Raw genomic sequence first — 57,421 nt, 5'->3', positions numbered from 1 at the left:
ATTGTAGTGAGTAATGATCGAAGGACCATTCGTTTGACTCACTCGCACTAAGTTACCCAGCGGAATCATGCGGGGAGTTCCACCATTCGTTGGAGTACTGCGAACATACAAGCGTTTGATGTCATCAGGATTCGATCGAAATTGGCTATCTGCTTGAACATAGACGCGATACGCTCGGTTGAACTGGTTGAAATCATTGATATACGCTGAACCGAGGAAGATTTGCAGCGTGTTGAAAATGTCTTGCAGAGAGACTTGAAGTTGATTCGCTCGATCGCGATCGACTTCGATCGAAATCTGCGGCGTGTTTCCATTAAAGTTCGGACGCAATCCGGTTAACTGTGGACTTTGCGCGGAAGGATAAGCCTCAGCCCGATTGAGGAATTTTCCTAGTGTTTCACCGAGCGCGGGAAAGCCAAGTCCTGTTCGGTCTTGCAGGTGGAATTCAAAACCGCCAAAGTTTCCGATTCCTGGAACCGCAGGCAAGTTAAACGGCAATACTACCGCTTCTTGAATGGCTGCCATCTTCGGGAACAATCCCGTCGGTCTAGGGAAAAATCCACCAATGACCGCTTGAAGTGATTGATTCGCTCCAGTTCTTTCTTCCCAAGGCTTCAGAGTTGTGAAGATCAATCCATTGTTCGGAGTCGCTCCACTAAAGCTAAATCCACCAACTGCAAAGATATTTGCAACTTCTGGTTGAGCTTTGAGAATTGCTTCTGCTTTTTCTAAAACTCGCTCCGTATAGTCCAGCGAAACCCCTTCAGGAGCTTGAACAACAGTAATAAATACACCTTGATCTTCATCTGGGATAAAGGCTTGCGGCACAAAGTTATACACAAAATAGGTGAGAACTAACGCGCCTGCAAAAAACGTGAGAATTAAACTCTTACGGCGAACCGCTTTATCGAGGTTTCGAGCATAGCTATCACGAGTTTTATCGATCGCCCAATTCACCCGCCTGAAGAACCAATGATTATTCGTACTCGGTCTGCGTTTAAGCATCAATGCCGATAACATTGGAGTAAAGGTCAGCGCATTGAATGTAGAAACTAGAACCGAGAATGCGATCGTTAATGCGAACTGTCGATATAGCTGTCCGGTTGTTCCTGGGAAAAATGCCACAGGCACAAACACAGTAATGAGTACTAATGAAGTTGCAATCACAACTCCAGAAAGAACATTCATGGACTCGATCGCGGCTTCGAGCGGTCGTTTTCCTTCTTCCTGAATGCGTCGAGTAATGTCTTCGATGATCACGATCGCATCATCCACAACCAGACCTGTTGCAAGTGTTAGTCCGAACAGCGTCAGGGTATTAATCGAAAAGCCGAGTACTTTAACGAAAATGAAGGTTCCGAGAAATGCGATCGGAATGACGATCGAGGTAATAAACGCTGCTCTCCAATCTTGCAAAAAGAGAAACAGAATCAGTACCACTAGAACGACTGCTTGAATGAGCGAAGAAACAACTTCTCTCGCGCCTGCATCAATAAAAGTTGTCGTATCGAATGCAACCTCATATCGCAGTCCTGGAGGGAAACTTGCTGATAGAGTCTGCATCTCGTCTTTGACTGCTTTCGCTACATCGAGTGCATTACTCCCAAATTGTTGGTTCACACCTAATCCAACGCCTCGGTGAGTCACCCGATCTTCAGTCGTAAATCGCAACAATGAACCATAGTTCTCGGCTCCGAGTTCTGCACGTCCGACATCTCTTAATCGAACCAGCGTTCCGCCCGTCGATCGAATCACCAGATTGTTGAATTCCTCAGCATCTTTGAGTCGTCCTTGTGCTGTGACCGAGTATTGATACTGCTGTCCTGGAACTGCGGGAGCTTGTCCAATCTGTCCGGCTCCCACTTGAATGTTTTGCTGCTGAAGAGCAGTGACCACATCTTGAGGAGTCAAAGTCCGACTCGCCAACCGTTCTGGATCAAGCCATAACCGCATTGCATAAGTTCGTTCACCGAAGATCTGAACTTCGCCCACTCCTTTGATTCGACGAATTGCATCTGCTAGATACAGATCGGCATAGTTACTCAGGTACAAATCATCGTAAAGGTCTTGATTCTTCTTCTCATCCCGCTCGGAATAAAGCCCGATCGCAAGCAGAAAGTTATTGTTCGCTTTAGCAACCTGAACTCCGGTTTGGGTCACAGGTCCCGGCAAGCGAGATTGCACACTAGACACTCGGTTCTGAACATCGACGGCTGCTAGATCCTGATTCGTACCGAGATCAAAGGTCAAATTAATCTGACTCACACCATTGTTCGCGCTGGTGGATTTGATGAATTTCACACCATTAATCCCGTTCAGTTGTCGCTCCAGAATGTTCGTCACTGTAGATTCGACCACTTCCGCATTCGCGCCCACATAGTTCGAGGTTACACTCACTTGCGGTGGAGCAATGTCTGGATACTGAGCTACAGGCAAGGTCGGAATACAAGCAATCCCTAACAGCGTGATCATGATCGAACACACCGTAGCAAATACAGGGCGCTTGATGAAAAAAGTTGAAATGGAAAAGATCATAAATCAGCGCCTTGAATTAGGGTGAAGGCTTGATCTGTGCAGCATCCGCGATCGGGGCACAGTTTTGCAGTTGAAGAATGCCAGAAGTCACAATGCGATCGCTCTGTGTGATTCCTTCTAAAATCTCTTGCTCGTTTCCAATAATCTTTCCAAGCTGAACAGGCTTTTGAGCCGCAACCAGTTGATCGGGGCTAATTTCGGCAGGTCTACCCCCTCCCGGAGAAGCCGCAGGTGCTTCGCATCCCGATGCTTGAAATGGAGCCGCCACAAACAGAAAATCTCGTCCGCCTAATCTTGAAATTGCAGTGGTCGGAACTAAGACCCCCGGACGATTTGACCAAACCACTCTTGCCCGAACAAACTGAGAAGTTCTCAGCCCGCCTGCATTCGCAAATCTCGCTTTCACCTGCACCGATTGAGTCGTCGGATCAACATTCGGCGCAATAAACGAAATCTGTCCATTCTGTACAGGCTGATTTTGATCATTCAACAATCTCACAGGTAATCCCGTTCTGAGTGCTGATGCTCGTTCTAATGGAACTTGGATCTGGATCTCTAACTGATCATTCTGAGTCAGCGTTAAGAGATTCGTTGGATTTGCATTGCTAACGGTATCGCCCACTTTGACCGGAATATCGCCAACAATGCCTGAAAATGGAGCCGTGACTGTAAAATCATCTAACTGCGCTGCTCCTTCAGCCGTATTTGCTTGAGCTTGTTCTACTGCCCGTTGATTTCGAGCGACGGTTGTTTCTGCTCGTTGAATCGCCGCCCGTTGAGCCGCCAGATCCGCATTTGCTTCTCTCAGAGCCGCTTGAGCCGTCTGGAGCGCATTCAATCGCTGATCGACAATCTGCTGACTGGTTGCGCCTTCTTTCTGAAGTTTGACAAAGCGATTGTATTCTTGTTGTGCCAATCGGACATTCGATTCTGCGGTTGCCCGTCGAGCATCCAGCGATCGTAAAGTTTCATTCGCACTATCGACATCTGCACGAGCGGTTTCTACTTCCGCTTGAGCCGTTTGAGTCGCGGATTGCCGGCTTGCCACTTGAGCGCGTTGTTGGGCTGAATCGATTTGGATTAACGGCTGACCAGCTTCGACGCGCTGCCCTGGTCGCACGAGGATCGAGGCAATTTGTCCAGAAACCTTCGGCTGCAAGGTGACAGACTGACGAGAATCTAAAGTTGCCGCATAGTCGGAACTATCTTCGATCGTTGCCGCTTTTGGATTGGCAAGCGGAACTGGAGTCGCTTGCGGCTTCATCTGACTCACGATAATCAGAGGCAGAATAATCCGATTGAATAAAATCCAGCCCAAGCCACCTAAAACAGCAAGTCCGACCAAGGCAGGAACGAGGAATCGTTGCCAACGAGGCGGAGGATTTTTTTGACTAGGAGGGGCTTCAATTCCGGTCGGAGTTTGAAGATCAATGTTGCGGTTGGTATCTTCGCCGTTCATTAGGTTAGCCGATAAGGTCTACGATCGAGGCGTTAAAGACAGACGATAAAAAGCAAACAGGTCTCTTATATTACGATGGGTGCGAACTATTCGATCTCTATCTTTTGGCAGGCAAATCTATCTGAGGGTAGTTAGCAAGGGTTTGAGAATCTTTCAAGTGTCAGATGCGTGAATCGGCGACCTCGATCGATACTGCTCAAACAATACAGTTTTACCATTTATGAGTAGCGCGATCGAATTTAATGTTTTTGCTCCCCGAAATCAAGAAATTCATCTCATTGTAGATGGGAAAGAAACACCTATGCAAAAAGGTGAGGATGGGTTCTTTCGGGTACAGGTTGATCTAGAAGATGGACAGTATCAATACAAGCTGCGCGTTAAATCGAACAGTCCAACCTTAAAAGATCAATGGGTAGAGACAAACGATCCGTATATGACTGAGATGGATCGCAAAACAGAAAATGGAATTGCTCGGATTAAAGACGGAAAACGTATTTTAGATACCTATACCTGGCGAAATGACGATCGAGCACTTCCCGAAAATTGCGATCTGATTCTCTATGAAATGCACATCGCAGATTTTTGCGGCAAGGGAACAAATATCTCTGATCCAACCAAGTTTAAGCAAGTTTTAGAGAAGCTGGATTATTTAAACGAACTGGGAATCAATGCGATCGCGCTCATGCCTGTCACTGAGTACGATGGCGATTACCGTTGGGGCTATATGCCGCTGCACTTTTTCGCCTTAGAAAGCAGCTATGGTAAGCCCGAAGATTTCAAACATTTAATCGATGAATGTCACGCCCGTGGAATTCGTGTATTTCTAGATTGTATTTTCAATCACACAAACGAAGAAAGTCCGTTGTTGAAGATCGATCGAGATTATTGGTACTACCACGATCGACACTATCCAGAAGACGATGCCAACTATTGGGGACCAGAACTGAGCTACGAAAATATTGATCGCGATCGCAACATTCGCCCAACCTGGAACTTTGTTCGTGATGTCGTGCAGTTTTGGATTCGCGAGTATCACATTGATGGAATTCGCTATGATGCGGTTCGTCAAATTGCTAACTATGAATTTTTCGGCTGGCTATTCGAGCAAATCGAAGTAACGAACAAACCTTTCTATCAAATTGCTGAACATATTCCTGATAGCAGCGAAGTTTGCAAGCCAAAAGGCGTATTCGATGCTTGCTGGCACGAAAGCTTCCGATACTTTCTCAAAGATGCACTCACAGGCGAATCACTGAACTTAGAGGAACTGAAAAAAGCGATCGATGCTCGACAACAAGGCTATGAAACCGGAACAGCAACGATTAACTATCTAGCAACACACGATCGACAACACATGATCGTTGAACTAGGCGATGTTGGAATCTTCGATCAGCCTGCTTTCGATCGCGTTAAATTCGGTGCAATTCTTCAACTCACGGCTCCCGGTGTTCCAATGCTTTGGATGGGCGATGAATTCGGACAAGCTACCCATAAAACTGAGACGACGACTCAACCGAATCCGCTCGATTGGTCGTTGCTGAATCAGAATCGCGATTTGTTCGAGTTTTATCAAAAAGCGATCGCGCTTCGACACGAAAAATCCTCACTCCGAACAGACAATATCGATTTCTTCTTCGAGAATGCAGACGATAAGATTCTGGCGTATGTGCGCTGGAATGACGCTGGAGAAAGAGTTGTCGTGATCGCGAATTTCTCGGATCAGGATTATCAAGGGTACGCGATCGCGAACTTTCCGACCGAGGGCGATTGGCGAGACTGGGAAACGGGAAATGCGATCGATGTCAAAGAGGGGAATTTATCGATCGATCTTCCAATGTTCAGCGCCAAAGTTCTTCTCAGCGAATAAAGTCCCCTCGCACCCCACTCCCCACTCCCCACCCAAAATTCCCCTCCCCCGCCCCGAATTGCTGTGATAATATTAAAAACTGCCGTATTCATCGCAATTCAGGAAAACTCTCAATGGCACTGGTACAAGAGCGCAAACAGGAAATCATTTCGCAATATCAAGTCCACGAAACCGACACCGGATCAGCCGATGTCCAAGTGGCAATGCTCACCGAGCGCATCAACAAACTCAGCCTCCACCTGAGAAGCAACAAAAAAGACCACGCTTCTCGCACCGGACTGCTCAAGATGATCGGTCAGCGCAAACGTTTACTCGCCTACATCCAAAAAGGCGATGCAGATCGTTACCGCGCCCTGATTACTCGCCTCGGTATCCGGGGTTAAACCAATGCCTGACAACGCCCCTGATCCCAACTCAGAGCGGCTCCCCTTCGAGCCAGGACGCAAAAAAGCGAAATCTCCCGCAAAACCCGCGCCCGAACCCGTCAAAACACCTGCAAAAGAAGCCAAGCCCGCACTCATCGAGAAGCGCCCCAAACAGTCTGCAAAAAAACCGACAGCGCAACCCCCTCGATCGCGTGAATCTCTCGCTGTTCCCGATGTGGTCAGCAAGCGGATGGCGCGACGCATGGCATTCTTTTGTGGGGTTCCAACGACCTTGGGCATCGCTACATTTGTGGTGAGCTATTTCCTCGTCACGAAGGGCATTTACAAGCTGCCGAATGTCGCAGTCGTGCTTGTGAGTATGCTCTTTTTTGGATTAGGGGTTGTTGGCTTATCTTATGGATTGCTCTCAGCCTCGTGGGACGAAGATCGCGTCGGTGGATTAGTCGGAGCCGAAGAATTCTCTACAAATCTGGGACGATTGGTTTCTGCCTGGAAAGAAGCCCGTCAACAGAAACAAACCAAAGGCGAAAATTAAGCTATCGATCGAGTACGGTACGATTAACTCAAAGACAAAACTGATCCGGGCAGCAAAATGCTCGATCGGCAATCCAGATCAACACATTCGCTAGGGATTTTTAACATGATTGTGGTTATGAAAGTCGGCTCCCCGGAAGCCGAGATTGCCCGCCTCACCGAAGAGTTCACAAGTTGGAGTCTCAGCCCTGAGAAAATTGTCGGAAAGCACAAAGTCGTGATCGGTTTAGTGGGTGAAACCGCTGCGATGGACCCGCTGCAAATCCAAGAAACCAGCCCTTGGATCGAGCAAGTTCTGAGAGTTGAGCAACCCTTCAAACGCGCCAGCCGCGAGTATCGTCACGGGGAAGCCAGTGAAGTTGCAATCCCAACTCCGAATGGTGTCGTTTACATCGGAGAACATCACCCGATCGTCACGGTAGCAGGTCCTTGCTCAGTCGAAAACGAGGAAATGATCATCGAAACGGCTCGTCGTGTAAAAGCGGCTGGAGCACAATTTCTCAGAGGTGGCGCATTCAAGCCCCGAACTTCTCCCTACGCATTCCAAGGACACGGAGAAAGCGCCCTCGGATTGTTGGCGGCGGCTCGTGAAGCAACCGGACTGGGGATCATTACCGAATTGATGGATGCCGCAGATTTGGAACCCTTAGCAGAAGTGGCTGACGTGATCCAGATCGGAGCGCGGAACATGCAAAACTTCTCGCTGCTTAAGAAAGTGGGAGCACAAGATAAGCCGATTCTACTCAAACGCGGAATGGCAGCGACGATCGAAGATTGGCTGATGGCAGCAGAGTATATCCTCGCAGCCGGAAACCCGAACGTGATTCTCTGTGAGCGCGGCATTCGGACATTCGATCGACAATATGCCCGTAACACGCTCGACCTCTCAGCGATCCCCGTTCTCAGAACGTTGACTCACTTGCCGATCATGATCGACCCAAGCCACGGAACTGGACGCGCTGAGTACGTTCCTGCGATGGCAATGGCATCGATCGCAGCAGGAACCGATTCGCTGATGATTGAAGTTCACCCGAATCCGAAGAAAGCGCTTTCCGATGGACCGCAATCGCTGACTCCAGATGCGTTTGATGAGTTGATGAAACAATTAGCGATCGTCGGTAATCCGCTCGGTCGTTGGACAGAACAGCGTCAGCCTGTAACAGTTTAGATATCACTTTGAAGAGTTAGAATCCAGGTCATTTTCTAGTCCCAAAAGTTGTGGGTTCTAGATGATGCCTGGATTTTGTGCTTGCAATTGCGACGATTTGAACGACCCCTGCACCAGATTTTGAGATTGACTGAACGAACTGGAATGCTTCGATCGCTGTATTGAGTCGCGCCCCACTGCCTACAGCACTTAAATCACCAATTGTGGCAAGCCTGAAAGAATCTGAGAATTCGCTGTACATAGGCTTCTTCAGTACGGTAAGAATAGCGGGGCACTCGAATCGCATCGCGCCCATTTGCCAGCCTATACCGGAGGCGCTAGATCTGCGGTAAAATAGCCAACTCAGTCGTCAATCATCGTCCGTTTCAATCTCATGAACTTGCCCTGGATTTCTCCTGCCGATCGCTTAACGAAACTGCCTCAGTATGTGTTTGCGCGTCTTGATGAGCTAAAAGCCAACGCCAGAGCGCAAGGCGTAGATTTGATCGATTTAGGTATGGGAAATCCAGACGGGGCGACCCCTGCCCCGATTGTAGAATCAGCGATGTCTGCGATTCAGGACTCTAAGAATCATGGTTATCCGCCGTTTGAAGGCACAGCAAGTTTTCGCAAAGCAATTACCGATTGGTATCGTCGGCGCTACGGAGTTGATTTGAATCCTGACGGAGAAGCATTGCCGCTCTTGGGATCAAAAGAGGGGTTGACTCATTTGGCTTTGGCATATCTCGATCCGGGTGATGTTGTTCTCGTGCCAAGTCCCTCGTATCCGCCACACTTTCGAGGTCCCTTAATTGCGGGTGCGACACTCTATCCGATGCTGTTGAAGGCTGAGCAGGATTGGTTAATTGATTTAGCTGCGATTCCTGATGAAGTGGCGCAGCGGGCAAAAATTCTTTATTTCAACTATCCGAGTAATCCAACGACTGCAACGGCTCCACGCGAATTTTTTGAGGAAATTGTGGCGTTTGCGCGTCGGTATGAGATTTTGCTGGTACACGATCAGGCTTATGCGGAATTGGCGTTTGATGGATATCAGCCTACCAGTTTGTTAGAAATTCCGGGCGCGAAAGAAATTGGTGTCGAGTTTCATACTTTGTCCAAAACCTACAATATGGCGGGCTGGCGAGTTGGATTCGTCGTCGGAAATCAGCACGTCATTCAAGGGTTACGGACGCTGAAAACGAATTTGGACTATGGAATTTTCTCAGCAATTCAAACAGCGGCAGAAACGGCATTAAATTTGCCCGATCGATATTTAGTCGAAGTTCAAGAACGCTACCGAACTCGTCGCGATTTCCTCATTAATGGACTCGCCGCCCTCGGCTGGTCAATTCCCAAACCGAATGCGACGATGTATCTTTGGATTCCTTGCCCGCCTGGGATGGGTTCGACCGATTTCGCGCTGTCGGTCTTGCAGAAAACGGGCGTAGTCGTCACTCCGGGAAATGCGTTTGGGGCAGGTGGCGAAGGATATGTACGAATTAGCTTGATTGCAGACTGCGATCGCTTAGGAGAAGCACTAAATCGACTGAAGCAAGCAGGGATTCGGTACGCTTAAAACAAATCAAAAATCGGACGCAAATGCGCGATCGCGGGATATCATGATTCGGCAAATTGATACCCGTACCGCGAGGATGCCCCCATGAGCCGTCATCTACTTACGATCGAACCATTTGAAATGAATGGATTTCGTTTTCCAGGATATATGGTGAGTAGTACGGCTCCAATTAACGTGGAAGACAAAGAGGAAAATATCGATCGCGATCCGAATGAAGTCATCAAAGAAATCGCGAATTACTTCGTCGAAAATAATAGCGATGCTGAGATTTTAATTGCGATTCACGGTTACAACTCAGATGAATCTGGATCGCGATGGTGGTATGAAGAAACCCGTAGATATATCAATCAAAATTTTGCTGATCAAGTTGCTCCAAAATTTATGGTGATTGGCTATCGATGGCCCTCTGAAAAAGTTTTGCCTGATGAACCTGGTAAGAAGATACAGAACGGTTTGAGGTTTTTTCGGGGCACGATGCGATCATTCAGAGCACTTCCGAAACCGTTAGCGATCGCAGGAATTTTTGGTCTGTCTCTTTGGGTAATCGGCAGCATTTTCAACATGCTAATTGCATTGCTTAAAGTCGTGAGTGATGTTGCGATTCTGGTAGCATCTTCCTTTGTACTCACCATTTCATTATTTGTGCTTGTGATCATTCTGACGGTTTTTATTCTAAGAATCTCTGGATATTTTCGAGATACTTATCGAGCCGCAAATTATGGTGTTGCAGACCTAGTTGAATTCATCCGACAGCTAGATCATCAAATCATTCAACAAACTCCAGAAGGCGGGCAAACCCGAATTCGACTGAATTTCATTGGTCACAGTATGGGCGCGTATGTTGTCACGAATACAGTACGAATTTTGTCTGATGTCTTCGATCGAGACTCGATCGGAAATCTCGAAATCAGCAATCAAAAGAAGTGTCCTTCACCGAATATTGGTAATGTCTTTCGATTGAGCCGATTAGTATTAGTTGCACCAGACATTTCTGCTGAAGCCATTATTTCCGGTCGTGGTAATCCCTTAAGATCTTCACTGCGCCGTTTTGATGAAGCGTATCTATTCAGTAACGAAGGTGACATGGTACTGAAAATTGCTTCAACTGCGGCAAATTATTTCAGTTTTCCTGCCAGCACACGCGACGGAGGTTATCGCTTAGGAAATGTAATTGTAAGAAATCCTGGAAAGTTTGGAATCGAGAAAAATGGCATTGTCAATCTAAATCACGATGGAAAACTGTTGCCATTAAAAGGAACGGATTTTCTCGATTGTCTATTTATTCGAGAAGGAGTTCCACTCTCTAAACGCCAAGAAGAAATTGGACTAGAAGGCGATCGCTTTATTGCCGAGCTATTTACCTATTTCGATTGCACAAACTATAAGGAAAACGGTAAAGGAGTCGTTAGCCAAGCGCTTGGAAAACCCTTCCTCAGCTACAAAGATTATGTTGCTTTAATTCTCTCTGGGGCAGATGGACATGGAGGATTTCTCTATCACAGAGATGCCAATTTTAGTCGTCGCTTAATTTATGGATTGAGTTGTCTTGGATTTGAGAGATTTTTAACAACAATTGACCCAAACCAAGACCAACAAACATTACTTAAGCTGTTTTCTGAACAGTGTGAAGCAAAAGGAATTCAAGTTCTACTGGCGAATGAGCGATACGACTGTAATGTTTTGCATGAATCATGCGATCGACAAGGCTATTAACCTGTTGCGAATTCGCTCAAAATGAGGTATGAGTAGCCCGACTGACTTGGGGGAACACTAAATGTGTTGATTCGGTGAAGCATTGTTGCAAACCACTGACCCCAGGTAACAGTCTATGATTTTTCGATCGAAGCACCGTCGATGGTTCTGCTTTTGTCTCGGCGTTCTCAGTTTGTCTCTATCGATAACGACCGCTACACCTGCAAAAGCCACCTTTCCAGCCGCTCCTGCTCCAATTGTGTCTCAATCGCTGTCTCACCTCGATCAAGGGCGCAAGCTCTTTCAATCCGGGCGATTTGGGGACGCGATCGCAGCTTGGCAAACCGCTGCACAAGACTACCAAATGAAAGGCGATCGCTTAAATGAAGCCCTCAGTTTGAGCTATCTTTCTTTGGCACAACAGGAACTAAGCCAGTGGGATGAAGCGACGAAATCGATCGAACAAAGTATCGCTCTGCTCAAAGCTGCAAAACCAGGAGCCGATGCGGTTCTCTGGGCGCAAGTGTTGAACACTCAAGCAAGTTTGTTGCTGCACACCGGAAAGGCAGAAGCGGCTCTCGAAAGCTGGACGCAGGCGCAAACTTACTATGAAAAAGCAAAGGATACGACTGGAAGCCTGGGGACACAAATCAATCAGGCGCAAGCATTACAGAGTTTGGGATATTATCGTCGTGCTAAACAACAGTTAAACGATATCAATCAACAACTCGCAAAACTCCCCAACTCGGATATCAAAGTCAGCGGACTCAGAACCCTTGGAATCACGCTGCAAATGATTGGCGATTCGACTCAGAGCCGAGAAGTACTAGAACAAAGTTTAGCGATCGCCAAAGATCTCAAGCTAAACTCTGAAGTCAGCGCAATCTTAGCAGGACTTGGAAAAACCGCGATCGACTTAGATGATCCAGAAGCAGCATTGAGCTATTTTGAACAATCGGAACAAGCAGCACTCACCCCGATCGAACAACTACAGGCAAGACTCGATCGATTCAGATTGCTTGTAGACTACGATTTGTTTGATAAAGCCGCTCCAATAGCTCCTCAATTGTTAGCGCAACTCAAGCAACTTCCTCCCAGTCGGACTTCGATGTATGCTGCAATCAACTTTTCTGCATCTTTGAACTCGCTTGAAGATCAAGAGCAAATGGTTCCACTGAGCGAAGTTTCAAAGCTATTAGAAAAGACCGTCCAAGCTGCAAAAGCTGTTCAAGATCCACGTGCAGAAGCTTACGCGCTGAATCAATGGGGCAAGCTTTACGGACGAACTGCACAATGGAAAGAAGCAGAAATTGTCACTAAACAATCACTAGAAATTGCGCGTCAGTATCAAGCCGATGACATCATTGCTCAATCCGCTTGGCAGATGGGACGACTGTACCTCGAACAAGGACAACCCCAAAAAGCGATCGCGCCCTACACCGAAGCAGTGAAGTCGCTCAAAGCAATCCGAGGCGATTTAGCTGCGATCAATCCCGATGTGCAATTCTCGTTCCGTGAAAGTGTGGAACCTGTGTATCGCGAACTTGTAGCACTGTTGCTAGAAGGTCAACCCGGACAAGCAGAACTGCTTCAAGCCCGCGAATTGATTGAATCGCTGCAAGTTGCAGAACTCGATAACTTCTTCCGTGAAGCTTGCTTGGATAAGACACAGCAAATCGACCAGGTTGATCCAACTGCAACTGTTGTTTATCCCATCATTTTGCCCGATCGATTAGCAGTGATTCTGTCTACGGCTGGTCAACCTTTGCAATACCACGTCACGAAAAAATCTCAAGCTGAGGTGGAAGAAACGCTTAACGAATTGCTGAGTTCGTTGAATCCTGTCTCAGATTTTCGCGATCGCGATCGTGCATCTCAGCAAGTTTATGACTGGTTGATTCGTCCCGCAGAATCGTCGCTCAAAAACACCAAAACCTTAGTGTTTGTCCTAGATGGAAAGCTTCGGAATATTCCGATGTCTGCGCTCTACGATGGCAAGCAATATCTGATCGAGAAGTATGCGGTGACGCTCTCTCCTGGACTTCAGTTGATGACAGCACGATCGCTACAGCAAACCCAAGTCGGGGCGCTAGTGGGTGGAATTAGTGAATCTCGATCGGGCTTTGCTGCTTTGCCTGCGGTGGAATCGGAAGTCAAGCAAATCATCAGAACGGTTCCAGGCTCGAAACTATTAAATGCTGAATTTACTGGCGATGCGTTATCCGATCGCTTAAAAAACAGTCAGGCAAATGTCGTTCACCTTGCAACTCATGGACAATTTAGTTCTCGCTTAGAAGACACGTTCTTGCTCACTTGGGATGGCAAAGTCAACATCAAAGAACTATCTGAACTGCTGCAAAGTCGAGATTCTTCTAAAGCGATCGACCTTTTAGTTCTCAGTGCTTGTGATACTGCAAGTGGCGACGATCGAGCCGTTCTGGGACTGGCAGGGTTAGCCGTGAAATCAGGAGCACGATCGACGCTTGCAACCTTGTGGCCCGTAAAAGATAAAGCCGCTGCCTTGATCATGACTCAGTTCTATAAGGAACTGCGAAAACCAGGACAGAACAAAGCCGAAGCCCTTCGCCAAGCTCAACTCAAACTAATCCGTGAAACCGACTTCCGTGACCCATTCTTCTGGTCTGGATTCGTCATGGTCGGAAACTGGCAATAAAAATCTAGTGATTTCACGGGTTTGGCTTTTTGAAAGTTACGCAAAGTTCCCACTGGCTACGGCTTGATTTCTTCTTACGATCGCAGAACAGTGTTCTCTTTGATTCGTGTCCCATAATACTCAGATTTTGCAGTATGAACTATCGATTAATCTCTAGTACGTTGGGTGTCGTTGCCCTCGTCGCGAGTAGTGCGTGGACTCCCGTTCAGGCAGTTCCCTTTACTCCACCTCCGGGTAATGGTGCTCCAAGCCAAGCGACAGGTGGCGCTTCTCGCGGTAGTCTGTTCGTGAACACTCGAAACCGCACTGTTCGACGAGCCACAGGGGGTGCTTCTCGTGGCAGCATTTTCCAACCTCGTGCCAATCGTCGTGCTCCTCAGCGGGCAGTGGGTGGCGCTTCTCGTGGCGGATTCTTCCAACCTTCTCGTGCCAATCGTGCTCCTCGATTTACCGCAGGTGGAGCCTCTAGAACCGGGAGACAGGAGTTAGATCCCTCGATCGTAGCTTCGACAGGTCCGGCTGCAATGTTGGCACTGTTGCCGCAAACTTACCACGGAACCACGGTTTCGGAGCGTCCAACGATTTTGGTGTATCTGCCTGCAACTGGAGCTGATCGTGCGGTGTTCAGTCTCAAAGACGAAGCAGGAAACACGGTCTATGAAACTGAAATTGCAGTGAGCAAAGAAGCAGGCGTGAGAACGATCGCGCTTTCCAAAGACGCTCCTGCTTTGAAAGTGGATAAAAACTATCAGTGGTTTTTAGCGCTGAAAGTGGATGGACGGTTGAATCCGAGTACGCCTTATGTCGATGGTTGGATTCAGCGGATTCGACCGAGTGCAGAACTGGCAACGGCTCTGAAACAAACTGATCCGCTGGAACGGGCGAAAGCGTTGGGTGCAAATGGAGTTTGGTATGACTGTGTAGCGACTCTAGCTTCGCTACGTGCAGGACAACCGAAAAGTGAAAGCTTGGCGCAAGAGTGGAGCGATTTGCTCTCAGCCGTTGAGTTAAGCGCGATCGATCAAGCTCCGATGGTCAACTAACCTTTTATGGGCACTGATCTACCCAAAGTGGTCAGTGCCTTCCTGAAGCAAGCATTATGTGGCAAAAAATTCAAACGTTCTTTCAACGGACTCGTAGTGTTTTAATCATTGTTCCTAGTGTTGCTGCAACCGTTACCGCAGGTCAACTCTTAGGCGTGTTCAATCTATTGGAGTGGCAGACGAGAGATCAGTTCGTTCGACAGCGATCGCACTATGATTTGTCAGAGTCGATCGTGATTGTGACGATCAATGAAGACGATATTCGCAGTGTGAAAAGTTGGCCCATTCCTGACTGGTCGCTGGCGCAACTGCTTGAGAAAATTCGAGCACAGAAGCCAAGAGCGATCGGGCTTGATCTGTATCGCGATTTGCCAGAAGGTGAGGGACATGAACAGCTTGTTAAAGTCTTTGAAAGTACACCGAATTTGATTGGTGTTGAAAAGATTACAGGCGATCGAGTTGCACCACCCCCTGTGTTAAAGAAACGCGATCAGGTTGGAATTGCAGATTTGGTACTGGATGGCGATCGACAAATTCGCCGCGCATTGTTGACTTCTGAAGATACCAAAGAGCAAACCGTTAAAGCAGGACTAGCTACACGAGTCGCATTAAAGTATCTAGGAGCAAAAGGCATTACCTTAGAAAGCATCAACCCAGATCAACAGAAATTTAAGCTTGGTCAATCGATTTATCTGCCATTGGATGACCATCGAGCAGGCTACACCGCGAATGATGTGGGTGGATATCAGATTTTGCTGAACTGGTATGGAGCAAAGCGAAATTTTCGTACTGTAGCGATGCGGGATGTGTTAGCAGGTCGAGTGCCTGAGAATTTAATGCGCGATCGCATGGTGTTCATCGGCTCGATCGCGACCAGTACGAATGACTTTTTTGGCACACCGTTTAGTTCATCCTGGTTTTCAGCCGAAGATCCGACTCCTGGAGTGGTGATTCACGCCAACATTGCTCAACAGCTTGTCAGTAGTGCAACAGCGAATAATCTTCTGCAAGGATTCTCGCTGAAGCAATTTATTGCCTGGATTTTTGCTTGTTCTAGCTTTGGTGCGATCGGAAGTTGGAAATTAGCTGGAATGCCCACTCGTAGACGGCTTCCGGGTGGAAAGATTCTTTGGGCAACAGTCGGGAGCAGTGGCTCGATCGTAGTAGGAGCATATCTCAGCTTTTTGGGAGGTTGGATTGTTCCAGTTACGCCTGCATTAACCGCGTTGATTGCGAGTGTGATTGCAACCGTAAGTTCTCATCGCTATGAAAAGTTGGAAGAAACGAATCGCAAATTGGAATCCGCGAACAATCAGTTATTGGATTACTCGAAAACGCTAGAAGCAAAAGTCGAGGAACGCACTCATGAATTGGTGGAAGCGAAACAGGCAGCGGACGCAGCAAACCACGCAAAGAGCGAATTTCTTGCCAATATGAGCCACGAATTACGCACACCGCTGAACGGAATTTTGGGGTATGCACAGATTTTAGAGCGATCGGTTTCCCAAAAAGAACAAGAAGGTATCCGAATCATTCATCAATGCGGTTCTCACTTGCTAACTTTGATCAATGACATTTTGGATTTGTCAAAGATCGAAGCTCGAAAGCTAGAACTTGATTTTGGTAATGTGCATCTGGAAAGCTTTCTTAATGGTGTTGCAGAGATTTGTCGGATTCGAGCAGAGCAGAAGGGGATTGGATTTCAGGTGGACATCGACGATCGATTGCCTGCTGCGATCGTGACCGACGAAAAACGATTACGCCAAGTTTTGATCAATCTTCTAGGTAACGCAATTAAATTTACAGATCAAGGACAAGTCGCATTCCGAGCTAAGTTGATCGATGATTCTACACTTCGATTTGAAGTTGAAGATACGGGTGTCGGAATGTCGATCGAGCAAGTTGAAAAGATTTTCCTACCATTTGAGCAAGTCGGTGAAAACGGTAGAAAATCGGAAGGAACAGGCTTAGGGCTGGCGATCAGTCAGCGAATTGCGAATTTGATGGGCAGTGGAATCAAAGTCCAAAGTCACCTTGGTGAAGGTAGTTGTTTCTCATTAGAGTTGAAATTTGAAGCAGCTTCTGAATGGCGATCGACGATTGCAACTGAGAATCAAACCGTGATCGGAATTGTCGATCGAGCGCCTTCAATTCTGATTGTGGATGACGATCGAACTCAATGTGGTTTGATCGCAGCACTGCTACAAGAAATTGGATTCGATGTCACGGTTGCTTATAGCGGAAGTGATGGCTGGTTAGCTGTGAAAGATCGCTTTCCTGAGTTGATCATTACTGATTTAGCAATGCCCTTATTAGATGGAATGGGATTGATTGAACAACTACGATCGAATTCTACAACTTCCAACATTCCGATTATTGTTTCGAGTGCGAATGTGTTTGGTTCCAACCGTCAGCGGAGTCTACAAGCAGGCGCGAATGCGTTCTTACCGAAGCCAATTCAAGTTCAAGAACTATTAAACACGCTGAAAGAACTGCTCAACTTAACGTGGATTTATCAAACGCAATCAGCAGTCAAACCAGCGATCGAGCACACAGAAATAATTGTGCCTGAGCAGCGAATTTTGGATGATCTGTATCACCTTGCCATGATGGGCGATATCGCAGCGATCGAGGGAATTCTAGAATCACTGGCTAATGAAAATCCCCAATACACGCCGTTTGCTGCGGCTTTGAACAAGCTTACTGCAACGTTCCAAACTGCAAAAATCCGTCAGTTCCTTAAGTCTTACGCTAAGGCAGAGTCACACTAAAATGAACTCCATTCCATTCGATTCAGTTCGCATCTTACTGGTTGATGATACGCCAACTAACCTTAAGGTACTGTCAGAAGCACTTCAGGGACAGGGCTGGAAGACTTTAGTGGCGGTCGATGGTGAATCAGCGATCGAGCAAGCAGAATACGCAAAACCAGATTTGATCTTGCTTGATGTGATGATGCCTGGAATTGACGGATTTGAAACCTGTGAACGATTTAAGTCAAATCCGCAGCTTCATTCGATTCCAATTATCTTTATGACGGCGCTTTCTGATGCGGTGAACAAAGTTAGAGGCTTAGACCTTGGAGCAGTTGATTACATTACCAAACCCTTTCAGCAAGAGGAAGTCATTGCTAGAGTTAAATTACATTTGAGCTTGTCGCAGCTAAATCGATCGCTTAAAGAAAAGGTTGAAGAACAATCGAGAACACAGGCAGAACTCGAAGAATTAACACAGCAATTAGAGCAACGAGTTCACGATCGAACAATCGAGCTAGAACACTCTATCCAGCAACTTAAGACAACCCAACTCCAACTAATTCAAAGCGAGAAAATGTCTACGCTCGGTCAGTTAGTTGCGGGAATCGGGCATGAGATTAACAATCCAATTAACTTTGTCGGCGGCAATCTCAAGCATATTGAGAACTATACACAAGATCTTTTCCGATTGATTGAACTCTATCAAACCAAGCAGCCAGATAATGAGATCGAGGAGTTCATTGAGGAAGTTGATTTAGAGTATCTCACTCAAGATATGCCGAAATTAATTCGATCGATTGATGAAGGAGTCGATCGCTTAAGAGACATTAGTTTTTCGCTTCGGTCATTTGCTCGATCGGACATTTCCTCGAAAGTTGAGTGTCAGATTCACGAAGGGATTGAGAGCACCATTATGTTGTTGAAGCATCGGATTAAAGCGAGCGAACAACATCCTGAAATTCAAATCCATCGAAACTATGGTGATTTGCCTCCTGTTCGGTGCTATCCAGGGCAATTAAATCAGGTGTTTATGAATCTGATTGCCAATGCGCTTGATGTCTTTGAGGAGCAGAATCAGACGCGATCGTATGAGGAGATTTCCGCCCGCCCGAATACGATTTGGATCTCGACCGCGATCGACCCTTCGACAGAAACCGCAACGATTCGGATCAAAGATAATGGCTCCGGCATTCCACCTGAGATTCAATCACAAATTTTTGAACCCAGTTTCACCACTAAACCTGTTGGCAAAGGAACCGGATTAGGACTTGCGATTAGTCGCCAAATCGTGATGGAAAAACACGGTGGAAAACTCGACTGTCATTCTGGTATGGGAGAAGGAACCGAATTTACGATCGCGATTCCGATCTAAGAGGATGTTTGAGAAGGATAAAAAGCGGCTTTGCTGCGTTGCGAGTCCACCCGGAAATGAATTTCCGGGCTAATGGAGGAAAGTCCGCTTTAGCGGACTTGGAGAGCAACACGGAGTTCTTAGGAGATTTATCGAAAACAAATTACCCGCTGTCTTCGGCTTCGCTCAGTCAGCTAGAGATCCCGCCCTGAGCGAAGCCGAAGGGCAGTCTTTCAAGCGGTAAGCTCTTTCGTAGAAATCTCCTTAGCCCAGTTTAGTGGGCTTTCCTAATTAGCCCGGAGATTTATTTCCGGGCGGGTGAATGCGATGAACGATTGCTTTTCAAACACTCTCTAACGTCGTTCCTGAAGCTTGCGATAGACATCTTTGAGATCCACTTTGTGATGAGCAAGTGCAACCAGGGTGTGATAGAACAAATCTGCGGCTTCTCCAGCAATCGCATCCTTGTCATCATCTTTGCAAGCCATTACAACCTCTGCGGCTTCTTCTCCGATCTTTTTGAGAATCTTATTATCGCCACCTGCGAATAGCGTTCGAGTGTAGGAGCCTTCGATTGGATTATCACGTCGATCGCATACCACTGAGAAGACTTGCGACAGCGTATCAGCGGGAGGCGGCGAAATTTTTCCATCCGTCTGATGAAAACAGCTTCGTTCGCCTGTATGACAAGCCACATCACCAATTTGCTCAACGGTGACTAACAACGCATCACTATCACAGTCGTATCGAATGGCTTTTACTTTTTGGGTATGTCCTGAAGTTGCGCCTTTGTGCCAGAACTCTTGACGCGATCGACTCCAAAACCAGGTTTCTCCAGTGGCAAGCGTTTTTTGTAGAGAGTCTTGGTTCATCCACGCCATCATCAAAACTGTGCCATCGAGATAATCCTGAACAATTGCAGGCACTAAACCACGATCGTCATATTTGATCGCATCGGTGGGAATTGAATCGGGGGAAACCAGTTCGATCGAAGCCATAAAAGAGTTCTGCAATCAGGGCATTTTTCAGTTTAACGGGTAATGTTCAGCTAAATAATGTTCGGCTTCGGTACGATCGCGAATCTTGCCATCTAGAGTCAGAGTTAGAAACTCTTTGAGGATGTGCTTGAACTGTTTTCCCGGTTTGTAACCGAGTGCTTGTAGATCAGAACCATCGAGCGGCGGTTTGATCTGTGACCAGACTGTGAAATATTGCCAGATCGATCGACGAATCGATCGTGTTCCTCTCGCAGCAATCAGCGCTAATGTTTCCGAATTGAACGGTTTTAGAGCCTGAACAATTTCGCTCGGCTTTCCAGAAAGTTGAAGATTTGCCTCGATTTCAGGAAGTTTAGTTAAACGAACGATCGCTTCATGTGGAAGTTGAAGCGTTTTTGCAACAGTGGCTCGATCGCCAAGTTTCGCAATCAAAACCTCTAAAAGTAATTGCCAATGCGGAATTGCAAGATCAAATCTTTGAAAGCGATCTGCCCATTTCAACTGTCGCCAAAGTTCTCGATCGAGTTTTAAATTCGGATGAATACATACGAGCGCGTCAAGATCCACTAACTTTTGAATTGCAGCTTTCCAGTATCGAGCTTGCAAAATATATTTCAATTCCGATCGAAGCCGACTTTGCAGCGCGGGAACGGGTCGATCGCGTAAGTTATAAACTCCTGATGCGATCGCGTGTCGAATATAGGCTTCTGTTTGTGGTTCAATCTCGAATCCTAAACGCACTGCAAATCGAACAGCGCGGTAAATTCGAGTTGGATCTTCGATGAAACTGTTTGGATGTAAGACGCGGATTTGATGCGATCGCAAATCAGACAAACCGCCAAAAAAATCAAGCAGTTCACCCGCTCTCGGATGGGTCAATCTCAACGCCAGCGCATTCACTGTAAAATCCCGACGATACAAATCCTGTCGAATCGAACTTGCTTCTACTTCAGGATTTGCTGCTGGATAGAGGTAAAATTCAGTCCGCGCCGTTGCGATATCAATCCAAAGCGATCCCAATTCCGGATCGTTGTGCCAGAGTAACGCCGCCGTTTGAAACTTTCCATGAATTTCGAGCCGCGCCTGTGGGTAAATCTCCTGAAGACATTTCGCTAATTCCACACCTGCGCCGACCTCAGCAGATTTGTGAAATCCGTCCACAACAAAATCGATATCGCTCAAACTCACTTCAGCATCCGCATCGGCTAAAAGTAAATCTCTGATAGCTCCACCTACTAAATAAAGATGCCAGCCTCGATCTTCTGCGGCTTGAGACGCGATCGCAAAAATCCTCTGAAACGGTTCAGCAAACCGCTCTAACCGCAACGATTCTGGAACAGTCTGAAGTTTCCGTAACACATCTGTTCGCGTCACAATTCCAACTATTTGCCCCCGATCGACCACCGGAAGTCGTCCAATATCATACGTTCCCATAACCGATCGAATCTCTGAAAGCGGCGTAGACGGCTCGATCGTTCTCACCTGTGTTGCCATCACTTTTTCAACAGGTGTCTCTTTCAAACCGTGATACGCAGCCAGATCCAGATCGCGGCGAGACACGATCCCGACTAATTGACCCTCGTGAACGATCGGCAAACCCGAATGTCCGTAGCGCAATAAAATCTTTTGGGCTTCCTCGATCGTCGTCTCCGGTCGAACGGTGCGAACAGGCGAGGACATTAACTCACGAGCGGATTGTTCTGGATTGATAGAGGGCATAGAATCGCGTCCGCCTTTTCTGATAACGTACTATTCAGGACTTCGATCGCGTCTCGGTTATTTAAGAACATTGAGACACTAAAAAACGCTGTTTTAGGGAGAGAAACATGACCTTTATTTTCCAACTGGCACTGTTGGCATTGGTTTTATTTTCGTTCGTGATGGTAATTGGTGTTCCCGTCGCTTATGCGTCCCCGCAAAATTGGGACACATCCAAGAAACTGCTCTACCTTGGTTCAGGCATCTGGTTCATTCTAGTGATCACGGTGGGCGTTTTAAATTATCTCGTGATCTAAATCATGTCTATACTGGGGAAGAAATTGGATTCATCCCCGGTTTCTTGCGTTCGTCCGGAGGTTTTTGCGTATTAATGCGTAAAGGTTATCCTAAAGTTTGCGATCGCAACTGTAAATTGTAAATAAATCGAGTGATCGGCGCTATTCAAAACCTGGGTCATCAAGCTAGATTTAAGTGAATTCTCGGAGAAAACTTCCGGGATTTAGCGGAAGTCTCTGCTGAAATGATTTAGTAGCTGTGAATGTGTTGATACTCAGACCGAAACAATGACTATATTTGAAGGAACATTTTCTCAAACCGATTCTCTGCGATTTGCGATCGTCGTCGGTCGCTTTAATGATTTAGTCACAACGCGCTTGCTCGAAGCGTGTCAAGACTGCTTGAAACGACATGGAGTCAACGTCGATCCGCAAGGAACACAGGTCGATTATGCTTGGGTTCCCGGCGCGTTCGAGTTGCCAATGGTCGCTCGTCAACTTGCGCTCTCTAATCGATACGATGCGGTGATTTGCTTAGGTGCGGTGATCAAAGGGCAAACCCCTCACTTTGATCATGTTTCATCTGAGGTCTCAAAAGGGATCGCAAATGCAAGCTTTCAAACAGGCGTTCCGGTAATTTTCGGAGTGCTGACAACGGACAATATGCAGCAAGCACTCGAACGTGCTGGCATCAAGAGCAATCTTGGCTGGGAATACGGCATGAGCGCGATCGAGATGGCAAGCTTGATGCGACAAGTCCGGATTGGTACAGAGACGAACGGCTTTAGTGGTACACTCACATCCGCTTCGATTCCGCACCATTCCCTTCCGGTTGCTCATTCCGAAGAGCACCATTAGATTGTTTTGTGGTTGAACTTGGTTTAAGGTGTCTCTGCCGAGATGCCTTTTTTTATGGAAGCGACTGAGAAAACGATCGCGAGATTGTGTTATAAAACTACAGTAATCTCATCGGGAAACCGGGCTTCTTCGAGGTCATCACTGTGGGTATCGTAGTACAAGACGTTTCTAAGCGCTTCGGAAATTTTCAGGCAGTCGATCAGGTCAGCCTAGAAATCAAAAGTGGTTCGCTGGTTGCACTGTTAGGACCATCGGGATCAGGAAAATCGACGCTGCTGCGATTGATCTCAGGGCTAGAAAGTCCGGATTCGGGTCGAATTTTTCTAACTGGCGAGGATGCGACCGATCGCAGTGTGCAAGATCGAAATATCGGCTTTGTGTTCCAGCACTACGCTTTGTTTAAGCATCTCACGGTACGGAAAAATATCGCTTTTGGGATGCAGATTCGCAAATATCCGCCCGACAAAGCGAAAAAGCGAGTCGATGAATTATTGGATTTGGTGCAACTGGGGGGATTAGGCGATCGATATCCGTCTCAACTTTCTGGCGGTCAACGGCAACGAGTCGCCCTTGCAAGAGCATTGGCAGTCGAACCGAAAGTGTTACTGCTCGATGAACCGTTTGGGGCGTTGGATGCAAAAGTGCGGAAAGATCTGCGGGCTTGGTTGCGTCGCTTGCACGATGAGGTGCATGTCACGACGGTGTTTGTAACGCACGACCAAGAAGAAGCGATGGAAGTGGCAGACGAAATCGTTGTGATGAATAAAGGCAAGGTGGAACAAGTGGGAACGCCTGCGGATGTTTATGATCATCCAGAGACGGCATTTGTGATGAGCTTTATTGGTCCGGTGAATGTTCTGCCTAGTTCGTCACGGATTTTCCAGAATAACGGCTTTGATTCGGCTCATCCTGAAATGTTCTTGCGTCCGCATGATGTTTTAGTTGAGACTTCTCCAAATGGTTCAACAGTATCGGCGCGGGTTACACGGTTGATTCATCTGGGTTGGGAAATTCAGGCGGAATTAACGCTGGATGATGGTCAGGTTGTGACCGCGCATCTAACTCGCGATCGCTTTGATGAATTGAAGCTTTCTCCAGAGCAGCGCGTCTATGTCAAGCCCAAAGATGCCAAATCATTTCCGCTGTACTATTCAATTTAGATTTCATCGGGCAGTAGTGCCTCTAATTGAGCTAACAAATGAATTAACTCTACTGTCACGATCGCCCAAATGCGATCTTGCTGAACTTGTTCGTAGCGATGAATGATGACATTTCTCAAACCAATTGTATTTCGCCAGTCGATCTCTGGATGAGCTTGTTGAAACGATTCGGATACTCGACGGGCAGCTTCACCGAGGATTTCTAGACCTCGTTCAACTGCCATTTGATCTCGCCGACTGTCGAGATAGTCTTCGTAGCTTAAAGGTGCAATAAATTCCTGAATTAGTCTGATTGCCTGCACCATATCCCACAAAGCGGCATAGTCTCGATCGCTAAACTGCATAAATCACCTGATGAGTCCGGAGAATCTCGGAACGACGAAAAGGATTTTTGAGATCCCGTTTCTCAAGCAGATCTACGGGTCTACCGACGATCGATTCTAGTTCTCGCTGTAGATTCATCAAATCAAACAGTGACCACCGATTGTCAGGCGCAAAAGTCACTAACACATCAATGTCACTGTCGGAGCGAAAGTCTTCTCGTAAAACAGACCCAAACAAGGCAAATTCAATGATTTTCCAGCGTTGGCACAGCGCTATGATTTGTTCTGGTGTCGTTCCTAACCGCTCTACAAGCTGATCTCGAAAGTTTGTTGTTAGCATTCTGATCGGTTGCTCTTCAGCGTTTGCTAAATCTATTTTGTCAGATCCAGTTTGATTTATAGCCAAATGACTATACTTCGGATTCGTGGGTGAGATGGCAGATTTTCCAAAAGGGGTTTACAAATCGAAATTTGTGGGGCAGAATTTATAACAAGCGTTCGATATAAATAGATGACTCAGATTAGAGGAGGAGTTTTTTTAAGATTGGACGATAAAATATATCGACCATTCGGTATCTCAAATCACCTGTATGCCTAAGATTGTTGACCACGATCGCTATCGCAAAGAACTCTTGTTCAAGTCGTTTGATTTATTAGCCGAGAAAGGATACGCCGCAATTACGATGCGTCAGATTGCCCAAGGTTTGGGCGTTTCGACCGGAACACTGTATCACTACTTTCCAAGTAAGGAGGCATTGTTTGAACAGTTAGTCGAAGAGCTTTGTGAAGTTGATATTCTCAATTTCTCAAGTCGATTAACCGGAAAGAATTTATCTGAGCAAACTCAAGCTGGATTTGCATTGTTTGAAGAGCATCGCGATTACTTTCTGAAGCAAACTTTGCTGATGACAGATTTTTATCAACATCAGCGACGGGAAGGAAAGGAAGTGAGTGGGATTTTCAGAAAACTCTGTGATCAGGCTGAAAAATCAATGTCCGCAATGCTTGGAATCGACGATCCGCAGATTTTGGTTTTTATGATGAGCTTGGTGGATGGACTGTTGCTGCAAGAACTGTATGGACATCGCAAGATTGATTACCAAGCACAAGCAAAATTGCTCTCAGAAATGCTCACTTTGTACCTAGAGAAACATCACCTTACATCAAAAAATTATGAGCCTTGACCTCTTTCTGAAGCCAAAAAATCGTCTCTGGGTTGTTCTTGGATTTGCAACTCTCGTCACAGGTGGAACTTCTTTCTATGTTGTTTCACAATTTAGTCCGAAGCCTGCTGTTCAATCTACCGAGACTACCCCGACTGTTAGAAGAATTGCTGCACTAGGGCGATTAGAGCCTGCTTCTGAAGTTGTAAAGCTCTCTGCCCCGATCGCATTAGATGGCGATCGCGTTTCTGAGGTATTAGTCAAACAGGGCGATCGCGTTCAAAAAGGTCAAGTGATTGCAGTCCTAGATTCACGGGATAAGCTTCAAGATGCTGTCAATCAAGCTCGTGAACAGGTTCGAGTCGCGGAGGCAAAACTCGCACAAGTCAAAGCGGGCGCGAAGTCTGGAGAGATTGAAGCTCAACAAGCAACCATTACAAGATTGCAAGCCGATCGACAAGGTGAAATCGCAGCACAAGCGGCTGAAATCAATCGCTGGGAAGCAGAAGTGAGAACCGCACAGGCAGAGTTCGATCGATTTAACAAGCTGTATCAACAAGGTGCGATCGCGGCTTCTAATTTAGATAGCAAACGGCTGGCATTAGATACGGCTCGATCGCAACTGAGACAAGCGCAGGTCAAACAGAATCAAGCTGCAAATTCTCTAGAAGCTCAGTTAAGTGAAGCAAGAGCAACTTTAGATCGAATTGCAGAAGTTCGCCCGGTTGATGTGGAAACGGTTGCAAGCGAAGTGAGAAGTGCGATCGCGGCAATGAAACGGGCGGAGACAGAACTCGAACAAGCTTACATTCGTGCCCCGATCGCAGGTCAGATTCTTAAAATTCACACTCGTGCAGGGGAGAAAATTAGCACTTCTGGAATTGCGGATCTAGCACAGAATGATCAAATGGTTGCGATCGCTGAAGTCTATCAAAGTGACATTGCTAATGTGAAAGTTGGACAGAATGCAGTGATTACTGGGCAAGCATTTGAAGGAGAATTGCGGGGAACCGTCTCGGCAGTTGGATTGCTTGTGGATCAACAGAATGTGTTTAGCAATCAGCCAGGGGAAAACCTCGATCGACGAGTGGTAGAAGTGAAAATTCGACTGACACCGGAAGCAAGCAAACGAGTTTCAGGATTGACGAATTTGCAAGTTCAGACTGCAATTTTGCTGAACTAATGGATAACGAACGTTCGATTTAAGGAGGGGGAAACATGGAAACTGTGAAATTGTTGCGATCGCAAACGTTAGAAGCCTCGAAAACGTTGAGTGATGCGTTTAGTCGCGATCCAGTGGTGGGACATTTTTTGACAGACAATCCGGCGGAAAAATTGGGTGTACTACAAGCGATCGCTGAAAAAATCATTCGCTACTGTGAGCCACACAATCACATCTACACAACCAGCGATTCTGTCAAAGGCATTGCTATGTGGTTGCCGCCTGAAGCCGCCGGATTTTCGTTGACTGAACTGTGGCGTTTAGCAGCATCTGGAGCATTGGCGATTCCGTTTTATATGCGTTGGGATCGGATTGTAGAAACGATGTCATTCATGATCGAAGAAGCGATGCAACGTGGACAACGCCAGGAGCCACACTGGTATTTAGCAATGTTAGGTGTTGGATCTGAGTATCAAGGTCAAGGGATTGGCGGACAACTACTTCAGCCGATTTTGGAACAGAGCGATCGCGAAAAGTTACCTTGCTATCTGGAGACTTCTACAGAGGGAGCCGTGAGATTTTATCAGCGTCAAGGCTTTGAGATTCTGCATATTGGAAAGATTGGGAATCAGTTGCCCTACTGGACGATGAAGCGAACACCAAAAGCTATGTGAAGGAGAGCATCATGGATACGATGAAAATCTATTTGGATCAGATTGGTCGAATTCCGCGTTTGACTCCAGAACAAGAAATCGAACTCGGTCGGCAAGTTCAAAGGTTACAAAAGCTCTACGAAGTTCGACAACCGACGCTTGAACAATGGCAGCAAGCAGCGAATCTATCGGCTGAAGAATTGCAAAGCGCGATCGCACAAGGAGAATGCGCCAAACGCAAAATGATCGAAGCAAACCTACGATTAGTCGTTTCGATCGCTCAACACTTCCAGAATCGCAATTTAGACCTCTCAGATTTAATTCAAGAAGGTAACTTGGGTTTGCAGCGGAGTGTTGAGAAGTTTGATCCGTCGAAAGGCTATCGATTTTCGACTTATGCGTATTGGTGGATTCGACAGGCAATCACGAGAGCGATCGCACAAAAAAGCCGTTCGATTCGGATTCCAACGCATCTGACTGAGAAGCTAAATTTGATCTATAAAACTCAGCGATCGCTGTTTCAGTCACTTGGTAGAACTGCAACCATCACAGAAGTTGCTCAGGAGCTTTCTATCAGTTCCATTGAAGTTCGAGAAGCTCTACTAGTAGTTCGTCGCTCAGTCTCTCTCGATGTTCCGATTAATGATCAAGACACGAATTTGGGTGATTTGTTGCCCGATGAGGGAGAGCTACCAGACGAAACGGTAATACGATCGATGCTCCGAGAAGATTTATTGAATTTGCTTGGGTTGTTGCCTTCTAAACAGCGTGAAGTGATGTCTTTGCGGTTTGGATTGGAAGACGGAGAAGCACTGAGTTTGGCTCAAGCGGGTCGAAGAATGAACTGTAGTCGGGAAACAGTGCGATCGCTCGAAAAAGCTGCGATGAGAACATTGCAACAGCACAAGATGCGATTGCAGGAATATGTTTTGGTGTAAACACAGAATGAACTGCAAATCTCTAATGGTGTGGGGACGATTTGTACGAATGCAGCTTTCCCCCTGGGTTACTCTCATTCAATCTAGTCATCGTGCGATTCAAGGCTGTCCTAAAGGTCGATCGCGCTTCATGGTCTCCCTCACAAAGCTCAATCTTCTTGCTATCTACGATCTGCTCGACGATTTGATTCGTTATCCACCGTATTAAGGAAGCTTATAATGCCTCGTAAAACACCGCTGGCGTGGTTCCAGTTGATGAAAGAAAAAGCTCGATTGGTTGTTGCGATCGCAGGAATCGGTTTTGCCGATATGTTGATGTTTATGCAGTTGGGTTTTCAAGATTCGCTCTACGACAGTGCAACCGTTCCTCATCGGTTACTACAAGCAGATTTGGTCATGATTGATCCCAGGTTCAAGAGTTTGGCATCATTTACGCCGTTTTCGCGTGAGCAACTTTACCAAACGAAAGCCAGCGATCGAGTCCAATCTGTCAGTTCGATTCGGATCGCAATGGGACAATGGAAAAATCCTGAAACTGCTTTAACCCGAAGCATTTTGATTTGGGGAATTGAGCCAGATGCACCAAGCTTTAAGTTACCTGGATTGCAAGAGAACTTAGAGCCATTGAAGTTACTAAACAATGTTGTGTTCGATCGAGTGGGTCGTCCTGAATTTGGCGCGATCGCAGAAACATTCGAGAAGCAAGGAACGGTTTCGACTGAGCTAAATCAGCAAGTGATCAATGTTAGTGGATTGGTCACAATGGGGGCATCATTTACGGCTGATGGCAATGTGTTCATGAGTGATTCGACTTTTTTGAAGTTGTTTCGCGATCGACAAGCCAGCAAAGTTGATATCGGACTAATTCAACTCAAACCAGGCTCAGATATCAAAGCAGTACAAGCTCAATTAAGTGCGAATTTACCGAATGTCAAAGTACTCACTCCTGAAGAATTCGCAGCAATTGAACGGAACTATTGGGAAAGTCAAGGAACGATCGGATTTATCTTCGGAATTGGTGTGGTTGTCGGCTTTATTGTTGGAACAGTGATTGTTTATCAGATTCTCTATACTGATGTGGCGAATCACCTACCTGAATATGCAACATTAAAGGCGATGGGATATAGCGATCGCTTTCTGCTCAATGTTCTACTTCAAGAAGCTCTAATCCTTGCTGTGCTTGGCTTTATTCCCGGTTTTGCGGTTGCAGTTGGATTGTACCAATTAACTTATGCTGCAACCTTATTACCAATTGCAATGACCACGAATCGAGCAATTACGGTCTTTGTTCTCACGGTTGCAATGTGTTCGATTTCGGGTGCGATCGCGATGCGAAAACTTCAAGCTGCTGATCCTGCGGACATTTTCTAACTATGAAACCAGTCATCTCTGTTCAAAACCTGAATCATTACTTTGGTCAAGGCAATCTAAAAAAGCAAGTCCTGTTTGATATCAGTCTAGATATCAATGCAGGCGAGATTGTGATCATGACAGGACCTTCTGGATCAGGTAAAACAACGTTGCTCACACTGTTAGGCGGATTGCGATCGGCTCAAGAAGGTAGCTTAACGATTCTCGATCGAGAAATTCGAGGAGCCACCAAACAGCAATTGACCCAACTTCGGAAAAACATCGGATATATCTTTCAAGCGCACAATCTAATGACCTTTCTAACTGCAAAGCAAAACGTGAGAATGTCGCTGGAATTGCACGATCGATATCTCAATCAGGATCTCGATGCAATGGCGGTTTCAATGTTAGAAACGGTTGGACTGGGACATCGAGCCGACTATTATCCCGATGGATTGTCCGGAGGGCAAAAACAAAGAGTTGCGATCGCACGCGCATTAATCAGCCATCCCAAAATTGTCCTCGCAGATGAACCGACTGCTGCACTTGATAAAAAATCGGGTCGTGATGTGGTGGAATTGATGCAGAAACTTGCAAAAGAGCAGCAATGTACAATTCTGCTGGTCACACACGATAATCGGATTTTGGATATTGCCGATCGCATTGTTTATATGGAAGATGGGAGACTCGTGAGCGATGGAAAAAGTGCAATAGCGGCAGTGAAGTAATTTGTTTCCGCTTATAGACTGATGTTCGTTGCTTCATGACTTGCCACGATCTCAATCATACAAAAGATAAGGGGACTTTGAATGGAGCGAACGGTTAGCGATCGGGACGGTATTACCTGGTCTTGTATTGAGGCGTTCACCGGATTGTCAGACGAAACCGAACACTCAGAAGCAGCCCAAGTCAAGGGGCAAGAAGACACCTATTGGGTCGTTTGTACACCGAGCGGCGGAGCACAATCTGTTCGACTCAAGCTATCGGGCGACTGGCAGAATGATTACTCCGATGAAGCACTGCTGCAAGAAATTGCTGAAAAGTCACACTGAATAGAATTTGCCTCCCAATCAGATAAGCTGAAGGAAATGCGTAGTGGTCTAGAGCAGAGCCAAGATCAACTCCGCTCTATTTATTGCACAGGTTTCAAAGATGCGTCTAGGCATGAACTTGGGGCAATTGATTCAGCTTCTCAGCAATTTGTTTGCCAACGACGGGTTCTGCAAGCTTCATCTCCCACCATTCCAAGGTTTGCTGATGAATCTCGCGCATCCGCTCTTCATCTCGTAACAGTGCGGCTAATACAGGCTCAAGATTACTCCAGTCTTTGATCCGGATGACGGGAGCATTGCGATAGAAATCTCGATCGGGTAATTCTTCAACAATGACAATACAACCGTATCGTAGTGCTTCACAGATGCGGAAAGATTCGAGCGTTGTCCCTCTCGGAACCAGACACACCTTCGTATTCATCAAATGCTGACTATAGCTGCCAGCATCATCCTCGCTGACAATTCCAAATGCAGGACGAATCGCTAACTGGATATGGAATTCAGCATATTTTTGCTTGAATCGATCGAGATGACGCAACATCAGCGATCGGGCGACAATCTTTGGAGTCTTTAAGAAATTCTTGATTGACCATTTGGAATAGAGATTGTTTTGGATGCTGCCATCGAAGAAGACATCATAAGCGCGATCGTCGATCGGCTTAATGGGCAAATCTTCAGAGTTGTGATAGCCGCCTGGAATCTCATAAATGGGCGCAATTCTGACTTTTTTGCTCAAAGCTGCTCTTAACTTTTGCAACTCGTAATGAACAAGCAGAGGGAGCCGTAGCGATAAATTGCTGAAATACTGCACTAATGTAATGAAGGTGCGGTAGTTGGGTTTCGTCATCAATGCTTTCCACCGCATTTCCTGAGACGTGCCATACGACTTGAAGATGGCTCCAACTTGATGAATATATCGAGGAATTCGATAGTGTTCATCACCGATGATCAATACGACTACATTGTCACCATAGGACGGTAGCTTCTGCATGTCGCTCAGTGTGACATAGAAGATCAGCCCTTGCTTCCCAAGGTTTTCTTCTACAGCTTGCAATACTCGCCCAAAATAAGCTACGAAACCCCGATTCTGAGGTCTGGGATTGTAGATGTCCCAAGGCTCCGGGGGCTTATTTGAATCCACGTAGATATAGTACTGATTGGCAAGCTGTTGACTGAGTAGCATGGGCATGGACTCCACGTGCGGTGTGCTACTCCTATTTTCAAGCAAGCTGAAGAGATCTACGTATTATTTCTGACTGTTCTTAGTGAAGCTTTAGTAAAATTTCTCGGATTTTGTCGATATACAGATCAAATCTCCGCAAATCCCTACAAAAAATTTGGGTAATTAGACAGATGTTCTATCGGCTTTTATTCAATCTAGATTTGCGATCGCATTCACTCAAATCTAATAATTTAATGAGAATTTTTACCAGCTTTTGAGGAAAACGCTATCCTACAACAATTGCTCTAACTCCGATTCTTTAGGAGAAATGAGCGTTTAATCGATCGCAGTTTATGAGAATCTAGTCTTTTGGCATTTGTGAACCCATTATGCGACAACTCCATCTAGAAAAGACAACCCATCTGCTAAACGCCATCATGGAAGCAGAGTTGGCGGGTGTAGTGCGATATACGCATTATTCCTTAATGGTGACAGGACCCAACCGGATTCCGATCGTACAATTTCTGAAAGCACAGGCGAGTGAATCTCTGCTGCACGCTCAACAAGTGGGAGAAATTCTCACTGGACTTGAAGGACATCCGAGTTTGAGAATTGCCCCGATCGAAGAAACGGACAAACATTCGATTTACGACATTCTACTTGAAAGTTTGAACCACGAAACTGCTGCGCTGAATCTATACAAGCAATTGTTAGAAGTCGTCTCAGATGCCAGCATTTATCTGGAAGAATTTACGCGGGGCATGATCGGACAGGAAGAACTGCACGGCATGGAATTGAAGAAGATGCTGCGAGATTTTCATCCTGGCTTAAATTAACTTACGGGCAAGGAAGCTGCCGAGTTCTAATCCTAGATATCCGATCGCGGCACTTCCTAGCCAATAGATCAGAGCAAAGCTGTGATTTCCAGATTTCAGCAAAATTGAAGTTTCGAGTGCATACGTCGAAAAGGTCGTGTACGACCCTAAAAATCCAACAGCAAAGAACAATCGCAGTTCGGGTGCACCAATGCCACGCGATAAAAAATAAGTGACGAAGAATCCCATGATCGTCGCCCCGGTGATGTTGATGAAAAACGTGCCGTAGGGAAACTGAGTGCCGAACCATCGAGCGAATAACAGTGTGAGATAGTAGCGGCTCAATGCACCCGGAATCGCGCCCAGACTGATTGCGATCGCACCTCGCAGTCCGGGGTCTAACTTTGCGAATAAATTCACCTTAGTTTTGCTGATTGCGTTGTTTTGGTGGATTCAATTCTACACATTTCGCGTTCGCTTCTTCGTAAGCTTTGAGATATTCTTTACCGCCTAACATCACATCGCCATAGTATTCATAAGGCGTTGATCCGTAGATGGGTAAGGGATCATCTTCGGGATAGTCTTCTTTGGCTTCGTCGATCGCTTTTTTGAGTTGCTTTGCGGTCAATTTTTGCGCGGAATAGTAATGCAGTTGTTCTGGTTTGCGATTTAGGTGAGGAAAGGTGGGATCGAGAATACGATCGTCTAACTCTAGCCAACCGTGTTCTACAGGTTTATGGGGTGAACCTGCAAAGACAATAAAGCCCTGAACGTACTGCGCTCCGTCTACAGTAGAAACCGCTTTTGCAGCATTATCAAAACTGGCTTTTGCTTTACTTTTGATCCGTGTGGCAACTTCGATCGATTGTTCAGCATCGAGCGGCTTATCCATAGTGAGTCCAATCCCTTCAAACGTCACTTCATTCTATCGAGATGCCTGAATTTTCTGAATCTGTTCAGTAAAGTAATCGACTCGATAATTAAATTGCTTCGCGACTTCTAATCCTTGGCGAAACGCATTTGCGGCTTCTGGAAAAGCGTTTCGCTGGAGTTGAATTTGTCCAATCTGATCATACGCATCCATCACGCCAAACGAGTCATACGCTTGCTGTTGAACACTTGCTAGGTACTCGTAAACTTGCAGAGCAGCATCGAGTCGATTGTTCGATCGATATAATGCTCCCAATTTTCGTAAGGCATCGCTTGCATAAGCAAGTTGACCCAATGGTTGAGCGAGTTGGAACGCTTCTTGGTAAGCTTTCTCGGCGGCTTCTAACTGATTCGCAGCGGCGAGATTGTCAGCTTGTCGAATCTTTAGGGGTGCAATCAATGGAGCTTGCTGCGGATTGCGTTGATAGAGTTCGATTAACTGTTGCTGATAAGGAACAGCTTGCGCGGGTTGTTTCGCCTGTTCGTGAACGTAAGCAAGCTGAATTAGATTTAATTCGATACTCGCTGCATCGCTGCGAGATTTTGCCAGATTCAGAAGTTCAGTGTAAGTCGCGATCGCATTTGGATAATCAAACCAACTGAGATGTAATTGCCCGATCGTATTGAGCAAGTCCACTTCTGCAACGGCATCTTTGCGCGATCGAGCCTCCGCTAACATTTGCTGATACACGTTCAGAGCAAGACCGGGCGATCGGACTTGTTGAAACGCGATCCCCAAAGCAGGGAGAATCTGCGATCGTTCTGGCAATGTTACCTGATTATTCTTTAAAGGTTGCTGCACTTGAGTTTGAATTGCTGAGAGTCGGTTGGTAATAAATCGAACTTGAATTGGCTGATTTTGTACCCAAGCAATATTTCCAACTCGTCCCAAGGCTTCCACTTCTTCGAGCAATCCGAGAGCGCGTCTGAGACGGAGTTCACGATTCCAAATATTGAATGCGCCGATCGTATCGCCCGATCGAAGTTTCGTACTTGCTTCGTTATTTAATTGATCGAGCGCTGTCCGAAGGGTTTGCTTTTCGGGTTCGGATAGCGGACGAGTCAAGCCACCGGGAAGTAGCGGATCGGGAGTTTTGAGTTCGAGAGGACTTGAAAAGCGATCGGGCTGTCGAGATGGAGTCGGTTCAGCCGCGTGAGCAGAAAGAGAAAATGAGCAAAATCCGGTAAGTACGATCGCGCTCCAGTGGCATCGTTTATTCATCGTCGTATCCTTATAATCTGCGAGTCTTGAGCAATACCTACTTTAGCTAGGACACATCTAGAAAGCCCCCCATCCCCCAAGTTTGGGGGAGCAAGAGTCTTAAGCCCCCAGAATTGGGGGTTTGGGGGCAACTTCGAGGAGGTCCTAATCTAAACTTCTACAGCTAAACCAGAATTCCAGGCTACCGAAAAGTTTCCGTATCGATCAGGAAATTCGTCTCAAATTTAACGGATTGAAAGCTAGAAAATGAAAATTCATGATTTTTTGTGTATCGAAAATTTTTCAGTTGGGCTTAAGATTTGTACTGGACTAGCGGTGACATTTATCATTGATCGCGCTAGTTATTAGATTCATTCACGAGCGAGGGGAACTGTGAGAGTTTTGGTTGTTGGCAATGGTGGGCGTGAACATGCCCTAGCTTGGAAGTTCTTGCAGTCCCCGCAAGTGCAGCAGGTCGTTTGTGTTCCAGGAAATGGGGGAACCGCGTCGCTGAAAAATTGTCGAAATTTGGGATTGTCGATCGATGATTTTGAAGGCATGGCGCGGTATGCCTTGGTGAATAATATTGGAATGGTCGTTGTCGGTCCCGAATTGCCCCTTTCTCTGGGCATTACCGATTATTTGAGACAGCAAGATTTGAAAGTATTCGGTCCGACTCAAGCAGGCGCACAAATCGAATCGAGTAAGGCTTGGGCGAAAGAATTAATGCGGGAGGCAGGAATTCCGACCGCGCAAGCCGAAGTGTTCACCGATGCGAATTCAGCAAAAGAATACGTTCGCGCTCAGGGTGCACCGATCGTGATTAAAGCGGACGGTTTAGCGGCTGGAAAAGGGGTGACTGTGGCAGAATCCGTTGAGCAAGCCGAAAGCGCGATCGAGGCTTGTTTCTCTGGTCAATTCGGAGCCGCCGGAAGACAAGTCGTAATCGAGGAATGCCTCACAGGTCAAGAAGTTTCAATTCTTGCAGTCACGGATGGATTAACAATTCGCCCGCTGTTGCCTGCCCAGGATCATAAGCGGATCGGAGAAGGCGATACCGGAGAAAATACAGGTGGAATGGGTGCGTATGCGCCAGCCCCGATCGTGACTCCAGAACTGATGACTCGGATTCAGCAAGAAGTTTTAGAGCCAGCGATCAAGACTTTGCGCGATCGACAAATCGATTATCGGGGTGTTCTCTATGCTGGACTGATGATCACACCCGAAGGCGACCCGAAAGTGATTGAATTCAATTGTCGCTTTGGTGATCCAGAAACTCAAGTGATTCTGCCGCTGCTTGAAACGCCTTTGGAAAAGCTGCTATATGCCTGTACTCAACAAAAATTAGCAGAGTTCCCTGAGATCGAATGGAAATCAGGCGCAGCAGCCTGTGTGGTGATCGCGTCTGGCGGTTACCCTGGAACCTATCCGAAAGGCTTGCCTGTGAGCGGAATTGAAGCCGCAGAAGAAACCGGAGCCGCTGTGTTTCATGCAGGAACTCAACTAAAGAACTATCAACTGGTCACAGAAGGGGGACGAGTCTTCGGAGTGAGCGCGATCGGGGAAACGTTTGATCAATCGATCGAGGCGGCTTATCGGGCAGTCGATCGCATTCAATTCGAGGGTATGTACTATCGCCGCGATATCGGACACCGCGTAAAGGGCAAGTAAACGCAGTAAGATGAAGAAAAAATTGAAAACACAAACAAACGTTTAAGTTTTGTGCTTTGTTCTTTAACCTTCATCTTTACCACTGTGTCATCCTACATCGCCCAAATCCCGGATGTTCTGCGCCGCTGGTGGTCTGGCTTTAGCCTCCAGACAAAACTCATGGCGGCAGCTACGTTAGTTGTGTCGATCGTCATGAGCGGCTTAACCTTTTGGGCAGTGAATACGATCCAGATGGATGCCCGATTAAACGATACGCGGTTTGGTAGTGATTTAGGTTTACTAATGGCTGCGAACGTGGCTCCATTGGTGAATGAAGACAATCGAACGGAACTGGCACGATTTTCGCATCGGTTCTACGGCAGTACTTCAAGTATTCGCTATATGCTTTATGCCGATTCGGAAGGCAGTATCTTTTTTGGCATTCCATTTTCTGATTCTGAAGTTCAGAATTCGTTAACGATTCAGCGCAAGATTCAACTGCCTGAAGACTTTAGTGAACATACCGATCGACCATTGGTTCGTCAGCATCTTACGCCAGATGGTGAGGTCACAGATGTCTTTGTCCCACTGGTTTATGAAGGGAAATATCTCGGCGTTTTAGCGATCGGAACAAATCCGAATCCAACAGTAGTTACTTCCTCGCATTTAACGCGGGATGTGACGATCGCGGTTTTCGTCTCGATCTGGGTGATGGTGATTCTTGGAGCCGTTTTCAATGCGCTGCAAATCACTAAACCGATTCGTGAATTAGTGATCGGCGTTCGCAACATTGCCAAAGGGAACTTCAAACAGCGAGTCGATTTGCCAGTCGGAGCGGGAGTTGAACTAAGTGAACTGATCGCCAGTTTCAACGACATGGCAGAACGATTAGAGCGCTATGAAGAACAAAATATTGAGGAATTAACCGCAGAGAAAGCGAAATTAGAGACGCTGATTTCTACGATCGCAGATGGCGCGGTGCTACTCGATGCCAATATGCAGATCGTGTTGGCGAATCCAACCGCTCGGAGGATTTTTGGTTGGGATAGTAGAGCGATCGAAGGTGAAAACGCGCTCTACGCCTTCCCGGTTGCGATTCAGGTTGAACTGACTCGACCGTTGTTTCAGATGGCACGAGGCGACCTGCGGGAAGAAGCAGAATTTCGGATTACCGCGATCGAGCCAAATAATCGAACCCTCCGAGTCTTGCTTAATGCGGTGGTTGATCCCGTTCGCGACAACGTAAAAGGCATTGCTGTCACCGTTCAAGACATTACTCGCGAAGTTGAACTGAATGAAGCCAAGAGCCAATTCATCAGCAATGTGTCTCACGAACTGAGAACGCCTTTATTTAACATCAAGTCGTTTATTGAGACGCTGTATGAATATGGCGAAGAATTGACCGACACTCAGAAGCATGAATTTTTAGAGACGGCAAATCGAGAGACCGATCGACTAACTCGTTTAGTCAATGATGTCCTCGATTTGTCCCGGTTAGAATCCTGTAGGATTTACCAGTTTGATGCGATCGACTTAATTCAACCGATCGAACAAATCCTCAGAACTTATCAACTGAACGCAAAAGACAAAGGTATCGAACTGATTCAAGATGTCGAGCCAAATTTACCGCCTGTCTTTGGACATTACGATCTGCTACTTCAGGTGTTCGCGAATCTGGTTGGCAATGCGCTGAAATTTACTGAAGCAGGCGGAAAAGTCGCGATTCGAGCCTACTCGCTACCCACACATGAAGCTCAATCTCAGCAATTTGTCCGCGTTGAAGTTTGCGACACCGGAATTGGAATCGATGGAGTCGATCAGGAAGCCATCTTCGATCGATTCTTCCGAGTCGAAAATCGGGTGCATACGCTCGAAGGAACTGGATTGGGACTCTCGATCGTGAAAAATATTATCGAACGGCATCGCAGCCGAGTTCGGTTAGTCAGTGAAGTCGGTTGCGGAACGACTTTCTGGTTTGATCTTGTTGTTTTCCAAGAAACTTCAGAGACCGTAGAGACAACGATTAAACCTGCTGAACTTGAAGCGGTAAATGCACCCTGAATCTAGAGTTTCACAAAACTGTATATCGTCTGCGTCGAAAGCGATTCACACACTTTAGACGGCAACGGATGACACAGCGGAAACGTTTGTCGATCGAGTTGAACTTGCAGTCCCACGAGCGGATCAGTTCCGGGTGAAACTAAAAATTCCAGTTTCTCCAATGACAAGCCCAAGGCAATATCATCGAGAATTTTCGCGATCGACTGAGTAAAAGAATGCTCCGGTGATTTGTACCATTCGGCATCATCGACAATTTCTTGCTCGAATCCCAAATGAATGATCAATGAAGAGCGATCGAACAGCGCTAACGCCATCGGTCGATTTTCTTCTTGAAGCATTAGATCATGAGATTTTGCTACGTGCCGCAGTTTTTCGAGCAAGGCATACCGCTCTGTCACCGAGTTGAGATTGTCCCGTAGATGCAGCGCGATCGTCGTTAGATACGTGCGAAGAAACAAGTGCCCCAGTTTCTCTGCCTTGGTCGTTAAATAATTCAGGTTGTATGTGGTGGCTTCGGTTAAGAGTGGAACGCGATCGACCATCTCTAATCCATAGCCTTTCAGACCTGCGATTTTACGAGGATTATTCGTGATCAACCGAATCTGCTTCACTCCCAGATCGTTCAAAATCTGAGCACCGACACCGTAATCGCGTAAATCTGCTGGAAATCCCAATCGTTCGTTCGCTTCAACGGTATCCAGTCCCAAATCTTGCAGCGAATACGCCTTGAGCTTATTCACCAGTCCGATTCCGCGTCCTTCCTGACGTAGATAGACCACGACTCCAGAGCCGTTGTGCTCAATCATCTTCAGAGCCGCTTCAAGCTGGACTCGACAATCACAGCGCAGTGAACCCAGCGAATCTCCGGTCAAACACTCCGAATGAACGCGCACCATCACAGGCTGGTTCGGAAATTCTGCGGGGTCGCCTTTGACGATCGCAACGTGCTCCGTATTATCCAGGAGATTCCGATAGCCGTAAATCTTAAAGTGCCCAAATTGAGACGGCAAATCAGCAACCGTTTCACGATGCACAAACCGTTCATGCCGTAATCGATAGCTGATTAAATCGGCAATGCTAATAATCTTGAGGTCATGCTCTTTCGAGTATTCGATCAATTCTGGCAGTCGCGCCATTGAACCATCAGCATTTTGAATCTCGCAAATTACACCTGCTGGATACAATCCTGCCAACTGCGCCAAATCAACCGCAGCTTCAGTATGTCCTGCCCGTTTTAGCACTCCACCTTCTCGCGCACGAATTGGGAAAATATGACCCGGACGACGCAAATCCGTTGAGCGAGTCTCAGGATCGAGTACCGCTTGGATCGTTTTGGCTCGATCGTCTGCGGAAATCCCCGTAGTAACACCGATCCGGGGCGAGGCATCAATGCTAACTGTGAATGCCGTCTGATTTGTGTCCGTGTTTTCACGTACCATCAGCGGAATATCTAACTCATCTAATCGCTCCCCGGTCATGGCGAGACAAATCAGACCTCTAGCGTAAACTGCCATGAAATTGATCATGTCAGCGGTGGCATACTGCGCGGCGCAGATGACATCCCCCTCGTTCTCTCGGTTCTCGTCATCGACAACGGCGATCGCTTTCCCAGCTTGGAGATCAGCTAACGCATCCTCGATCGAGTCAAAGGTGAACGGTTGGGTATAGGTTGGTTGAGACGATTTAACAGAGAAGTTCAAGGCGACCACACCGTAAAGTTTCTTGAAGCGGACTTATCTTTAGATTGTAATTCTTTTGACTACGGAACTTATCTTCGATTGTAATTCTTTTTACGTGGAATGCTAGGCAGGGAGCAAGCATCGGAGAATACAGTTCGATGGCTTCTAGATTTCATTGAATTAAGAAAAGTTTAAGTTTTGTCAAGTCGCTGTGAGTCCTCACCCTCGGTTTAAGACACAACTGGTATCGAGTCAGGCAGTTCCGACACGCCAGAACGCCTAGAGTAAAAGGAACAATTCTCTGAATGCACTTTGAGAATTGCGCGATCGGCATTACAATGCAGCAAACGTTAAGGTGATTCACGGAAGGTCGGGTATGGGTGATTCAGAACGGGTCTCCGTTGGGATAGTCGGCGCGTCGGGCTATGGGGGCGTTCAGCTAGTTCGCCTGTTGCTTGAGCATCCACGCCTGAAGTTGGCTTACTTGGGTGGAGAGAGCACCGCTGGACAGGACTTTTCTACTCAGTATCCGCACCTGTTTCATGCGGTTCAACAGCAAATCGAACCAATTGATCTCGATAAAATTGCTGAACGTTGTGAAGTGGTCTTTTTGTCGCTGCCGAATGGATTGGCGATGAAAATGGCTCCAGTTCTGATTGAGAAGGGGTGTAAGGTGCTGGATCTGTCAGCCGATTACCGCTTCTCGGATTTGAACGTGTATAAGCAGTGGTATGGGGGCGATCGAACGGATCAAGCGATCGCGGAAACGGCAGTGTATGGTTTGCCAGAACTGTATCGCGATCGAATCGCTCAAGCTCAATTGGTCGGTTGTCCGGGATGCTACCCGACTGCAAGTTTGTTGGCATTGTCTCCATTGTTAAAACAAGGACTCATAGTTCCAGAAACCGCGATCATTGATGCGAAATCCGGAACATCTGGGGGCGGACGTGTACCAAAAACAAACTTTCTTTTGGCAGAAGCCGATAATTCTCTGGGGGCTTATGGGGTAGCAAGACACCGCCACACGCCAGAGATAGAGCAGGTTTGCAGCGATTTGGCAGGGCACGAAATCTTAATTCAATTCACGCCACATTTGATACCGATGGTGCGCGGAATTTTAGCGACGGTTTACGCAACGTTACGCGATCCGGGACTGGTTCGCGATGATTTGCTGACGATTTATGGTGCCTTTTATCGATCGTCGCCTTGGGTGAAGTTGTTGCCGAGTGGAACGTATCCTCAAACGAAATGGGCGTGTGGCACAAATCTTTGCTACATCGGAATTGAAGTCGATGCGCGAACGGGTCGAGTGATTGTCATGTCAGCGATCGATAATCTCTTAAAGGGTCAAGCCGGACAAGCGATTCAATGTCTCAACATTATGATGGGCTGGGATGAAATGCTCGGACTGCCGAAGTTCAGTTTTTATCCCTAAACAACCGATCGTGCTTCGGATCATAAAGCTGCGATCGCTTCCCAGTCACTTGATCCATTCCTTCAAATTGATATGGCACAGTCGCGGCACTCAACGCAGGACTAATTACATACATCGTTGTCCGCACTAAGTTCTCTTGCTGAGTCACTTCCGCCATCTGGCTTAACGGAACGAGTCGAATTTTTTCATCTGACCAGCCGAGCCGGAAACAGATCGCGACGGGAATTTCTGCGGCATAGTGCTGGAGTAATTTTTGCTGAGCAGATTCGATATGTTTGGCACTCAAGTACAGGCAAAGTGTCGATCGATGGGCTGCTAAAGTGGAAAGCTCCTCAGATTCCGGTACTTTAGTCCGTCCGCTAATTCGAGTCAGAATAATCGACTGTACCAATCCGGGAATCGTGAACTCAACCCGTAATCGAGCAGAGGCTAATTGAAACGCGCTAATTCCAGGAATAATTTCAAATGGAATGTCGGCTTCTAACAGTGCTTGCATTTGTTCTTGGATTGCACTGTAAAGACAAGGATCACCGGAGTGGAGACGGACGACGGATTTCTGCGATCGAACTCGCTCGATCAAAATCGGCAGAATTTCCTCCAACGTCTTATCAGCGGTCGGAATCACTTCAGCATCCGGACGAATGCCTTCTAGAATTTCGAGCGGAACAAGAGAGTCGGCAAATACGATCGTGTCTGCCTGCGCTAAAAGTTTCTGAGCTTTTACCGTAAGTAAGTCTGGATCGCCAGGACCCGCTCCCACAATGTAAACTGCTGGCGGTAGCGGGGAAAGAACAGTCATATTAATCACAACGATCGCTAAAATTTCCCGGATCTGCTTCTACCCTTGGCGGAAAATAAATTGGTAGATGCACCCTGACTAATTCCCTGGAGGATTTCCTCTGGGGGGTTTTCTTTATCTAGATGGCTACGAATCTGGATTTGGATCAGGCACAACATCGGGCAGCGATCGACGAACCACATACAGCCAAATTAAGCTGATCGCGCCCAACACAATTCCGACTAAGCTCACTACTTGAGCCATTCTCAAGAAGCCGAGCATCAAGCTGTCCGTTCTCAGTCCTTCAATCCAGAACCGTCCTGCACTGTACGCCACCATGTAAGTTAGAAACAGTGTTCCAACTCTTAATCGAGGACGCTTGAAAAATAGAAACATCAGAAGCGCAAACACACCCAAATTCCAAAGCGATTCATACAGAAATGTTGGGTGATAGTAAGCGACATTTTCTAAACCGATCGGGCGGCTATTTGGCGGAATAAACAACTTCCACGGTAAATCAGTCGGACTGCCGAACGCCTCGGAGTTAAAGAAATTTCCCCAACGCCCGATCGCTTGCCCCAAAATTAGCGAAGGTGCAACCAGATCCGCTAACTGCCAGAAAGAGACTCGTTTTAATCGGGCGAAAATTAGAGCCGCGATCGTTCCTCCAAGAATCGCACCGTGGATCGCAATCCCGCCCTGCCAAATGGCAATAATTGAGCCAGGATTCGCTGCATAATCGCGCCACTGAAAAAGGACGTAATACAATCGTGCACTCGGAATCGCTGCAAGAACGAGCCAAATTGCGAGATCGCTAATCAACTCAGGATTCACTTGCCGTCGGGATGCCAAATATTGAGACAAATTCACCCCAATCAAAACCGCCGAAGCAATCAGAACACCGTACCATCGAATCGACAACGGACCGAGTTCAATTCCACGTCCGGGTGAGGTAAATTGAAACGCCAATATAGCATCAGCCAGCATAAGACCAGTGAGAGACAGGGCACTGATCACGATAGCATTTCTCGCGAATCTATCTCCGATTTGGCTCGATCGCGATCGTTCCCACCGTTGCAGGATGCTGCAAATTGATCGGTAAACAAATCGTAAACTGACTGCCTTCTCCTTCTTTCGAGGACATCAGCACCGTTCCTCCATGAAGCTCAGCCAGTTTTTTCGTCAGTGCAAGTCCGAGTCCTGTGCCTTCATGCTTGCGAGACAGTGACCCATCCACCTGCTGGAACGGACGGAACAGAAGATGCTGCTTGTCTTCGGCGATGCCAATTCCTTGATCCCAAACTGTTAGATGCAGCATATCTTCGCAGCGCCGCACAGATAGCCCAATTTCACTGCCTTCATCCGAGAATTTAATTGCATTCGAGAGCAGATTTAGCAACATCTGGCGCACCCGCAACTCGTCTGCCATCAAAGGTTCTAAACCAGGCTCGATCGAAGAATGTACTGTCAAATCCCGCATCCGCGCTTGTTCGGTGACAAAGGAAAGCGTCTTCTCGCAAATTTCATCAACCACGATCGGGGCAAGCTCTAATCGTAACTGTCCTGCCTCTACCTTCGACAAGTCAAGGACATCATTGATCAAACCCAACAAGTGCTGCCCACTCTGATAGATTTGATGGATGTAAATTTGTTGCTTTGAGTTTAGAACACCGAAGATCTGTTTTTGCAGAATCGATGAGAAGCCCAAGATCGAAGTTAGCGGAGTTCGCAACTCATGAGACATATTCGCTAAGAAATCTGATTTCATCTGCGATGCCCGTTCGAGTTCGTTATTTTTCGCAGCCAATTCCGCTTCAGTTTGTTTTTGCTGCGTAATATCACGGGTGATCATCGAAACTGCGGTTGGTTGCCCCTGTTCATCCAAAATCGGACTCACTGAAACTAAGGCAGGGAAAGAATCACCATTGCGGCGATGGCAAGTAACTTCTCCACTCCAACCCCCCGCGATCGCTTGAGCAATCAATAATTCAGTTTGCTTTCGTTCTGGATACAAAACAGCCGCATGAGTTCCAAGCAGCATATCAACTTGCCAATTGAAAATCCGACTTGCTGCGGAATTTGCATACGTAATTTTGCCGTTTAAATCGGTAATTACGGTACTGTCATAAGCCGACTCAACCGCACGAGAAAAAATTTGGAGTTGCTTCTCAATTCGCTTCCGTTCAGTGACATCGCGACCGATTCCCATGCCGCCAATTAGTTCATCATCGCGGAATAAAAGCTTCCCGTTCACTTCTAGATAAATCTCAGTGCCACGTGAAGTCATGAGAACAAATTCAAAGTCTCTCAGTTCTCCAGTTCGTATCAAATTCTCGAACGCTTGCATCGTTCTTTCGCGGTGAGCAGGCGAGACAAATTCTAAATACGATCGCCCGATCACTTCGTCCCTAGTGCATTCCAATAGCTTCTGACCATAAGAATTCATATAGGTTAAAGCGCCATTTAAATCTACGGTGTAAACCATATCATTGGCGGTTTCAACGTATGCTCGGAACAGTTCTTCCGATTGACTTAGACTAATTTCCACGGAGCCAATACGGACGAGTTTATCAGGAAGTGTATGATTCGACATTTCCACAAAATCATTGGGCAGAAGGGCAAAGCAAAGGGGGCAGATAATGAATAGAGAAGACTGATCCCCGGTAATTTAAACAGTGGTTTAAGTTGAAGGAAAACGCCAGAACGACAACTCATAAATCGAGAAAAAAGAGTTCTAGAAAGACACCCTCTACGGCTTAGTTTGCGATCGCAAGCTGCCAATGAAGTCTTTGTCGCATAGGACTCAACTTGGTGTTCCAGATTACTTATTTTATAAAGATTAGGAAGACAGTTCAATTTCTGAAATCCTCATAGAAGTTTGTACCATGAGCGCAAAACATAAAGCGGGATTTATACGGATCATTCCAAGGACAGATCTTTAATTTCATTAAAAACAAGTAAGTATTTTTACAAGGAATTAATAAGCATACGCAAATTAGCGCAGCCAATCCCAGAATGTCGATCGCACCGTTTAAGATAGAACTCTGTCTGAATCAGATACGAGGACATTACTCCGTAATTCGGACTGGTATTTCTCTATTCACGCAATCCTTCCGGTCCCCGTAAAGTTTTGGTGAAGTTTCTGCCAAATCTCCTGACTTTTTTCTAGCCGTTCCGAGTCTCTTATGAAAGCCTTAGTAGGGGCATCCCTTCCAGAATTAACCGAGTGGGTCAAAGAGCAGCAACAGCCTGCTTATCGAGGACAACAGTTACATCAGTGGATTTACCAACGGGGCGCTCGATCGCTCTCCGAAATTTCCGTCTTTCCGAAACAGTGGCGCTCTGAGATGGCGGATTGTGCGATCGGTCGATCGGAGATTCATCATCAGGCGAAATCGATCGATGGAACAGTCAAATTTCTTCTGCGCCTGAATGACGGTCAAATTGTTGAAACAGTCGGTATTCCAACTGATAAACGCCTCACCGTTTGTGTTTCCTCTCAAGTCGGCTGTCCAATGGCGTGTGATTTTTGCGCGACTGGAAAAGGTGGCTTCAATCGCAACCTCGAACGACATGAAATTGTGGATCAGGTTCTGACCGTTCAAGAAGTCTTTCAACAGCGGGTCAGTAATATTGTCTTCATGGGCATGGGTGAGCCGCTGTTGAATATCGAGAATGTATTGGGCGCAGTTCGATCGATGAATGAAGATATCGGAATCGGTCGTCGCTACATCACGATTTCTACGGTCGGGATTCCCGGTAGAATCCGTAAACTTGCGGAGCATCATCTACAGGCAACTCTCGCGGTAAGTTTACATGCCTCGAATCAAGATGTAAGAGAGCGACTGATTCCAAGTGCGCGGCAGTATCCGTTGGATGTGCTTTTAGATGAATGCCGCGAATATGTGAAACTCACTGGACGACGAGTGACGTTTGAATATATTTTGCTTGCGGGTGTAAATGATTGCCCGGAACATGCGATCGAGCTTGCGGATCATTTGCGTGGTTTCCAGAGCCATGTGAATTTGATTCCATACAATCCGATCAGCGAAGTGGATTATCAGCGACCGGATCAGCGGCGGATTAATCAATTTGTCAAGGCATTGAGCGATCGTAATATTGCGGTGAGTGTCCGAAGAACTCGCGGATTGGAAGCGGATGCGGCTTGTGGACAGTTAAGGGCTTCGTTTGCAAACAGTTCAAAAAATTAGAAGCCTCCAAATTTGGAGACTTCTGGAAACTTCTAAAGTGGCTTATCGACGGGCGTAAATTCCGGGAGCATAAGCCTCAATCACTCTGCCTGTTTTCGAGCAAGTGATCATGAGATAGTCACACGCTCCGCATTGCGTCCGGGTTAATTGATCCGGTTGGATATGAAATCGTTCGGCGGGACTGCCACAGTTTGGACAGCGAACGGTTTGAATCACTTGCATTTTAAATTCCCTCAATACGGATCGCAAAATTAATAAAAATTCGAGCTTTGAATGGATAAGATTCAATCTTCAATTTGTATTTTTCGCTACTACATTAACGATTTATCTACAAATTGCGGCATCGAATCGATCTCCATTATGGACAGCAAAAATGCTATTTGGAATCAAAGTTATTTTTATTTTAAATTTTGCAAAGCCGGGGATCACCTATCTACAGTGTGATCCCCAGTTTAATCAATGCTGCAATGATGGCGATTCTTAGCGTATGTAGTGTTAGGAAAAGCCAAAGATTGCGCTCTTTAATTCAACTTAAGAAGCTGAACATTGTTGTGGGGCGACAGGTTGTGGTTCTACAATCACCTCTTTAATGCCAGAAATGCGAATTAAGGAAGTTACCGCTAATTTTGCTCGATCGTTGGCTTTTTCTAAAATTCCATCTGAACACGCTGCAAGCTGAATTTTTCTCAAGGCTTCTTCCTGTGCCAATTTTTGCAAGTTTGGAGCGACATCAGGACCTAATCCCAGTGGACCACGATTGTAGTCGTACACACTCGATCGACTAACATCGATTTTTTTATCCAAAATCTTCGGAGCAGGTAAGCGCAATCGAACTGTTCCATCTGCCACTTGTACGTTTTCTGGAGTCAGAGTGCTTAAATCAACGCCTGCACGAACTTCTCCCCGCGCAATGTATAAAAGCTTCGTTGTCCCGATCACCACACCTGCGATCGCGGAATCCTGTTGAGTCGGAACCACGGCTTCCATCGTAAACACAGCGGTTGTGAGTTCACTAGCCTGACGAATCTGCTGAATCACGACCGATCGCGTTTCGACTTTAGGTTCTGGCGGCTTGGCATCAATTAAACCGCGCAATTGATCAAAGAATCGATCGCCCGATCGTAGAAATCCAACGACTAAAACTGCTCCCAACAGCAGTCCGCTTCCGGTCAACATCAAACTAATATTCTTAAACACGCTACCGATTCCTGGTTTCTGGCGGTTTTTTCTTCGCATTGTCTGACTTAATGCCGCAACAGCCTTTTATTTAAGCAGAAAATCCAATGTTTCAAGTGTAGTACAGAATTACGATTTGAAAGTCGGGCGACTTGGTGAAGACTGAATTAGAATTTGATAGGAAATTTTGTGAATTCCAGCCCCCCTGTTGCGTTATGACTAGCGTTTTTGTTAATTTCACTTCGATGATGGCAGGGAGCGTGACAACTCCTGAAAAGACCAGTCAAACGATCCGCCAAACGTACCCAAATTACAAAGTGATTGTGCTCGATGACGATTTTAATACGTTCGAGCACGTTGCCAAGTGCTTGATGAAGTACATTCCGCAGATGACCAGCGATCGCGCTTGGAAGCTCACGAATCAGGTGCACTTTGAAGGACAAGCGATCGTTTGGACGGGTCCGCTCGAACAGGCTGAACTCTACCATCAACAATTGAGTATCGAGGGCTTGACGATGGCTCCCTTGGAGAAATCATGAAAAACGAACAAGGGCGGCTGGTGATCACGCACTCAACGTATATTCCGGGGTTGATTCCGATTCTTGAGAAGCTCGTTCAAATCGAGGGAATTCAGACTGTGACTCCGGCAGTGATTGGATCAGTCCGCTCTCATTCGCCTCAATTCAAATTAAAAATTTCTGTGCCGATTCGGGGCGGGTTTAAAGCGATCGCACGTCAAGGTAAATCGGTTCAAGAGGTCTTCATCCTCACGACGCTCGAACAGGATCAGCTTGAATCTGCGATCGCTCAGTGTTTGAAGTGATTATTCTGCTTGTTGTTGAGCCGAAGCGATTCGATGAAGCGGGATGCTCAACGCACAAGAGAAGGTCAGTAAGTACGAAATCACCGCTGTCCATTTGAGGCTCAACATACAGGTTGTCCAGTCGGGAGAAATCCACTTCTGTGCCCCGATCGCGACACAATGTACAATCCAGTAGGCAAATGCCATCGAAAATAGAACCTCATCGGCAATCTCGGAATCTTCGGTTTTTGCTTGCTGTTGATAAATCAAAATGTAGAGTCCGAAGACACTTGCAAAAAACGAAGCCAGATTCAGGTAGTCGTGCCAGTTTGAGTGAGCCATGATGCGGGTGTAAGACGGTTTTAAGTCACGAATCAGTCTAAAGGATGAAACGCGACGAACTCCAGAAAGTCTTACAAACAGCAATACTTCATCGAAATTTATTACAAAACTATAGATAGATCTCAGTCGATTTTTTGCATGAATTTGCCTCTTGTTTACCACCGGAATTACGTTACAGCCTTGCCGTCGGATCATCGCTTTCCGATGGAGAAATTTAAGAAACTTTACGAGTTATTGTTGAGCGATCGAGTCGCAGATCCGGCTCAATTTCATATTCCCGATCGACCTTTTCAATCTTGGATTGAACTCGTCCATACATCCGATTATGTAAATGCGTATTGCTCTGGAACGCTCGATTCAAAAGCCCAGCGCCGTATCGGTTTGCCTTGGAGTCCTGAGCTTGTGAATCGAACTTGTACCGCCGTTGGGGGCACGATTCTAACCGCTCAACTTGCTTTAAAATCAGGTTTAGCTTGCAACACTGCTGGCGGAACTCATCATGCGTTTCCGAGTTATGGATCGGGGTTTTGTATCTTTAACGATTTAGCGATCGCGTCTCGTGTTCTTCAGGAATTAAAGTTAGTTAAAAAAATTCTCATCGTCGATCTTGATGTGCATCAAGGTGACGGAACTGCGCTAATTTTCCAATCTGATCCAAGTGTGTTTACGTTCTCAATGCACTGTGAGATTAATTTTCCTGGAACAAAGCAACAAAGCGATTTAGATGTTCCATTACCTGAAGGCATGGAAGATGACGAATACTTGCAAACTTTGGCTCAATATCTTCCTGATTTGTTGACTGAGGTAAAGCCAGATTTAGTTCTATACGATGCGGGAGTTGATCCGCATTTAGGCGATCGATTAGGGAAACTCGCGCTCACAGATTCAGGACTGTATCGACGGGAAATGCAAGTGTTAACGACCTGTGTTTCGCAAGGGTATCCAGTCGCTTGTGTAATTGGTGGTGGATATGCAGAGGATATGGAAGCGCTCGTTTATCGACATTCGATCGTGCATCGGGCAGCAACTGAAGTTTTTCAGCAATATCGACTCTAAGTTAAAAATTGCGTGGGTCAATGACTCGAATCTCTGAATAGCGCTGAAAATCTGCTGGATTCAGTGTGAGTAGATCAGTGATTTGGTGAACGATCATACTCGCAACTAAATGAGTATCGTGAGCGGTTTTGCCTAGAACCTGATATTGATCGACAAGCTCTTCCCAGCGAATAAAACACTCAGGCGTATTTTCGTAAAAATTAGCCAGTCTCTTAATTTTCCTAGTCTCGATTACCGCCTCAGAAGCCGTTAAACCCAATCCATTAACCTGAAGCGGACGAGTTGCGACAACCCAGAATTCGATCAGAGTTTGCGGCACAATACAAAGCGTTAAATTCGGTTGTCGATGAAGTGTGTTGATGGCTCGAAGCGCATTTGGGTGAAGTTGGGAAGTAGGTTGAGCAAGACGCAACCAAACATTTGTATCTACCAGAATGTTCATCGGATTTCGTCTTCGCTGGTGTAAATCGCCTCCCGACTGATTGCTTGATCTGAGAGTGGTGGCGAATTTTGAAAAGATGGACTATTCACGAACTCTAATAAAGTTGCTTCCCACTCAGCATCAGAAAGATTGTTTTCAGTATTGGGTGTTTGTGCTGAAAACTGTTTTTCAATCCAAGATGCAAGATAAATCTCTGGCGATACTCCTTGCTGTGCCGCCTCAGAGATTAAACGTGCTTCGATTTCTGGCTTGAGTTGAAGCGTGATAGCCATGTGTAAAATTCTTAGCGCAATGATTTCAATTTAACTAAAAAGCTGTGACATCAAAGAAAACTTTTATTAAAGAAAACTTTCATTGCTAAAACAAAACCGGGGTCGGTTATCAACCCCGGTTTATTCAACTCACTACTGCTGGTGATTCAAACTTATAACCCACGCCTCGAACCGTTTGAATCAATGCAGGCTGACTCGTGTCGATCTCGATCTTCTTACGAATCTGTCCGATGTGAACATCTACAACCCGCTGATCGCCTACGTATTCGTAGTCCCAAACTTCCTGAATGAGTTCAGCCCGTCGCCAAACTCGACCTGGATGCGCCGCTAAAAAATGTAGCAGGTCGAACTCTAATGCCGTCAACGGCACAATCTCATCATTTAGCTTGACTTCGCGCCGAACCGGATCGATCATCAATCCACCAAAGGCGAGAGATTGTTGCTCCGCTGGTGTCACGGTTCGTTGACGTTTCAAAATTGCGCCCACTCGTCCGCCCAATTCCACCAAGCTAAACGGCTTCGTAATATAATCGTCTGCACCTTGAGCAAATCCGCGAACTTTGTCCGCCTCATCAGTGCGACTCGTCAACATCAAAACAAACACATTTGTGCGGCTCTGCATTTCTTGACACAGAGAATAGCCATTCGCGTCAGGCAAGTTCACATCTAAAATCACCAGATCCGGATTGAACTGTTCAAACACCTGCATTGCGGATTTACCATCTTCCGCCGATTCCATCTGGTAACTTTGCTTGGTAAGGAAGCGATGAACGAGATTCCGAATTGCTGGATCATCATCCACGACGAGTATCTTGGCTGGAGCCATGACCATAACCTTGCGCTTAGAGTAAATTGAGAAGACGTGCCAATGGGACAAACCCCTATTTCTGTCTTACACAGCAGAAACTTGTCATCAGCATTAGTATGCCTCACGTTTTGAATAGAATATCCTAGTTTGATAAAGTTTCCGCGAATTTACGGTCGAATCTAAAACGAAAGTGGGATTTGAGATATGCCGTTACGGAGACGCGATCCGAAAAGTTCGATCGAGAAAACGATCTCAAGTCGGGGGCACATCGTCTACACTCTAGTTGTAATCCCCCCCGCAGCTAGGTTACTCTTGGTAGAGAAGGTGGAGTCACAAGCCCATGAGCGCACAAAGCCCGTATGAAAAGTTAGGCGTTTCCGAAGGTGCAACGTTTGAAGAGATTCAGACGGCGCGGATTCGGTTAATTGAAGAATTGGCAGGCGACCAGCGAAAAATCTCGGAAGTCGAGGCAGCGTATGATTCTGTCTTGATGGAGCGTTTGCGCTTACGGCAGGAAGGCAAAATTAAAGTGCCCGATCGCATTCGGTTTCCAGAGAAATTGGTTCAAGCTACTCCAGCGGAAACTCCCGCACCCGCAGCAAAATCGAATCAATGGCTGAAGAGTTTGATCGATCAGCCGAGCGGTCAAGACATTGCCTATCCAGCAGTTGGACTAGCGGGATTAGGGGCATTAGTGTATTTCTACCCGTCCGATCAGGTGCTTCAGATTGCGATGGCGCTGGCAACCGGGACAACGCTGTATTTTCTCTATCGTAAAGAACGGAAACTTGGTCGATCGATCTTACTTGGAGTAGCGGGACTACTCTTAGGATTTGCGATCGGGGGCGCGATTTATACGCTGTTGTTGCCTTCTTTCCCGATGCTGCCCTCGAATGAAATTTTGATCAGTTTAGTTACTTTTCTGGTTTTATGGTTGGTCAGTAGCTTTACCAAATAGTTCCTAATGGCGGCTGAACAATTTCAGAAAACCGATTTCAACTGGCAACTTCAACAATTTTTCCGGCAGGTAGGCGAGTGGATCGAGTTGAACTTTCCACAAGTTCAGCCGCCGAATGCTCCTGATGTCCCGAATTGGTGGTTTCCGTCTTGGTGGCTGGAAGCAGGATTTTGGACTCTGATTGGGCTGTTTGTGCTGTGGTTGGGATTCCAGATTTATCTGGCAGTTCGATCGTATCTGACGCGAAATCAGGCGCAAATGGCGAAATTTCTCGATCGACGTTCTACTGCTGAAAAAGAACTGACGATCGCGCAATGGGTCAGATCTGCTCAGGAATTTCAACAGCAGGGAAATTACCGAGAAGCCTCAAGAGCGCTTTATATGGCGATGCTGCAACGCTTGAATGAAACGAAATTGATTCCGGGCGACCAAAGCCGTACCGATCGAGAATATTCGCGCCTCGTTCAATTGCTGCCCCAATCTGAGTCGTATCAAATGCTACTTGAGACTCACGAACTACTTCATTTCAGCAATGCACCAATTTCCGCTGAAATGTTCGATCGAGTTCAAAAAGCGTATGGCAACATTGAACGATCGACTCTCGATATGGCGAAAATGGCGTGATGAAAAAACTCGATCGACGTTTGGTATTTGGGCTGATTGCACTAGCTGTGATCATCGCTCTAACGCTGTTTATCGCGCCTAGAAGCAATCGACTTACAAGCGGCTCTACGTTCAGTCGTTCTCCAGATGGTTACGGGGCTTGGTACGCTTATATGAAACGCCAAGGACCGCCTGTCGAACGTTGGCGTAAGCCGTCCGCCGATGAAATCTCCGGCACAGGAAACACCATGATTCAGGTTGATCCGTCCGGTACAGCGTATGTAGAACTGGAATGGATCGAGCGCGGCAATACTTGGATCATTTTGGGCAGACCGAATCTACCTGCAACTCAAGCTGGATTTTCCACTGAACATAAGAGCGATCGAGGTTTAGTCAAAGTCGAAACTTCCAGACGGCTCAAAAGTGACAAGGGACTGAAACGATTGTTGGGCGATCGCTTTGGGTCGATCGTGTGGGAAGAGCGCAAAGGTAAAGGTCGAATCATTTACGCCGCGACACCCTTTCTCGCTGCCAATGCCTACCAAGGTGAGCCTGGAAACTTTCCCTTTCTGGCACAGTTAGCTACTGGGAAAAGGATTCTAATCGATGAATACTTGCATGGCTATCGAGATGAAACGGTCAAAGAAGAGAACACACAGAGTTGGGCAGATTATTTGCTCCGAACACCGTTAGCGGTTGTATTACTGCAATCGATCGTACTTCTAATCATTCTCATCTGGGCAAAGAATCGGCGATTTGGACAACCGAAACCGCTCCTAACTCCGAAGGTGAATGATAGTGAAGCGTATACGCAAGCTTTGGCGGGAGTGTTGTATAAAGCGGGGCGGAGTGAATTTGTCGTGAATGCGATCGGGCGGGAGGAACAATTGCAGATTCAGCGATCGTTGGGGATTGGGGGAAAATTGGTCGATCGAGATGCGTTGATCAATGCGTGGGTACAGCAAACCGGAAGACCTGCCGCAGAACTGGCGCAACTTTTCCCGGAGAAACAGCGATTAAGTGAGCAAGAATTGATCAAGTGGTTGGTTCAAGTAAGAGAGATCAAGCAGCATCTTCCAAATTGACTAGAATCAGCCAGCACATTTATGATCAAATTCCTTGATGAGAACTGCAATTGTCACCCCACTTGAAGAAGAACTTGCAATTTTGATTGCCGAATTAGAGAAGTGTGGACTGGAAAAAAGGGAGTTTCAACTAGGCGGCATCACCGCTTTTGAATTTAGAGAAATTGATTCATTTGTCGCTTGTGGTGGACATGGAAAGACGCAGTTTGGTATACAAGCTCAATACTTGCTTTGCCAAGTTCCACAGATACAGCTACTGTTATGTGCTGGAGTTGCTGGAGCATTGTCTGACTCATTAGATATTGGCGATGTAGTTGTCGGAACTGAAACAATTGAGCATGATTACAATCTGAAATTTGTGACTCGTCCATTGCCTCGTTTTGCTGGAAGTCCTCAAATTCTCGCAACTCTACAAAATTTCCCCCAGACAGATCTGACATTTTCAGTTCATTTTGGCGCGATCGCAAGTGGTGACGAAGACATTGTTGATGCTTTGCGAGGTTTAGAGTTGAAAAATTTGACTGACTGTATTGCTGTTGCATGGGAAGGCGCAGGAGGTGCAAGGGCGTGTCAGTTCAATCAAAAGAATTATCTTGAGTTACGTGCAATTACAGATACAGCAGATCATCAAGCTGCGGCATCGTTTGAAGCGAATCTACCAACAGCTATGGGCAATCTAGCCCAGGTTATTATTCGTTGGAAAGCAACGTTGTGAGCAATTTAAAGTAAGTTAAGCGAGACGCTATTAACAGTAGCGATCGACGAAGCTCTAAAATATACTTTGGGATTGTAGCGATCGCACTCCAACCGATTTTGAAACCAAATAAACCTCGCAGGACGTACAATTTTACTATTTCCGATGTACGACAATACCTGCCGATTTCTAGCTGAAAACTTCTCCGCTGACTTCGCCAGTTGGCTCTTGGGAAAGTCTGTCACACTCACAGAAATCCAACCCTCCGAACTCTCCCTCGATCCGATTCGAGCGGATGCCATGATTCTGCTTCAGTCAGATGAATCAATTCTTCATCTCGAATTTCAAACCCAACCGAAGCCAGAAATTCCCTTTCGGATGCTCGAATATCGCGTTCGAGGACAACGGCGCTACAAAGATAAACCGATGCAACAGGTCGTGATTTATCTCAAGCGCACTAGGTCTGAACTGGTTTATCAAACTTACTATGAACTAGAGCTAGAGCGCACACGGCATGAGTTTGATGTGATTCGATTGTGGGAAGAACCCGCTTCGCTGTTCCTGCAATATCCAGGACTCTTGCCGTTCGCGACATTAGCACAGAGTGAAAGTCCAGAAGGAATGCTACGCCAAGTGACCCAAATTGTCGATCAGATTGAAGATACAACAACACAAGAAAATTTGAGGGCAGCGTCAGCGATTTTGTCTGGGTTAAGATGTGCGATTCGTTGTTAGGTGAATCCATAGCCTAACCAAGGATACAAGGAACAGCCAAACCCTTGCCCTTGAACTCTCACTGGATGGAGGTGAAAGCCCTCCCCCTCAGGGTTAGAGGTGACTCAAAATCTGCCCACGGCGAGTCGGCTCGGAATCCGACAGACCGAAGCTGGGAACAGGGCGCAATCAGAGAGAACGTGTATTTCTCGCACTGGCGCTATCAGGCGTTCATACGGTGAAACAGAACCTAGAAAAGCATCTCACCCAGAAGCAGGGATACACCCACTCCTCCTGACTTGACTGGAGCAAAACCCACCGATGTTTATTTTAGCAAGCGGTATAACCCTGGGGTTTCCAGTAGATGAAATGGTTCCACCTAAGTGAACAAACAATCGAGTGAGGGAACGAAGAAAAACGATGTCAAAGTCTGAGGAACGGTCGAATCCTCAGTAGGCTGGACGAGCAGCGGAACTCTTTGCATCGGGTAGGACAAAGCGTTACTGCTTTGAGGCAATCAGAACATGAGTAACAAAGCAGATCATGGTTAGACACAAAGATAACTTTAGTGAACTCTGGAAGCGGCTCCCGTGGAAGCAATTTCGCAGGAACCTATTTCGGCTGCAATGTCGCTTATGGAAAGCAGTTCGAGCAGGCAACCGCCACCAAAGCTTGAATCTACAAAAGCTGATTCTCAGATCCCAAAGTGCAAGGCTTTTAGCCATTCGTCAAGTGACTCAACTGAACGCAGGTAAGAAAACGGCAGGCATTGATGGGCAAGCATCGCTCTCTTATCGGCAGCGGTGGGCGCTCGAAACTCGTCTTAGACAGCAGGTAAACCAATGGCAACACGCGAAGCTGCGAGAAATTCCGATTCCCAAAAAGGATGGAAGCACTCGGATGCTGAAAGTGCCAATCATCGCAGATCGCGCTTGGCAATGTTTGGTCAAGTACGCGCTCGAACCTGCACATGAAGCCGGATTTCACGCTCGAAGCTATGGGTTTAGACCTGGAAGATCGGCACATGATGCCCAACGACTCCTGTTCAACAACCTCAGATCCAGTGCCAACGGATTCCACAAAAGAATCCTGGAACTGGATATCGAAAAATGCTTCGACCGAATCAACCAACCCTTCCTGATGCAGCAAATTATGGCTCCCCAAGCGATGAAACAAGCGCTCTGGAAATGCCTAAAAGCTGGCGTGCATCCTGAGTTTCCTGAACAAGGAACCCCACAAGGCGGGGTGGTCAGTCCGCTCCTTGCGAACATCGCGCTCAATGGCATTGAGACGATTCACTACTGCATTCGTTACGCGGATGACATGGTGTTTATTCTCAAACCTGAAGACAACGCGACGGAGTTAGAACAGACGATTGACGAATTCCTTGCCCAACGGGGACTGAAGGTCAAACCAGAAAAGACAAAGCTGGTGACGGCGACCGAAGGATTTGACTTTTTAGGGTGGCACTTCCAGGTGCAATCCAACGGTAAGTTTAGAAGCTATCCGGCAGCGGACAACTATCAAGCCTTCCGCCAAAGGGTCAAAGCCATCGTGAACCACTCGAATTATGGCGCTAAGGAAAAAGCTCAAATGCTGGCTCCTTTAGTCAGAGGATGGCGAAATTATCACCGCCATTGTCATATGAGAAGTCCCAAACATCGATTGTGGGGACTGAACCATCGAGCATAGAAGGTCTTCAACCAAGAACCTCGGCTGAATCGACAACAGGTTGACCAGTTGATTCCAGCAATTCTCATTATGACTTTTGACTATCCAAAGCCATGAGAACGCGGTAGGGTAAAAGAGTCAAAAGCCCCTTCAGTGAGTCGAAAACGTTGACCCCGACCCGCAAGTTTGACGGCATCATTGG

At 46.6% G+C, this 57,421-nt stretch carries 55 protein-coding genes (1 of these 55 cut by a window edge); 35 read left to right on the top strand and 20 right to left on the bottom strand.

All coding sequences use genetic code 11. From position 1 onward, the window contains the following. Window positions 1-2,472, bottom strand: partial view of an efflux RND transporter permease subunit gene (locus ACQ4M5_RS20935; protein ID WP_430677620.1) — the 5' portion only. 744 nt of this gene lie to the left of the window's left edge; 2,472 of the gene's 3,216 nt are visible here — the first part of the coding sequence; it begins with the start codon at window positions 2,470-2,472; its stop codon lies beyond the left edge, outside the window. A gap of 79 nt (window positions 2,473-2,551) precedes the next feature. Then, window positions 2,552-3,994, bottom strand: a complete 1,443-nt coding sequence (locus ACQ4M5_RS20930; RefSeq protein ID WP_430677619.1) for an efflux RND transporter periplasmic adaptor subunit — start codon at window positions 3,992-3,994, stop codon at window positions 2,552-2,554. A 220-nt stretch (window positions 3,995-4,214) separates the two neighbouring features. On the opposite strand from ACQ4M5_RS20930, the gene ACQ4M5_RS20925 reads away from it, so the two are divergent. The 10 genes from ACQ4M5_RS20925 to ACQ4M5_RS20880 all read left to right on the top strand — a co-directional run bounded on the left by ACQ4M5_RS20925 (window position 4,215) and on the right by ACQ4M5_RS20880 (window position 19,044). Continuing rightward, window positions 4,215-5,861, top strand: a complete 1,647-nt coding sequence (locus ACQ4M5_RS20925; RefSeq protein WP_430677618.1) for an alpha-amylase family glycosyl hydrolase — start codon at window positions 4,215-4,217, stop codon at window positions 5,859-5,861. A 113-nt stretch (window positions 5,862-5,974) separates the two neighbouring features. Beyond that, window positions 5,975-6,244 carry a 30S ribosomal protein S15 gene (gene rpsO / locus ACQ4M5_RS20920; protein ID WP_190377056.1) on the top strand — a complete coding sequence of 90 codons (270 nt, stop codon included), beginning with the start codon at window positions 5,975-5,977 and terminating at the stop codon, window positions 6,242-6,244. 4 nt (window positions 6,245-6,248) lie between these two features. Further along, a complete protein-coding gene (locus tag ACQ4M5_RS20915; protein WP_430677617.1) occupies window positions 6,249-6,782 on the top strand; it encodes a PAM68 family protein in 534 nt (177 codons plus the stop codon). Window positions 6,783-6,899: 117 nt separating this feature from the next. Next, window positions 6,900-7,949, top strand: a complete 1,050-nt coding sequence (gene aroF / locus ACQ4M5_RS20910; protein ID WP_430677616.1) for a 3-deoxy-7-phosphoheptulonate synthase — start codon at window positions 6,900-6,902, stop codon at window positions 7,947-7,949. Between the two features lie 373 nt (window positions 7,950-8,322). Further along, window positions 8,323-9,507, top strand: coding sequence for an aspartate aminotransferase (locus ACQ4M5_RS20905; RefSeq protein WP_430677615.1), 1,185 nt, complete (start codon window positions 8,323-8,325; stop codon window positions 9,505-9,507). Between the two features lie 84 nt (window positions 9,508-9,591). Next, entirely contained in the window at window positions 9,592-11,220 is a 1,629-nt protein-coding gene (locus ACQ4M5_RS20900; RefSeq protein WP_430677614.1) for an alpha/beta hydrolase, read from the top strand. A 115-nt stretch (window positions 11,221-11,335) separates the two neighbouring features. Beyond that, on the top strand, window positions 11,336-13,873 hold the full coding sequence (locus ACQ4M5_RS20895; RefSeq protein WP_430677613.1) for a CHAT domain-containing protein: 2,538 nt from the start codon (window positions 11,336-11,338) through the stop codon (window positions 13,871-13,873). Window positions 13,874-14,007: 134 nt separating this feature from the next. Next, window positions 14,008-14,916: a DUF928 domain-containing protein gene (locus tag ACQ4M5_RS20890; RefSeq protein ID WP_430677612.1), complete on the top strand. Its 909-nt coding sequence runs from the start codon at window positions 14,008-14,010 to the stop codon at window positions 14,914-14,916. A 56-nt stretch (window positions 14,917-14,972) separates the two neighbouring features. Then, window positions 14,973-17,687, top strand: coding sequence for a CHASE2 domain-containing protein (locus ACQ4M5_RS20885; protein ID WP_430677611.1), 2,715 nt, complete (start codon window positions 14,973-14,975; stop codon window positions 17,685-17,687). A 1-nt stretch (window position 17,688) separates the two neighbouring features. After that, window positions 17,689-19,044, top strand: a complete 1,356-nt coding sequence (locus tag ACQ4M5_RS20880) for a hybrid sensor histidine kinase/response regulator (protein WP_430677610.1) — start codon at window positions 17,689-17,691, stop codon at window positions 19,042-19,044. A 332-nt stretch (window positions 19,045-19,376) separates the two neighbouring features. On the opposite strand, the gene hisIE is transcribed toward ACQ4M5_RS20880, so the two are convergent. Next, the gene (gene hisIE / locus ACQ4M5_RS20875; RefSeq protein ID WP_430677609.1) at window positions 19,377-20,021 is read right to left on the bottom strand and encodes a bifunctional phosphoribosyl-AMP cyclohydrolase/phosphoribosyl-ATP diphosphatase HisIE; all 645 of its coding nucleotides are present in this window, start codon (window positions 20,019-20,021) and stop codon (window positions 19,377-19,379) included. 27 nt (window positions 20,022-20,048) lie between these two features. Next, the gene (locus ACQ4M5_RS20870; protein ID WP_430677608.1) at window positions 20,049-21,740 is read right to left on the bottom strand and encodes a CBS domain-containing protein; all 1,692 of its coding nucleotides are present in this window, start codon (window positions 21,738-21,740) and stop codon (window positions 20,049-20,051) included. A 107-nt stretch (window positions 21,741-21,847) separates the two neighbouring features. Here ACQ4M5_RS20870 and psbZ point away from each other — a divergent pair, with 107 nt between their 5' ends. The 3 genes from psbZ to ACQ4M5_RS20855 all read left to right on the top strand — a co-directional run bounded on the left by psbZ (window position 21,848) and on the right by ACQ4M5_RS20855 (window position 24,033). Continuing rightward, entirely contained in the window at window positions 21,848-22,036 is a 189-nt protein-coding gene (gene psbZ, locus ACQ4M5_RS20865; RefSeq protein WP_058998577.1) for a photosystem II reaction center protein PsbZ, read from the top strand. Window positions 22,037-22,303: 267 nt separating this feature from the next. Further along, the gene (gene ribH, locus ACQ4M5_RS20860; RefSeq protein WP_430677607.1) at window positions 22,304-22,873 is read left to right on the top strand and encodes a 6,7-dimethyl-8-ribityllumazine synthase; all 570 of its coding nucleotides are present in this window, start codon (window positions 22,304-22,306) and stop codon (window positions 22,871-22,873) included. A gap of 143 nt (window positions 22,874-23,016) precedes the next feature. Beyond that, window positions 23,017-24,033 (top strand): sulfate/molybdate ABC transporter ATP-binding protein, encoded by a 1,017-nt coding sequence (locus ACQ4M5_RS20855; RefSeq protein WP_430677606.1) that lies wholly within the window; start codon window positions 23,017-23,019, stop codon window positions 24,031-24,033. Here ACQ4M5_RS20855 and ACQ4M5_RS20850 read toward each other — a convergent pair. Both ACQ4M5_RS20850 and ACQ4M5_RS20845 read right to left on the bottom strand, forming a co-directional pair. Then, window positions 24,030-24,377 carry a HepT-like ribonuclease domain-containing protein gene (locus ACQ4M5_RS20850; RefSeq protein ID WP_430677605.1) on the bottom strand — a complete coding sequence of 116 codons (348 nt, stop codon included), beginning with the start codon at window positions 24,375-24,377 and terminating at the stop codon, window positions 24,030-24,032. The two genes, ACQ4M5_RS20855 and ACQ4M5_RS20850, sit on opposite strands and share 4 nt — an antisense overlap. Continuing rightward, window positions 24,367-24,696 carry a nucleotidyltransferase family protein gene (locus tag ACQ4M5_RS20845; protein ID WP_430677604.1) on the bottom strand — a complete coding sequence of 110 codons (330 nt, stop codon included), beginning with the start codon at window positions 24,694-24,696 and terminating at the stop codon, window positions 24,367-24,369. Before ACQ4M5_RS20845 ends, ACQ4M5_RS20850 begins: the two co-directional genes overlap by 11 nt. 250 nt (window positions 24,697-24,946) lie before the next feature. Between ACQ4M5_RS20845 and ACQ4M5_RS20840 the strand changes: the two genes are divergently transcribed. From ACQ4M5_RS20840 to ACQ4M5_RS20805, 8 genes are all read left to right on the top strand, one after another. Continuing rightward, window positions 24,947-25,540: a TetR/AcrR family transcriptional regulator gene (locus tag ACQ4M5_RS20840; RefSeq protein ID WP_430677603.1), complete on the top strand. Its 594-nt coding sequence runs from the start codon at window positions 24,947-24,949 to the stop codon at window positions 25,538-25,540. After that, a complete protein-coding gene (locus ACQ4M5_RS20835; RefSeq protein WP_430677602.1) occupies window positions 25,530-26,702 on the top strand; it encodes an ABC exporter membrane fusion protein in 1,173 nt (390 codons plus the stop codon). The genes ACQ4M5_RS20840 and ACQ4M5_RS20835 overlap by 11 nt, the downstream gene beginning before the upstream one ends. Before the next feature lie 35 nt (window positions 26,703-26,737). Beyond that, a complete protein-coding gene (locus tag ACQ4M5_RS20830) occupies window positions 26,738-27,355 on the top strand; it encodes a GNAT family N-acetyltransferase (RefSeq protein ID WP_430677601.1) in 618 nt (205 codons plus the stop codon). Between the two features lie 11 nt (window positions 27,356-27,366). Continuing rightward, the gene (locus ACQ4M5_RS20825; RefSeq protein ID WP_430677600.1) at window positions 27,367-28,272 is read left to right on the top strand and encodes a sigma-70 family RNA polymerase sigma factor; all 906 of its coding nucleotides are present in this window, start codon (window positions 27,367-27,369) and stop codon (window positions 28,270-28,272) included. 7 nt (window positions 28,273-28,279) lie between these two features. Further along, the gene (locus tag ACQ4M5_RS20820; RefSeq protein ID WP_430677599.1) at window positions 28,280-28,480 is read left to right on the top strand and encodes a hypothetical protein; all 201 of its coding nucleotides are present in this window, start codon (window positions 28,280-28,282) and stop codon (window positions 28,478-28,480) included. A gap of 11 nt (window positions 28,481-28,491) precedes the next feature. After that, window positions 28,492-29,643, top strand: coding sequence for an ABC transporter permease DevC (gene devC, locus ACQ4M5_RS20815; RefSeq protein ID WP_430677598.1), 1,152 nt, complete (start codon window positions 28,492-28,494; stop codon window positions 29,641-29,643). Window positions 29,644-29,645: 2 nt separating this feature from the next. Further along, complete coding sequence (locus ACQ4M5_RS20810; RefSeq protein ID WP_430677597.1) at window positions 29,646-30,350, top strand: DevA family ABC transporter ATP-binding protein; 705 nt, start codon at window positions 29,646-29,648, stop codon at window positions 30,348-30,350. An 81-nt stretch (window positions 30,351-30,431) separates the two neighbouring features. Beyond that, a complete protein-coding gene (locus ACQ4M5_RS20805; protein ID WP_430677596.1) occupies window positions 30,432-30,674 on the top strand; it encodes a hypothetical protein in 243 nt (80 codons plus the stop codon). 106 nt (window positions 30,675-30,780) lie between these two features. On the opposite strand, the gene ACQ4M5_RS20800 is transcribed toward ACQ4M5_RS20805, so the two are convergent. Next, window positions 30,781-31,857, bottom strand: a complete 1,077-nt coding sequence (locus ACQ4M5_RS20800; protein ID WP_430677595.1) for a hypothetical protein — start codon at window positions 31,855-31,857, stop codon at window positions 30,781-30,783. Between the two features lie 368 nt (window positions 31,858-32,225). On the opposite strand from ACQ4M5_RS20800, the gene ACQ4M5_RS20795 reads away from it, so the two are divergent. Continuing rightward, window positions 32,226-32,672: a ferritin-like domain-containing protein gene (locus tag ACQ4M5_RS20795; protein WP_430677594.1), complete on the top strand. Its 447-nt coding sequence runs from the start codon at window positions 32,226-32,228 to the stop codon at window positions 32,670-32,672. Here ACQ4M5_RS20795 and crcB read toward each other — a convergent pair. Genes crcB through ACQ4M5_RS20780 form a run of 3 tightly spaced genes read right to left on the bottom strand, consistent with a single transcriptional unit; the run spans window position 32,664 to window position 34,803 of the window. Next, a complete protein-coding gene (crcB, locus tag ACQ4M5_RS20790) occupies window positions 32,664-33,071 on the bottom strand; it encodes a fluoride efflux transporter CrcB (RefSeq protein WP_430677593.1) in 408 nt (135 codons plus the stop codon). The genes ACQ4M5_RS20795 and crcB overlap by 9 nt on opposite strands. A gap of 1 nt (window position 33,072) precedes the next feature. Beyond that, window positions 33,073-33,543 carry a hypothetical protein gene (locus tag ACQ4M5_RS20785; RefSeq protein ID WP_430677592.1) on the bottom strand — a complete coding sequence of 157 codons (471 nt, stop codon included), beginning with the start codon at window positions 33,541-33,543 and terminating at the stop codon, window positions 33,073-33,075. 33 nt (window positions 33,544-33,576) lie between these two features. After that, entirely contained in the window at window positions 33,577-34,803 is a 1,227-nt protein-coding gene (locus ACQ4M5_RS20780; protein ID WP_430677591.1) for a tetratricopeptide repeat protein, read from the bottom strand. Window positions 34,804-35,175: 372 nt separating this feature from the next. Between ACQ4M5_RS20780 and purD the strand changes: the two genes are divergently transcribed. Together purD and nblS are read left to right on the top strand one after the other, a co-directional pair. Then, entirely contained in the window at window positions 35,176-36,453 is a 1,278-nt protein-coding gene (gene purD / locus ACQ4M5_RS20775; protein ID WP_430677590.1) for a phosphoribosylamine--glycine ligase, read from the top strand. An 84-nt stretch (window positions 36,454-36,537) separates the two neighbouring features. Then, window positions 36,538-38,493 carry a two-component system sensor histidine kinase NblS gene (gene nblS / locus ACQ4M5_RS20770; protein ID WP_430677589.1) on the top strand — a complete coding sequence of 652 codons (1,956 nt, stop codon included), beginning with the start codon at window positions 36,538-36,540 and terminating at the stop codon, window positions 38,491-38,493. A gap of 2 nt (window positions 38,494-38,495) precedes the next feature. Here the strand turns inward: nblS and ribBA are convergent, their stop codons facing one another. After that, a complete protein-coding gene (ribBA, locus tag ACQ4M5_RS20765; protein ID WP_430677588.1) occupies window positions 38,496-40,202 on the bottom strand; it encodes a bifunctional 3,4-dihydroxy-2-butanone-4-phosphate synthase/GTP cyclohydrolase II in 1,707 nt (568 codons plus the stop codon). Window positions 40,203-40,548: 346 nt separating this feature from the next. On the opposite strand from ribBA, the gene argC reads away from it, so the two are divergent. Beyond that, window positions 40,549-41,607: an N-acetyl-gamma-glutamyl-phosphate reductase gene (argC, locus tag ACQ4M5_RS20760; RefSeq protein WP_430677587.1), complete on the top strand. Its 1,059-nt coding sequence runs from the start codon at window positions 40,549-40,551 to the stop codon at window positions 41,605-41,607. On the opposite strand, the gene cobM is transcribed toward argC, so the two are convergent. The 3 genes from cobM to ACQ4M5_RS20745 form a co-directional block, all read right to left on the bottom strand. Next, entirely contained in the window at window positions 41,591-42,406 is an 816-nt protein-coding gene (gene cobM, locus ACQ4M5_RS20755) for a precorrin-4 C(11)-methyltransferase (RefSeq protein ID WP_430677586.1), read from the bottom strand. The two genes, argC and cobM, sit on opposite strands and share 17 nt — an antisense overlap. A 126-nt stretch (window positions 42,407-42,532) precedes the next feature. After that, window positions 42,533-43,372, bottom strand: a complete 840-nt coding sequence (lgt, locus tag ACQ4M5_RS20750) for a prolipoprotein diacylglyceryl transferase (RefSeq protein ID WP_430677585.1) — start codon at window positions 43,370-43,372, stop codon at window positions 42,533-42,535. Window positions 43,373-43,421: 49 nt separating this feature from the next. Continuing rightward, window positions 43,422-44,978 carry a PAS domain S-box protein gene (locus ACQ4M5_RS20745; protein ID WP_430677584.1) on the bottom strand — a complete coding sequence of 519 codons (1,557 nt, stop codon included), beginning with the start codon at window positions 44,976-44,978 and terminating at the stop codon, window positions 43,422-43,424. Window positions 44,979-45,570: 592 nt separating this feature from the next. On the opposite strand from ACQ4M5_RS20745, the gene rlmN reads away from it, so the two are divergent. Beyond that, window positions 45,571-46,596, top strand: a complete 1,026-nt coding sequence (gene rlmN / locus ACQ4M5_RS20740) for a 23S rRNA (adenine(2503)-C(2))-methyltransferase RlmN (RefSeq protein WP_430677583.1) — start codon at window positions 45,571-45,573, stop codon at window positions 46,594-46,596. Between the two features lie 42 nt (window positions 46,597-46,638). On the opposite strand, the gene ACQ4M5_RS20735 is transcribed toward rlmN, so the two are convergent. Both ACQ4M5_RS20735 and ACQ4M5_RS20730 read right to left on the bottom strand, forming a co-directional pair. Beyond that, the gene (locus tag ACQ4M5_RS20735) at window positions 46,639-46,818 is read right to left on the bottom strand and encodes a replication restart DNA helicase PriA (RefSeq protein WP_430677582.1); all 180 of its coding nucleotides are present in this window, start codon (window positions 46,816-46,818) and stop codon (window positions 46,639-46,641) included. A 309-nt stretch (window positions 46,819-47,127) separates the two neighbouring features. After that, entirely contained in the window at window positions 47,128-47,832 is a 705-nt protein-coding gene (locus ACQ4M5_RS20730) for a DUF4230 domain-containing protein (RefSeq protein ID WP_430677581.1), read from the bottom strand. Between the two features lie 155 nt (window positions 47,833-47,987). On the opposite strand from ACQ4M5_RS20730, the gene clpS reads away from it, so the two are divergent. Both clpS and ACQ4M5_RS20720 read left to right on the top strand, forming a co-directional pair. Beyond that, entirely contained in the window at window positions 47,988-48,311 is a 324-nt protein-coding gene (gene clpS / locus ACQ4M5_RS20725) for an ATP-dependent Clp protease adapter ClpS (protein ID WP_430677580.1), read from the top strand. Then, complete coding sequence (locus ACQ4M5_RS20720; protein WP_068385591.1) at window positions 48,308-48,595, top strand: DUF2103 domain-containing protein; 288 nt, start codon at window positions 48,308-48,310, stop codon at window positions 48,593-48,595. The genes clpS and ACQ4M5_RS20720 overlap by 4 nt, the downstream gene beginning before the upstream one ends. On the opposite strand, the gene ACQ4M5_RS20715 is transcribed toward ACQ4M5_RS20720, so the two are convergent. Continuing rightward, entirely contained in the window at window positions 48,596-48,916 is a 321-nt protein-coding gene (locus tag ACQ4M5_RS20715; RefSeq protein ID WP_430677579.1) for a hypothetical protein, read from the bottom strand. It abuts the gene before it with no gap. Between the two features lie 138 nt (window positions 48,917-49,054). On the opposite strand from ACQ4M5_RS20715, the gene ACQ4M5_RS20710 reads away from it, so the two are divergent. Next, a complete protein-coding gene (locus ACQ4M5_RS20710) occupies window positions 49,055-49,972 on the top strand; it encodes a histone deacetylase family protein (protein ID WP_430677578.1) in 918 nt (305 codons plus the stop codon). A 1-nt stretch (window position 49,973) separates the two neighbouring features. Here the strand turns inward: ACQ4M5_RS20710 and ACQ4M5_RS20705 are convergent, their stop codons facing one another. From ACQ4M5_RS20705 to ACQ4M5_RS20695, 3 genes are all read right to left on the bottom strand, one after another. Then, complete coding sequence (locus tag ACQ4M5_RS20705) at window positions 49,974-50,414, bottom strand: type II toxin-antitoxin system VapC family toxin (protein ID WP_430677577.1); 441 nt, start codon at window positions 50,412-50,414, stop codon at window positions 49,974-49,976. After that, window positions 50,411-50,686: a hypothetical protein gene (locus tag ACQ4M5_RS20700; RefSeq protein ID WP_430677576.1), complete on the bottom strand. Its 276-nt coding sequence runs from the start codon at window positions 50,684-50,686 to the stop codon at window positions 50,411-50,413. The genes ACQ4M5_RS20705 and ACQ4M5_RS20700 overlap by 4 nt, the downstream gene beginning before the upstream one ends. Window positions 50,687-50,810: 124 nt before the next feature. After that, window positions 50,811-51,512, bottom strand: a complete 702-nt coding sequence (locus ACQ4M5_RS20695; RefSeq protein WP_430677575.1) for a response regulator transcription factor — start codon at window positions 51,510-51,512, stop codon at window positions 50,811-50,813. A 322-nt stretch (window positions 51,513-51,834) separates the two neighbouring features. On the opposite strand from ACQ4M5_RS20695, the gene ACQ4M5_RS20690 reads away from it, so the two are divergent. From ACQ4M5_RS20690 to ACQ4M5_RS20665, 6 genes are all read left to right on the top strand, one after another. Further along, a complete protein-coding gene (locus ACQ4M5_RS20690; RefSeq protein ID WP_430677574.1) occupies window positions 51,835-52,452 on the top strand; it encodes a CPP1-like family protein in 618 nt (205 codons plus the stop codon). A gap of 6 nt (window positions 52,453-52,458) precedes the next feature. Beyond that, complete coding sequence (locus ACQ4M5_RS20685) at window positions 52,459-53,076, top strand: DUF4129 domain-containing protein (RefSeq protein WP_430677573.1); 618 nt, start codon at window positions 52,459-52,461, stop codon at window positions 53,074-53,076. Continuing rightward, window positions 53,076-54,140: a DUF4350 domain-containing protein gene (locus ACQ4M5_RS20680; RefSeq protein WP_430677751.1), complete on the top strand. Its 1,065-nt coding sequence runs from the start codon at window positions 53,076-53,078 to the stop codon at window positions 54,138-54,140. The genes ACQ4M5_RS20685 and ACQ4M5_RS20680 overlap by 1 nt, the downstream gene beginning before the upstream one ends. A 37-nt stretch (window positions 54,141-54,177) precedes the next feature. Beyond that, window positions 54,178-54,855, top strand: coding sequence for a 5'-methylthioadenosine/S-adenosylhomocysteine nucleosidase (locus ACQ4M5_RS20675; protein ID WP_430677572.1), 678 nt, complete (start codon window positions 54,178-54,180; stop codon window positions 54,853-54,855). Between the two features lie 144 nt (window positions 54,856-54,999). Continuing rightward, window positions 55,000-55,569, top strand: a complete 570-nt coding sequence (locus ACQ4M5_RS20670; RefSeq protein ID WP_430677570.1) for an Rpn family recombination-promoting nuclease/putative transposase — start codon at window positions 55,000-55,002, stop codon at window positions 55,567-55,569. Window positions 55,570-56,091: 522 nt separating this feature from the next. After that, window positions 56,092-57,240, top strand: coding sequence for a reverse transcriptase domain-containing protein (locus ACQ4M5_RS20665; protein WP_430677569.1), 1,149 nt, complete (start codon window positions 56,092-56,094; stop codon window positions 57,238-57,240). Window positions 57,241-57,421 lie beyond the last annotated feature (181 nt).

Origin of the sequence: Leptolyngbya sp. AN10 (assembly GCF_050565645.1) — a bacterium.
Classification (GTDB): domain Bacteria; phylum Cyanobacteriota; class Cyanobacteriia; order Leptolyngbyales; family Leptolyngbyaceae; genus Leptolyngbya.
Note: the sequence above shows the minus strand (reverse complement) of the source record. Positions and strands in the feature narration are given on the sequence as shown.

Bases quoted from the DNA above. Each gene is read 5' to 3' on its own strand.
- ACQ4M5_RS20930 (WP_430677619.1), bottom strand. From the start codon at position 3,994: ATGAACGGCGAAGATACCAACCGCAACATTGATCTTCAAACTCCGACC.
- ACQ4M5_RS20925 (WP_430677618.1), top strand. From the start codon at position 4,215: ATGAGTAGCGCGATCGAATTTAATGTTTTTGCTCCCCGAAATCAAGAA.
- rpsO (WP_190377056.1), top strand. From the start codon at position 5,975: ATGGCACTGGTACAAGAGCGCAAACAGGAAATCATTTCGCAATATCAA.
- ACQ4M5_RS20915 (WP_430677617.1), top strand. From the start codon at position 6,249: ATGCCTGACAACGCCCCTGATCCCAACTCAGAGCGGCTCCCCTTCGAG.
- aroF (WP_430677616.1), top strand. From the start codon at position 6,900: ATGAAAGTCGGCTCCCCGGAAGCCGAGATTGCCCGCCTCACCGAAGAG.
- ACQ4M5_RS20905 (WP_430677615.1), top strand. From the start codon at position 8,323: ATGAACTTGCCCTGGATTTCTCCTGCCGATCGCTTAACGAAACTGCCT.
- ACQ4M5_RS20900 (WP_430677614.1), top strand. From the start codon at position 9,592: ATGAGCCGTCATCTACTTACGATCGAACCATTTGAAATGAATGGATTT.
- ACQ4M5_RS20895 (WP_430677613.1), top strand. From the start codon at position 11,336: ATGATTTTTCGATCGAAGCACCGTCGATGGTTCTGCTTTTGTCTCGGC.
- ACQ4M5_RS20890 (WP_430677612.1), top strand. From the start codon at position 14,008: ATGAACTATCGATTAATCTCTAGTACGTTGGGTGTCGTTGCCCTCGTC.
- ACQ4M5_RS20885 (WP_430677611.1), top strand. From the start codon at position 14,973: ATGTGGCAAAAAATTCAAACGTTCTTTCAACGGACTCGTAGTGTTTTA.
- ACQ4M5_RS20880 (WP_430677610.1), top strand. From the start codon at position 17,689: ATGAACTCCATTCCATTCGATTCAGTTCGCATCTTACTGGTTGATGAT.
- hisIE (WP_430677609.1), bottom strand. From the start codon at position 20,021: ATGGCTTCGATCGAACTGGTTTCCCCCGATTCAATTCCCACCGATGCG.
- ACQ4M5_RS20870 (WP_430677608.1), bottom strand. From the start codon at position 21,740: ATGCCCTCTATCAATCCAGAACAATCCGCTCGTGAGTTAATGTCCTCG.
- psbZ (WP_058998577.1), top strand. From the start codon at position 21,848: ATGACCTTTATTTTCCAACTGGCACTGTTGGCATTGGTTTTATTTTCG.
- ribH (WP_430677607.1), top strand. From the start codon at position 22,304: ATGACTATATTTGAAGGAACATTTTCTCAAACCGATTCTCTGCGATTT.
- ACQ4M5_RS20850 (WP_430677605.1), bottom strand. From the start codon at position 24,377: ATGCAGTTTAGCGATCGAGACTATGCCGCTTTGTGGGATATGGTGCAG.
- ACQ4M5_RS20845 (WP_430677604.1), bottom strand. From the start codon at position 24,696: ATGCTAACAACAAACTTTCGAGATCAGCTTGTAGAGCGGTTAGGAACG.
- ACQ4M5_RS20840 (WP_430677603.1), top strand. From the start codon at position 24,947: ATGCCTAAGATTGTTGACCACGATCGCTATCGCAAAGAACTCTTGTTC.
- ACQ4M5_RS20835 (WP_430677602.1), top strand. From the start codon at position 25,530: ATGAGCCTTGACCTCTTTCTGAAGCCAAAAAATCGTCTCTGGGTTGTT.
- ACQ4M5_RS20830 (WP_430677601.1), top strand. From the start codon at position 26,738: ATGGAAACTGTGAAATTGTTGCGATCGCAAACGTTAGAAGCCTCGAAA.
- ACQ4M5_RS20825 (WP_430677600.1), top strand. From the start codon at position 27,367: ATGGATACGATGAAAATCTATTTGGATCAGATTGGTCGAATTCCGCGT.
- ACQ4M5_RS20820 (WP_430677599.1), top strand. From the start codon at position 28,280: ATGAACTGCAAATCTCTAATGGTGTGGGGACGATTTGTACGAATGCAG.
- devC (WP_430677598.1), top strand. From the start codon at position 28,492: ATGCCTCGTAAAACACCGCTGGCGTGGTTCCAGTTGATGAAAGAAAAA.
- ACQ4M5_RS20810 (WP_430677597.1), top strand. From the start codon at position 29,646: ATGAAACCAGTCATCTCTGTTCAAAACCTGAATCATTACTTTGGTCAA.
- ACQ4M5_RS20805 (WP_430677596.1), top strand. From the start codon at position 30,432: ATGGAGCGAACGGTTAGCGATCGGGACGGTATTACCTGGTCTTGTATT.
- ACQ4M5_RS20800 (WP_430677595.1), bottom strand. From the start codon at position 31,857: ATGCTACTCAGTCAACAGCTTGCCAATCAGTACTATATCTACGTGGAT.
- ACQ4M5_RS20795 (WP_430677594.1), top strand. From the start codon at position 32,226: ATGCGACAACTCCATCTAGAAAAGACAACCCATCTGCTAAACGCCATC.
- ACQ4M5_RS20785 (WP_430677592.1), bottom strand. From the start codon at position 33,543: ATGGATAAGCCGCTCGATGCTGAACAATCGATCGAAGTTGCCACACGG.
- ACQ4M5_RS20780 (WP_430677591.1), bottom strand. From the start codon at position 34,803: ATGAATAAACGATGCCACTGGAGCGCGATCGTACTTACCGGATTTTGC.
- argC (WP_430677587.1), top strand. From the start codon at position 40,549: ATGGGTGATTCAGAACGGGTCTCCGTTGGGATAGTCGGCGCGTCGGGC.
- cobM (WP_430677586.1), bottom strand. From the start codon at position 42,406: ATGACTGTTCTTTCCCCGCTACCGCCAGCAGTTTACATTGTGGGAGCG.
- lgt (WP_430677585.1), bottom strand. From the start codon at position 43,372: ATGCTGGCTGATGCTATATTGGCGTTTCAATTTACCTCACCCGGACGT.
- ACQ4M5_RS20745 (WP_430677584.1), bottom strand. From the start codon at position 44,978: ATGTCGAATCATACACTTCCTGATAAACTCGTCCGTATTGGCTCCGTG.
- rlmN (WP_430677583.1), top strand. From the start codon at position 45,571: ATGAAAGCCTTAGTAGGGGCATCCCTTCCAGAATTAACCGAGTGGGTC.
- ACQ4M5_RS20735 (WP_430677582.1), bottom strand. From the start codon at position 46,818: ATGCAAGTGATTCAAACCGTTCGCTGTCCAAACTGTGGCAGTCCCGCC.
- ACQ4M5_RS20730 (WP_430677581.1), bottom strand. From the start codon at position 47,832: ATGCGAAGAAAAAACCGCCAGAAACCAGGAATCGGTAGCGTGTTTAAG.
- clpS (WP_430677580.1), top strand. From the start codon at position 47,988: ATGACTAGCGTTTTTGTTAATTTCACTTCGATGATGGCAGGGAGCGTG.
- ACQ4M5_RS20720 (WP_068385591.1), top strand. From the start codon at position 48,308: ATGAAAAACGAACAAGGGCGGCTGGTGATCACGCACTCAACGTATATT.
- ACQ4M5_RS20715 (WP_430677579.1), bottom strand. From the start codon at position 48,916: ATGGCTCACTCAAACTGGCACGACTACCTGAATCTGGCTTCGTTTTTT.
- ACQ4M5_RS20710 (WP_430677578.1), top strand. From the start codon at position 49,055: ATGAATTTGCCTCTTGTTTACCACCGGAATTACGTTACAGCCTTGCCG.
- ACQ4M5_RS20705 (WP_430677577.1), bottom strand. From the start codon at position 50,414: ATGAACATTCTGGTAGATACAAATGTTTGGTTGCGTCTTGCTCAACCT.
- ACQ4M5_RS20700 (WP_430677576.1), bottom strand. From the start codon at position 50,686: ATGGCTATCACGCTTCAACTCAAGCCAGAAATCGAAGCACGTTTAATC.
- ACQ4M5_RS20695 (WP_430677575.1), bottom strand. From the start codon at position 51,512: ATGGCTCCAGCCAAGATACTCGTCGTGGATGATGATCCAGCAATTCGG.
- ACQ4M5_RS20690 (WP_430677574.1), top strand. From the start codon at position 51,835: ATGAGCGCACAAAGCCCGTATGAAAAGTTAGGCGTTTCCGAAGGTGCA.
- ACQ4M5_RS20685 (WP_430677573.1), top strand. From the start codon at position 52,459: ATGGCGGCTGAACAATTTCAGAAAACCGATTTCAACTGGCAACTTCAA.
- ACQ4M5_RS20680 (WP_430677751.1), top strand. From the start codon at position 53,076: ATGAAAAAACTCGATCGACGTTTGGTATTTGGGCTGATTGCACTAGCT.
- ACQ4M5_RS20675 (WP_430677572.1), top strand. From the start codon at position 54,178: ATGAGAACTGCAATTGTCACCCCACTTGAAGAAGAACTTGCAATTTTG.
- ACQ4M5_RS20670 (WP_430677570.1), top strand. From the start codon at position 55,000: ATGTACGACAATACCTGCCGATTTCTAGCTGAAAACTTCTCCGCTGAC.
- ACQ4M5_RS20665 (WP_430677569.1), top strand. From the start codon at position 56,092: ATGGTTAGACACAAAGATAACTTTAGTGAACTCTGGAAGCGGCTCCCG.